The sequence below is a fragment of the Olsenella sp. KH1P3 genome, assembly GCF_900167315.1.
Classification (GTDB): Bacteria; Actinomycetota; Coriobacteriia; order Coriobacteriales; family Atopobiaceae; genus Olsenella_J; species Olsenella_J umbonata_A.
The window spans coordinates 1-55,156 of sequence record NZ_FUWQ01000009.1 but is presented as its reverse complement, the minus strand read 5'-3'; the positions used below and the strand labels follow the sequence as shown (position 1 = coordinate 55,156).

44 protein-coding genes, 3 tRNA genes, 1 other RNA gene, 2 pseudogenes and 1 riboswitch are annotated in these 55,156 nt (G+C 63.3%); of the genes and pseudogenes, 15 read left to right on the top strand and 35 right to left on the bottom strand.

Translation table 11 applies throughout. The features are described from left to right. Both B5D13_RS08560 and B5D13_RS08555 read right to left on the bottom strand, forming a co-directional pair. On the bottom strand, positions 1-402 hold a 402-nt coding region (locus B5D13_RS08560; protein WP_143327776.1), incomplete at its 3' end, for a hypothetical protein. 1,159 nt (positions 403-1,561) lie between these two features. Further along, the gene (locus tag B5D13_RS08555) at positions 1,562-2,638 is read right to left on the bottom strand and encodes a coiled-coil domain-containing protein (protein WP_078687885.1); all 1,077 of its coding nucleotides are present in this window, start codon (positions 2,636-2,638) and stop codon (positions 1,562-1,564) included. A gap of 1,123 nt (positions 2,639-3,761) precedes the next feature. Between B5D13_RS08555 and B5D13_RS08550 the strand changes: the two genes are divergently transcribed. Further along, on the top strand, positions 3,762-4,562 hold the full coding sequence (locus B5D13_RS08550) for a helix-turn-helix domain-containing protein (RefSeq protein WP_159444021.1): 801 nt from the start codon (positions 3,762-3,764) through the stop codon (positions 4,560-4,562). Positions 4,563-5,346: 784 nt separating this feature from the next. Here B5D13_RS08550 and ffh read toward each other — a convergent pair. The 14 genes from ffh to B5D13_RS08480 form a co-directional block, all read right to left on the bottom strand. Then, positions 5,347-6,765 carry a signal recognition particle protein gene (gene ffh / locus B5D13_RS08545; RefSeq protein WP_078687883.1) on the bottom strand — a complete coding sequence of 473 codons (1,419 nt, stop codon included), beginning with the start codon at positions 6,763-6,765 and terminating at the stop codon, positions 5,347-5,349. A gap of 23 nt (positions 6,766-6,788) precedes the next feature. Beyond that, positions 6,789-7,685, bottom strand: a complete 897-nt coding sequence (ftsY, locus tag B5D13_RS08540; RefSeq protein WP_078687882.1) for a signal recognition particle-docking protein FtsY — start codon at positions 7,683-7,685, stop codon at positions 6,789-6,791. Further along, positions 7,685-11,218 carry a chromosome segregation protein SMC gene (gene smc / locus B5D13_RS08535; RefSeq protein ID WP_078687881.1) on the bottom strand — a complete coding sequence of 1,178 codons (3,534 nt, stop codon included), beginning with the start codon at positions 11,216-11,218 and terminating at the stop codon, positions 7,685-7,687. The genes ftsY and smc overlap by 1 nt, the downstream gene beginning before the upstream one ends. A 16-nt stretch (positions 11,219-11,234) precedes the next feature. Further along, the gene (gene rnc / locus B5D13_RS08530; protein ID WP_078687880.1) at positions 11,235-11,999 is read right to left on the bottom strand and encodes a ribonuclease III; all 765 of its coding nucleotides are present in this window, start codon (positions 11,997-11,999) and stop codon (positions 11,235-11,237) included. Positions 12,000-12,012: 13 nt separating this feature from the next. Beyond that, a complete protein-coding gene (locus B5D13_RS08525; RefSeq protein ID WP_078687879.1) occupies positions 12,013-12,255 on the bottom strand; it encodes a phosphopantetheine-binding protein in 243 nt (80 codons plus the stop codon). A gap of 91 nt (positions 12,256-12,346) precedes the next feature. Then, positions 12,347-13,342 (bottom strand): phosphate acyltransferase PlsX, encoded by a 996-nt coding sequence (gene plsX, locus B5D13_RS08520; RefSeq protein ID WP_078687878.1) that lies wholly within the window; start codon positions 13,340-13,342, stop codon positions 12,347-12,349. A gap of 123 nt (positions 13,343-13,465) precedes the next feature. Then, positions 13,466-13,645: a 50S ribosomal protein L32 gene (gene rpmF, locus B5D13_RS08515; protein ID WP_013251914.1), complete on the bottom strand. Its 180-nt coding sequence runs from the start codon at positions 13,643-13,645 to the stop codon at positions 13,466-13,468. Between the two features lie 228 nt (positions 13,646-13,873). Continuing rightward, positions 13,874-14,440 carry a YceD family protein gene (locus tag B5D13_RS08510; RefSeq protein WP_078687877.1) on the bottom strand — a complete coding sequence of 189 codons (567 nt, stop codon included), beginning with the start codon at positions 14,438-14,440 and terminating at the stop codon, positions 13,874-13,876. Positions 14,441-14,445: 5 nt separating this feature from the next. After that, positions 14,446-14,943: an ATPase gene (locus B5D13_RS08505; protein ID WP_078687876.1), complete on the bottom strand. Its 498-nt coding sequence runs from the start codon at positions 14,941-14,943 to the stop codon at positions 14,446-14,448. A 204-nt stretch (positions 14,944-15,147) separates the two neighbouring features. Next, positions 15,148-15,660, bottom strand: coding sequence for a pantetheine-phosphate adenylyltransferase (gene coaD / locus B5D13_RS08500; RefSeq protein ID WP_078687875.1), 513 nt, complete (start codon positions 15,658-15,660; stop codon positions 15,148-15,150). Further along, entirely contained in the window at positions 15,650-16,324 is a 675-nt protein-coding gene (gene rsmD, locus B5D13_RS08495) for a 16S rRNA (guanine(966)-N(2))-methyltransferase RsmD (protein ID WP_078687874.1), read from the bottom strand. Before rsmD ends, coaD begins: the two co-directional genes overlap by 11 nt. Continuing rightward, positions 16,321-18,486: an ATP-dependent DNA helicase RecG gene (gene recG / locus B5D13_RS08490; protein WP_078687873.1), complete on the bottom strand. Its 2,166-nt coding sequence runs from the start codon at positions 18,484-18,486 to the stop codon at positions 16,321-16,323. Before recG ends, rsmD begins: the two co-directional genes overlap by 4 nt. Positions 18,487-18,501: 15 nt before the next feature. Continuing rightward, positions 18,502-20,169, bottom strand: a complete 1,668-nt coding sequence (locus tag B5D13_RS08485) for a DAK2 domain-containing protein (RefSeq protein ID WP_078687872.1) — start codon at positions 20,167-20,169, stop codon at positions 18,502-18,504. Positions 20,170-20,230: 61 nt separating this feature from the next. Next, on the bottom strand, positions 20,231-20,575 hold the full coding sequence (locus tag B5D13_RS08480; protein WP_078687871.1) for an Asp23/Gls24 family envelope stress response protein: 345 nt from the start codon (positions 20,573-20,575) through the stop codon (positions 20,231-20,233). Between the two features lie 359 nt (positions 20,576-20,934). On the opposite strand from B5D13_RS08480, the gene rpmB reads away from it, so the two are divergent. Next, positions 20,935-21,135 (top strand): 50S ribosomal protein L28, encoded by a 201-nt coding sequence (gene rpmB, locus B5D13_RS08475; RefSeq protein ID WP_078687870.1) that lies wholly within the window; start codon positions 20,935-20,937, stop codon positions 21,133-21,135. A 134-nt stretch (positions 21,136-21,269) separates the two neighbouring features. Here the strand turns inward: rpmB and B5D13_RS08470 are convergent, their stop codons facing one another. Continuing rightward, positions 21,270-22,634 (bottom strand): thiamine diphosphokinase, encoded by a 1,365-nt coding sequence (locus B5D13_RS08470; protein WP_078687869.1) that lies wholly within the window; start codon positions 22,632-22,634, stop codon positions 21,270-21,272. A gap of 182 nt (positions 22,635-22,816) precedes the next feature. On the opposite strand from B5D13_RS08470, the gene B5D13_RS08465 reads away from it, so the two are divergent. After that, entirely contained in the window at positions 22,817-23,002 is a 186-nt protein-coding gene (locus B5D13_RS08465) for an FmdB family zinc ribbon protein (RefSeq protein ID WP_078687868.1), read from the top strand. Between the two features lie 294 nt (positions 23,003-23,296). Here B5D13_RS08465 and B5D13_RS08460 read toward each other — a convergent pair whose 3' ends face one another. The 6 genes from B5D13_RS08460 to B5D13_RS08435 form a co-directional block, all read right to left on the bottom strand. Then, entirely contained in the window at positions 23,297-24,859 is a 1,563-nt protein-coding gene (locus tag B5D13_RS08460; RefSeq protein ID WP_159444020.1) for a transcription antitermination factor NusB, read from the bottom strand. Then, positions 24,859-25,773, bottom strand: a complete 915-nt coding sequence (gene fmt / locus B5D13_RS08455) for a methionyl-tRNA formyltransferase (RefSeq protein ID WP_078687866.1) — start codon at positions 25,771-25,773, stop codon at positions 24,859-24,861. The genes B5D13_RS08460 and fmt overlap by 1 nt, the downstream gene beginning before the upstream one ends. Positions 25,774-25,782: 9 nt before the next feature. After that, on the bottom strand, positions 25,783-26,328 hold the full coding sequence (gene def / locus B5D13_RS08450; protein ID WP_078687865.1) for a peptide deformylase: 546 nt from the start codon (positions 26,326-26,328) through the stop codon (positions 25,783-25,785). 144 nt (positions 26,329-26,472) lie between these two features. Next, the gene (gene priA, locus B5D13_RS08445; protein WP_078687887.1) at positions 26,473-28,806 is read right to left on the bottom strand and encodes a replication restart helicase PriA; all 2,334 of its coding nucleotides are present in this window, start codon (positions 28,804-28,806) and stop codon (positions 26,473-26,475) included. Positions 28,807-28,834: 28 nt separating this feature from the next. After that, on the bottom strand, positions 28,835-30,061 hold the full coding sequence (locus B5D13_RS08440; RefSeq protein ID WP_078687864.1) for a dipeptidase: 1,227 nt from the start codon (positions 30,059-30,061) through the stop codon (positions 28,835-28,837). 74 nt (positions 30,062-30,135) lie between these two features. After that, positions 30,136-31,206 (bottom strand): glycerol dehydrogenase, encoded by a 1,071-nt coding sequence (locus B5D13_RS08435; RefSeq protein ID WP_234970845.1) that lies wholly within the window; start codon positions 31,204-31,206, stop codon positions 30,136-30,138. Between the two features lie 329 nt (positions 31,207-31,535). Between B5D13_RS08435 and B5D13_RS08430 the strand changes: the two genes are divergently transcribed. Continuing rightward, entirely contained in the window at positions 31,536-31,916 is a 381-nt protein-coding gene (locus tag B5D13_RS08430; RefSeq protein ID WP_078687862.1) for a C-GCAxxG-C-C family protein, read from the top strand. A 117-nt stretch (positions 31,917-32,033) separates the two neighbouring features. On the opposite strand, the gene metK is transcribed toward B5D13_RS08430, so the two are convergent. Both metK and B5D13_RS08420 read right to left on the bottom strand, forming a co-directional pair. After that, entirely contained in the window at positions 32,034-33,269 is a 1,236-nt protein-coding gene (metK, locus tag B5D13_RS08425; protein WP_078687861.1) for a methionine adenosyltransferase, read from the bottom strand. Positions 33,270-33,358: 89 nt separating this feature from the next. Continuing rightward, positions 33,359-33,466, bottom strand: a riboswitch (SAM riboswitch). Positions 33,467-33,611: 145 nt separating this feature from the next. After that, positions 33,612-34,514: a TetR/AcrR family transcriptional regulator gene (locus tag B5D13_RS08420; protein WP_090991501.1), complete on the bottom strand. Its 903-nt coding sequence runs from the start codon at positions 34,512-34,514 to the stop codon at positions 33,612-33,614. 228 nt (positions 34,515-34,742) lie between these two features. Here B5D13_RS08420 and B5D13_RS08415 point away from each other — a divergent pair, with 228 nt between their 5' ends. The 4 genes from B5D13_RS08415 to sdaAA all read left to right on the top strand — a co-directional run bounded on the left by B5D13_RS08415 (position 34,743) and on the right by sdaAA (position 43,195). Beyond that, positions 34,743-37,580, top strand: a complete 2,838-nt coding sequence (locus B5D13_RS08415) for a YhgE/Pip domain-containing protein (protein WP_078687860.1) — start codon at positions 34,743-34,745, stop codon at positions 37,578-37,580. Then, entirely contained in the window at positions 37,577-39,757 is a 2,181-nt protein-coding gene (locus tag B5D13_RS08410) for a YhgE/Pip domain-containing protein (protein ID WP_091007971.1), read from the top strand. Before B5D13_RS08415 ends, B5D13_RS08410 begins: the two co-directional genes overlap by 4 nt. A gap of 142 nt (positions 39,758-39,899) precedes the next feature. Next, the gene (gene gltX / locus B5D13_RS08405; RefSeq protein ID WP_078687858.1) at positions 39,900-41,405 is read left to right on the top strand and encodes a glutamate--tRNA ligase; all 1,506 of its coding nucleotides are present in this window, start codon (positions 39,900-39,902) and stop codon (positions 41,403-41,405) included. Positions 41,406-41,614: 209 nt separating this feature from the next. Beyond that, positions 41,615-43,195 (top strand): L-serine ammonia-lyase, iron-sulfur-dependent, subunit alpha, encoded by a 1,581-nt coding sequence (gene sdaAA, locus B5D13_RS08400; protein WP_078687857.1) that lies wholly within the window; start codon positions 41,615-41,617, stop codon positions 43,193-43,195. A 156-nt stretch (positions 43,196-43,351) separates the two neighbouring features. On the opposite strand, the gene B5D13_RS08395 is transcribed toward sdaAA, so the two are convergent. Then, on the bottom strand, positions 43,352-44,704 hold the full coding sequence (locus B5D13_RS08395) for a lysylphosphatidylglycerol synthase transmembrane domain-containing protein (protein WP_078687856.1): 1,353 nt from the start codon (positions 44,702-44,704) through the stop codon (positions 43,352-43,354). Positions 44,705-45,103: 399 nt separating this feature from the next. Here B5D13_RS08395 and B5D13_RS08390 point away from each other — a divergent pair. The 3 genes from B5D13_RS08390 (at position 45,104) to B5D13_RS08380 (ending at position 45,419) form a co-directional block, all read left to right on the top strand. Next, a tRNA-Gln gene (locus B5D13_RS08390) sits at positions 45,104-45,177 on the top strand. A 20-nt stretch (positions 45,178-45,197) separates the two neighbouring features. Further along, positions 45,198-45,274 (top strand) — tRNA-Glu (locus B5D13_RS08385). A gap of 68 nt (positions 45,275-45,342) precedes the next feature. Beyond that, positions 45,343-45,419: transfer RNA gene (locus tag B5D13_RS08380), tRNA-Glu, on the top strand. Positions 45,420-45,555: 136 nt separating this feature from the next. On the opposite strand, the gene B5D13_RS08375 is transcribed toward B5D13_RS08380, so the two are convergent. Then, the gene (locus B5D13_RS08375; protein WP_078687855.1) at positions 45,556-46,947 is read right to left on the bottom strand and encodes a CCA tRNA nucleotidyltransferase; all 1,392 of its coding nucleotides are present in this window, start codon (positions 46,945-46,947) and stop codon (positions 45,556-45,558) included. Between the two features lie 272 nt (positions 46,948-47,219). Here B5D13_RS08375 and B5D13_RS08370 point away from each other — a divergent pair, with 272 nt between their 5' ends. Then, positions 47,220-48,701: a C1 family peptidase gene (locus B5D13_RS08370; protein WP_078687854.1), complete on the top strand. Its 1,482-nt coding sequence runs from the start codon at positions 47,220-47,222 to the stop codon at positions 48,699-48,701. 10 nt (positions 48,702-48,711) lie between these two features. On the opposite strand, the gene B5D13_RS08365 is transcribed toward B5D13_RS08370, so the two are convergent. From B5D13_RS08365 to B5D13_RS08915, 7 genes and pseudogenes are all read right to left on the bottom strand, one after another. Next, positions 48,712-49,350 carry an IMPACT family protein gene (locus B5D13_RS08365; RefSeq protein ID WP_078687853.1) on the bottom strand — a complete coding sequence of 213 codons (639 nt, stop codon included), beginning with the start codon at positions 49,348-49,350 and terminating at the stop codon, positions 48,712-48,714. Between the two features lie 130 nt (positions 49,351-49,480). Then, a complete protein-coding gene (locus B5D13_RS08360; RefSeq protein WP_078687852.1) occupies positions 49,481-49,759 on the bottom strand; it encodes an HPr family phosphocarrier protein in 279 nt (92 codons plus the stop codon). A gap of 11 nt (positions 49,760-49,770) precedes the next feature. After that, the gene (locus B5D13_RS08355) at positions 49,771-50,295 is read right to left on the bottom strand and encodes a PTS sugar transporter subunit IIA (protein WP_078687851.1); all 525 of its coding nucleotides are present in this window, start codon (positions 50,293-50,295) and stop codon (positions 49,771-49,773) included. Positions 50,296-50,324: 29 nt separating this feature from the next. Then, positions 50,325-50,762, bottom strand: a complete 438-nt coding sequence (locus tag B5D13_RS08930; protein WP_078687850.1) for a PTS sugar transporter subunit IIB — start codon at positions 50,760-50,762, stop codon at positions 50,325-50,327. Positions 50,763-50,833: 71 nt separating this feature from the next. Next, on the bottom strand, positions 50,834-51,040 hold the full coding sequence (locus B5D13_RS08925; RefSeq protein WP_369821288.1) for a PRD domain-containing protein: 207 nt from the start codon (positions 51,038-51,040) through the stop codon (positions 50,834-50,836). Positions 51,041-51,216: 176 nt separating this feature from the next. Continuing rightward, positions 51,217-51,450 (bottom strand): annotated as a pseudogene (locus tag B5D13_RS08920) (PRD domain-containing protein); the annotation flags it as partial. A 131-nt stretch (positions 51,451-51,581) separates the two neighbouring features. Continuing rightward, positions 51,582-51,677, bottom strand: a pseudogene (locus B5D13_RS08915) (CAT RNA binding domain-containing protein); the annotation flags it as partial. A 245-nt stretch (positions 51,678-51,922) separates the two neighbouring features. Here B5D13_RS08915 and rnpB point away from each other — a divergent pair. The 3 genes from rnpB (at position 51,923) to B5D13_RS08330 (ending at position 54,801) form a co-directional block, all read left to right on the top strand. Then, positions 51,923-52,278, top strand: an RNA gene (gene rnpB / locus B5D13_RS08340) — RNase P RNA component class A. 143 nt (positions 52,279-52,421) lie between these two features. Beyond that, complete coding sequence (locus tag B5D13_RS08335; RefSeq protein ID WP_078687848.1) at positions 52,422-53,777, top strand: putative DNA modification/repair radical SAM protein; 1,356 nt, start codon at positions 52,422-52,424, stop codon at positions 53,775-53,777. Further along, positions 53,713-54,801: a TIGR03915 family putative DNA repair protein gene (locus B5D13_RS08330; RefSeq protein WP_078687847.1), complete on the top strand. Its 1,089-nt coding sequence runs from the start codon at positions 53,713-53,715 to the stop codon at positions 54,799-54,801. The genes B5D13_RS08335 and B5D13_RS08330 overlap by 65 nt, the downstream gene beginning before the upstream one ends. 61 nt (positions 54,802-54,862) lie before the next feature. Here B5D13_RS08330 and B5D13_RS08325 read toward each other — a convergent pair whose 3' ends face one another. Further along, a complete protein-coding gene (locus B5D13_RS08325) occupies positions 54,863-55,081 on the bottom strand; it encodes an IS3 family transposase (protein ID WP_369821286.1) in 219 nt (72 codons plus the stop codon). Positions 55,082-55,156 lie beyond the last annotated feature (75 nt).

Below are 55,156 nucleotides of genomic sequence, written 5' to 3'. Positions count from 1 at the left end.
GTTGGACTGGTAGTAGACGCCGACCGGGACGGAGGTCCACTCAACGTAGAGGTCGGTCACCCCGGCGTCGATGAGGTCCTGGATGGGCATGGAGTCGTCGCCGGGCAGGATGACGACCCCCTCGTTGGTGAGGTCATCGTTCGTCCAGCCGCTGGCGGAGAACTGGTTCCTGTAGAACATGGGCAGGGCGCCGTCGGCGGCGGTGACGGTGACGGTGAAGTCGCTGACGCCGTCGCCGCCGATGTACGCCTCGGAGGAGTCGAAGACGGAGTAGCCGTTGTTGAGGAGGTGGAGGGTGATGGCACCATCCGCACGATTGAGGATAGCACCAGAAGAAGTCGCATGGGCAACAGTGCTAGCAATAGAAGCATAGTCAGTGGTAGCAGCATTGCTATCAACCACAGAATCAGTTACAGGAGACTGTGAAAGCTGGCCGCTAGCAGAGACGTTGTCGCTGGCACCAGCAGTCACATTGCCATGAGAAGAGCCGGCATTGCTATCAATGTGATTGATGGTGCTAGCATCGCTCGAGGTGCCGGGAGCAGCGACGGTCGAACCCGAAGATTCGACCGTCGTATCGTTGCTATCAGCGCTAGCATTAGCGTAAGAATTGGTAGAAGCATTAGCTATTGCTGGGTCAGAATCGTCAGAATTCTCGCCTTCTTCTCCTTCAGAAGATGAAGCGACCCCCGAATTGTCAGATTCGGGGGTCGCTGTGCTAGCAGTGTCGACTTGAGCGCTAGCTTCTGTTGGACTATTGCTAGCTGGATAGCTAGCTGAGGGCTCCGGAGCCGAATAGCTACCTTGCAGTGCTATTTGAGTAGTTGGGGGTTCAGAAGTATAACCGCTATCTGATTGCTGATAGCTAGCATCATTGCTAGCTATCACCTGCTGCTCGGTCGGAGCCACAGATCCGTCAGCGGACCCAGCCGCCTCATCAGCAAAAGCAGCAAGAGGATTAATAACAAGAAGGGTAAGAACAACAAGCGCAGCAGCGAAAATACGCATAAGGGTGGTGACACCCTGTCCCCTTAAGTCCATTGTGCATGCCTTTGCCTGGGCGTTGAAGCTGTAGCCGTTGATGGCGAGCGACCCGTTCATGGCAATCTGCTGCTTACCCATAACCGTAACTCCCTAATCGGCTCGAACATCGTCGAGCGCTTTACGAATCCGGTTCAAAGGACCAAACCGGAAGCTGCGGTCACATTGATGGAGCGAATAGGCTGCGTTTCTGTGGCTTTGCCCTCGAGGATCGAAGGCGAATGTTACACATTTACACACATATCGTAATACTAATCATAGTAATGTTATCAAACTAACAGCATTCTTACAGCTGCTTTTTAATTTGCATTCAGCTCTTTTTGAGAGAAAAGTAAGAAATGGCAGGTAGCTTGTGGTAATTGAAATAGTTGCTGCATAAAAAAATCTGCAGGTCATCCACTCACCCCAAAATAACGCCCGTCCACACCTAGCGGAGCATAAGCTACCTACATACTTCAACAACAAAAAAGATCGTCTGACCAAAAGACCAGACGACCAATTTAATGGCTGAAAAAGAATTCTAGGCGACATGAACGCGAAGATAATGAAGTCTCTGGAAGAACCTCATGTTCGCAATCTTTGCTCTCTCCTCGCGGGCACCTAAGGAATGCGCGTCGGTAACTCTTGAGTCGATATACTCGAGAGCCTCTTCATATCCCTCATTGTGGGCCTTCTTGACCATGACGTCCATCTCGTTCTTGACGGCCGCCCTACCCTCTTGTTCGCCAATCGCTCGGGCATCAGCAACCTGTTGCTGAAATGCACCCATAACCTCAGTTAGCATGTTGAGCATTGTAAGCGCACGCTGGGAATTCTCGTCAGACGGAACGTCAGGGTCAAGCGCTATAGCCTTAACGCTCTCGGCTGTAGCCTTGGCTGCCGCCGTTGTGGCATTTGCCGCAGACAGCTGATCTTTAAGAGAAGATATTCGCTCGTCTTTGGAAGAAGAATCCTCCGCGGCCAACCGAAGCTTCCTTTCAAGCTCAGCACGCGCGCTCTCGTTGTCAGCAAGAGCCCTGCGAAGATCAGCAAGCTCCTTTTGTGCTTGTTCAAGCTCGCGCTCGCAATCCCCTGCCTTTTTTGCCTCATCCAACTCACGTTCAAGTTTTGTTACCTTAGCCTCGGCTTCTTGAAGTGCCTTCTCCAGGTCATCAAGTCGACTCAAGGCATCACTCAGGTCACCCTTGGCTTTGTTGAGTTCAGCCAGGGAGGCATCCTTCTCCTCCATTGCGAAGCGTGCGCGAGACTCCGCGTCATCACGTGCGGCCTCAGCATCCTCTGCGCGCCTCAGTGCGTCACGGAGCTCGGAGTCATCAGCTGAGCCAGCCTCGTCAATCAGCTTCTGAAGGCCCCTCTTTTCCTTCTCCAGAGAGTCTTTTATCGTAAGGGCGTCACGCAGCTTCTCCTCAAGCTCTGAAATCTTCCGGGAAGTGTCTTCGACATCGGCAGAAGAGTTAAGACCTGACGAGTAGAGAGCATCCAGCGCATGCTCAATCGCCACGGCTTTGGTGACGCCATTGTCAGAAGAATACTTATCGATCATGTCGACGTATTGCAGCGGAAGACGAAAGTTCGCCTGTTTCACTTTGTCTGACATGGCAACCACCTTAATAGACACAATCATTGACCTGTAAATCAAATATATCGGCTACAGCTAGAAAATCAAGCTATATTCGGCTACTTATAGCAGGTAGCAGCTGCAGAACACCTTCACACGTCATTGGACGGATGGTATTTCAGCTGTTCGCGGACAGTAACCAATCGAAAGTAGGTGAAATTGTTAGTCTGCTAGCACGATTTATCGCATCCTTACGCTTTGCTAGCAATGTGAAATGCAAGACAAGATGACACTTCGTCCTAGAGAAGCAGAGATCGATTAGGGGGAGAGGAGGAGAAGGAAGAATAGCCAGACTAGGATAGAAGTCCTGTAGCAGGCCTTGTTGGCTCAGGCATACCATAATCAAATGCAAGCACCCCGTTAAGCTGCGCCATTAATGCGACTGAGAAAAAAGCTATGTATGCGCAAGGTGCAGAAGCCCAAAGAAGATTTTTTAATGCCAAATATCGGCTCTCAGGGACTCGCCGGAAACGATCGCAAAGCAACGATGAGAGAGCTGGCAGATCTCTAGACTCTCTCGTAGCAAATAACATCACCCAAGCAATATCAAAAAAGTACTCTCGCCACCAAGGCAAAAGGCCATGTCGAAAAGGTATATACGGAGAGGGGCATCAGACAACCGGTATGCAGAGATGATGTCATGCGATAAGCAATTGACCCCATTCGTCATCACTATTGGTCAAATGATAATAGTCGCCAGAAATATCTGGACTCATATGACCTTCCTGACCTGCGATGTTCAATTGAACTTATCATTCATCAATGCGAATAATGATATTGAACCACGGATTCGACCATCACAAATGATTCCAACAACAGAATGACCAAAGGTCAGCATAGACCAACCATTAAACCACCCCAGGAGAGGATGGGCGTTACGTTTAAACAAAAATCTGTTATAACAAAAATTGAGAAATAGCGATCTATATTTGTGAGCCAAAACCAAAACCTACAGTCGAATCGACAATCCGTCAGTCATGGAAGGTTAGGGAGTTAGTCCAGGACGATTGAATGATGAGCCATCAGTGGCTCATTTAGCTGTGAAAATACAACCAGGAGCTACGGCACCATGTCCTTCTCAGCTAGTGGATGGGAGACCCAAATGAACGAGAGAACGTCTGACGAAATGTCTGCAACACAGTCAAAGGAGACTACGCCACATTTGGGATTATCACAAGACGCGGTTTTCACCAAACAGCACACAGGTCAATCAGACAGCAGGGAGGGCGCGCCAACGCGCACCGAAGAAGCGGTTGATACTACGACAAAAGACGATAGTCGGGAGCAGGCACAGACTGACATGAGGATAGGCGATGATACGAACGCCTCCGTCGAGAAAACCAGTGAGAAGGAATGTAATTGTGATATAGCCGAAATTTCCGTTAGAGCAGAAATAGCTAATGAAACAGAAAATTCGATTGACACGACGGAAGAGAACGAGGGCAATCGTACCAGTAAGACAAAGCCCGAGAAGAATGATCTCATTAGCGCAAGCATTGAGAAGCTGAAGAGTGAAGTCGAGACCCTAGAAAGCGATAAGGCCCGACAGAACCTCGGAGACAAGGAATGGGAGAATCTCATTCGGCAAACCGAAAACGTGATAAAGACGGCCCGAATAGCGATAGAGAATGCAAAACTTTCAAAGCGGCAGAGTCATAAGGTGATTGCAAGTAGGGCACTGCTGCTGGAATGGGAGCACAAGATAGCAATATCGGACTCAATCAGGGCTCGAATGAAAGAGCTGGGCATGAATCAAAACGAGTTGTCGTTCGCTACGGGGATTGGAATCGGCCAGATATCGCTCATCATTAATGGAAAGCAGAACATGACGCTAAGGACAATGGCTAGAATCGAAGCAGCGCTCGATTTTAGGCTCGATTCGGGTTTCAAATACCACGTATAAATACCCATTTTCAAAATTCTAGGGCTAAAAACAGGCTCTCAGGGCTTCAAATACTTTACAATGGATTTCCGCAGGTAGACAGGCATAAATATTAGATCGACAAAGATAATTGCCAGCATAACGAACCGCCAAGCGCGAGGTAGAAGTATAAAACCGCAGGTAAATGACCAGTAAGCGCATTATTAGAGAATGCAATGAATTAACGCCACAATCAGTCTGCGTCTCCGGTCCCGTTCCTGGAGACGCAGACTGATTGTACTTGAGGGTTTTGTCGAAAAAGCAAGCCACAAACTAGAACATGGTGCAACAAAAGACTATGAGCTCACAGCGAGCAAGCAATACAAAGGTACCGAGAGCGAGAAAACGGAAAGAGGATGTACAGAGTGTCCCATCTCCTACCTCAGAAGTTGTGACGATAACATCTACTTTACATAATTTTGTAGATACAACTATTACTTTGTTGAACTTTACATAATATATAGTCTGGCCTACAAATCACTATCTAAACACAGTTCAATTCCCATTTTCGTTATAACGTAAAGCATGAGTCGGAGAATATAGCTGGCATAGTTACGTTATAACGAAAAGATAGAAATCGACAGGATACCCCCCCCTGCGAAGTGAACAACGACTGGTCAGTCTCCCCTATCACCGCAGGTCTTTCGCAGATGATAAGAAGGAGAAGACCATTGGGTTAAGTCGGGCCTCTCCTTCGGTTATATAAAAATGAACTTGGGTAGAAAGTTTAAAACAGCAGTTAGATGCGAGTTTTTGACGAGAAGTGCTAAAACTTCATACCCTTGCCGAAGCTGTTGGAAATCTGGTTCAAATCCAATCCGTTCGCTCCCCCGAAGCCTCGCATCATGTTCTTCATCTGGCGACGAGCCTTCTTGGAGCTTGCGCCCTCATTGGCCATCTGCCTCATCTTGCCCATCATCTTGTTCATCTCGCCCCACTGCTTGAGCAGCTGGTTAACTTCCTGGACAGAGCGACCGGAGCCCCTGGCGATGCGCTTGCGACGCTGACCATTAATCTTCTTCGGCTTGAGGCGTTCCTCCTTCGTCATCGAATAGATCATCGACTCGATACGCGTAATCTGGGAGTCATCCATGTTGCCACCGGCTTGGGCAAGCATGCGATCACCACCGGGAAGCATGCCAATCATCTTTTTGAGGCCGCCCATCTTCCTGACCTGCTGCATCTGCTCAAGCATGTCATCCATAGTGAATCCCTCGCGCAGCATACGCTCGGCACTCTCTATGTTCTGCTGGTCAGCTGCCTGCTGGGCCTGCTCGATGATACCGTACACGTCACCCATGCCAAGGATGCGCTTGGCCATGCGGTCGGGATGAAACACCTCAAGCGAATCGGGTTTCTCGCCCATGGAGACGTACTTGATGGGCTTGCCGGTGACCTCGCGAACAGAAAGCGCGCCACCGCCACGGGCGTCGCCGTCAAGCTTGGACATGATGACGCCGTCGAAGTCGACGCGGTTCGCGAACTCAGTGACGACGTTGACGATGTCCTGACCGGTCATCGCATCGACGACCATCAGAATCTGATCGGGCTTGACGACATTCTTGATGTCGACAGCCTCCTGCATCATCTCCTCGTCAACTTGGAGACGACCGGCGGTATCAACGATGACGATGTCACACAGTCGGTCGACGGCATCCTGGATGCCGCCCTTGGCCACGGCGACCGCATCCTTTCCGTCACCACGAAACACGGGCACGCCGATCTCACCACCCAGCGTCTCGAGCTGATCGGCAGCGGCGGGACGATGAACGTCACATGCGGCAAGCAGCGGACTGTGACCCTGCTTCTTCAACAGGTAAGCAAGCTTGGATGCGGCGGTTGTCTTACCGGAACCCTGCAGACCGACGAGCATGACAACGTTAGGGGTTCGGTTCTGCGCGAGCGTCAGACGTGACTCGGTGGTGCCAAGCAGCTTGGTCAGCTGATCGAGCACGATGCGCACGACGTTCTGAGCAGGAGTGAGCGAGTCCAGGACCTCGGCGGTCATGCACTTCTCCTTGCACTCCGCCACGAAGCCCTTAACCACGCGATAGTTTACGTCGGCCTCAAGCAGCGCCATGCGAATCTCGCGCATGGCCGCATTGATGTCATCCTCGGTCAAGCGACCCTTGCCGCGCAGCTTGTCAAAGGTCGAATTGAGGCGGTCGGAAAGACTGTTGAACATTGAAAACTCCTATCCCCCGTCGACTATTCCTCGCCGACGAGCGCGCGCGAGAAGGACGTGGCATCAAAGGTTTGAAGGTCGTCGAGCCCCTCGCCCACACCGATGCGATAGATGGGCAGGTTGAGGTCGTGCGAGATTGCGACGGCAATGCCGCCCTTGGCGGTGCCGTCAAGCTTGGTCACGATGATGCCGTCGAGTTCAAGGGCATCGTTGAACTCCTTGGCCTGGTTCAACCCGTTCTGTCCGGTAGTGGCGTCGATGACCAGAACAACCGAGACGGGCATGTTCGCGCGCTTTCGGGTCACCTTGACGACCTTCGCGAGCTCGCGCATGAGCTCGGGACTAGTATGAAGGCGCCCTGCGGTATCGATCAGGACAAGGTCGGCCGAGTCCTTCTCGGCCTGCTGGATAACTTCATAGCAGACGCTCGCAGGATCGACGCCGCGCTCGCGCGTGATGACCTGCGTGTCCGAGCGCTCGCCCCAGACCTCGAGCTGCTCGATGGCGGCGGCGCGGAACGTGTCTGCGGCGCCCAGGATGCACACCTTGCCCGCATCCTTTGCCTTGCCGGCAAGCTTTCCGCAGGTAGTCGTCTTGCCCGCACCATTGATACCCACAAACAGGACGCAGGAGGGCGTATCGTCGAACGGGTCGCGCTCGGCAGTTGCGAATTCTCGGGAAAGGCGCGCCACCAGGGCCTCCCGCAGCTTCGGTGCCGTAGTGAGCCCGTCGCGCGCAGCCTGCTCGCGCAGGTCGTCGGTCACCTGCATGGCAACCTCGGCACCCATGTCACCCATGACCAGACGGTCTTCGAGGTCCTCCCAGAAGTCCTCGTCGACCTCGCCGCCCATGTAGAAGACCTCGTTCAGCGCCTGTCGCGAGCGAGAGAGCCCCTCTTTGAGTCGATCGAACATACCCATTATGCTTCAACCACCTTTCCGGTAGCCTTGTCCAGGCGCTGGCTCACGACGTGGCTCACGCCGTCTGCCTGCATGGATACGCCGTACAGCACGTCGGCCTCCTCCATGGTGCGCCTCTGGTGAGAAATGACAATCAGCTGCGTGGTGTCCTTGAGAGCCTCGATGGCGTCAAGCAGCTTGGAGAGGTTCGAGTCGTCAAGCGCGGCCTCGACCTCATCGAACACGTAGAACGGAACCGTGCGCGTGCGGTAGACGGCAAACAGAAGCGCCAGTGCGGTGAGCGACTTCTCGCCACCGCTCATGAGCGTCATCTTGGTGATCTTCTTGCCGCGCGGTTGAGCGATGATCTCGACGCCGGTCTCGTCCAGGTGGTCGGGATCGGTCATCTCGAGATGTGCCTGCCCTCCGGGGAACAACAAGCCAAAGATCTGAGAGAAGTTCGCGTTCACCGCATCGAAGATGACCAGGAACTGCCTGCGCATCTTGCGCTCGATGGCTGCCGTAATCTTCCGCAGCGACTTGCGCGCGACCTCGAGATCCTCAACCTGCTCCGAAATGTAGTCGGCGCGCTGCTTGAGGGTCAGATACTCGTCCATGGCAACCTCGTTGACGGGACCGATGTTCTCAATCTCGCGCTTGAGGCGCGACACCGTGCGCTCCATGGCAACGCGGTCCTCGGGAGCCGGCAGGTTGAGGGCGTCCTCCAGGACGTAGCCGTCCTGCGTGATGGCCGCGATTGCGTTCTCGACCTGGACCTCGAGCTTTCCGACCTCGACCTTGACGTCGTTGGCGAGGGACTTTGCGCTCTCGAGCTCGGCCGAGGCCTTGTTGACCGCCCCGCGGGCGTCGCCGATGGTCTTCTTAAGCGAGTCGGAGTCCGCCTCGGCGAGCGATGCGCGGTCTCGCAGGCGAGCCGCCCAGGCAAGGGCACGCTCATGGATGGCGTCGTAGCGCTCGTGCAGCGGCTCTACCCTCAAGCGAAGAACATCGAGAGCGTGGGATGACGACTCGGTCTGGGCACGACGCCTCTCGAGGTCGGCGACCTGGCGTCTGAGCTCCTCCTCGCGCACCGCAAGGTGGTTGCGGCGCTCGGAAACGGTCGCGAGCTTGAGCTTCGCGTCGGATAGCTTCGCCTCGCAGTTGTTCTCCTCGCGCGAGGCGCTCTGGCGCTCGCCCTGGACCTCCTCGAGCTGGTGGGACAGCTCGGTTGTGCGACGCTCGGCTTCATCGGCAGCCTTCTTGTGACGCTCGACCTCCTCGCGTGCTTTGGCCGCGCGCTCCGCAGCTGCGGCGCGACTCTTGGTGACCTGAGCTTGCTCGGAACTCGCCTGCCTAAGCTGAGCCTCGAGTCGACCAATCTCGCTGGTCGTCGAGGAGAGCTCGCCGTTTAGGCGCGCAACCTCGCCCTTGGCGTGGGCGCTCTTGTCGCGCGCGGCGGCCAGCGCGCACTCGGCGGCGGCGATGGCCGAGGTCGCGGACTCGAGCGCATCCTCAAGCTCCTTCATGCCACCCTGGAGTGCACGGATGCGACGCTTACGCTCAAGGGCTCCCTGCTCGGCGGTCGACGCCATGCCCACGGTGGTGCGCCCGTCCGGCAGAACGGTCACGCCGCTGGCCGTCACATAGGTGAAGCCGGGCACCTTCTCGTGCGCGAGAATCGCCTCGCGCACGTCGTCGACGATGCGGACATCACCGAGAAGGGCCTTGACCAACGATTCGGCACCCGCCTTGACCTTAAGCTCCCCCTCAAGCGAGCGACCGGGAGCATCCCCCGCCGCAGGCACAGAGCTCGTGGAGAGCGAGACGATGGTAGCCTTGCCTTTTACGTTATAACCCAAAGCGCGTTCTGCAAGAAGAATGGCCCCGTCGACGTCCTTGGCAACGAGGGCGCTCAGGTCCTCCCCCAGCAGGGACTCGACGATGCCTTCGAGTTCGGCAGGAGCCTCGACCAGGTCAGCCACGCGGCAGCTGATACCGTCAGCGACATCGCTCGCAAGTCGCGCGACAAGCGCGGAAGCATTCTCGGTCTGGGCGTCGACGGACTCGAGGGCAGAGAGGGTTGCACGGGCACCCGAGAGCTTGCCGCGGGCGTCGCCCTCCTGGGAGCGGGCGGCGCGCACGGCGTCCTTGCACGAGCGAATCGTCTCGGCCAACTCTTCGTCGACCTTGCGCGCGGCCTCGAGCTCCTCCTCGACCTTCTGCTTCTGGGACCTGCGCTCGTCTATCGCCTCCTGGGCGGTCGCCATGGTGTCGGCGATCTGCTTCAGGCGACTCTCGAACATCTGGTCCTCGACCTCTGCGTTCGAGATCTGGTCGCGCAACTTCGCGAAGGAGAGCGTCTCGGCGTCGGCGGTGCGCTGGCTCGCGCGCATGTCAGCAGTCAACTGGGCGACCTTGGAGCCCAGCCTGCGCCGGCGCTCAGAGGCCTCCTTTGCCGCAGGACCAAGCTCGTTGACCTTCTGCTGCAGGTCGCTGGCCTCGACCTTGACCGCCTGGTACTCAGCGTCGACCTTCTCGTGCTCGGCCGCAGCCTCCTTGGCCTGGCGCTCCATGGCAGAGAGGTTCATGCGCATCTCGGAAAGGCGAGAAACCATGTTCTTGCCCTTCTCCTCCAGAAGGCGCATGTCAGAGTCCATGCGACCAAGAAGGTCCTGCATGCGACGACGTTGCTCCCCAAGGTCTCCCACGAAGATTCCCTTTTGCTCCAGAAGGGACTGGTACTTTTCGAGGTCCTTGTTCTTTTCGTCCAGACGGTACTGGGCGAGCTCGATGGCGGCATCAGCCTCGCGGCCACGCTCGCTCAGCGAGCGATAGCGCAGCTGCAACTGGCGAAGGTCGTCGACGGCCAGCGTGGTGGTGAGCTCGGAAAGCTGGTTGGTGAGCTCGCGATGCTGACGGGCCTTGTCGACCTGGCGCTCGAGCGGCTTGAGCTGGCGGTTGATCTCCTTCTGGATGTCCTTGGCGCGCGTGAGGTTGTCTTGCATCGCCTTGAGCTTGCGCTCGGAGCGCTCCTTGCGGCGACGGTGCTTCGAGATGCCAGCTGCCTCCTCGACCAGCTCGCGGCGCTCCTCGGGGCGGCTCGCCAGGATGGAGTCGAGCTTGCCCTGGCTGATGATCGAGTGCGTGTCTTTGCCCAGGCCGGAGTCGTGAAGGATGTCGGTGATGTCCCTCAGGCGCGCGGGAGAGCCGTTGATAAGGTACTCCGACTCGCCCGAGCGATACATGCGCCTGGTCACGGCGACCTCGGAGAAGTCAATGGGAATGGTCCGGTCGCTGTTGTCCAGCACTAGCGTGACCTCGGCGAGGCCCACAGCTTGACGGCCAGATGAGCCCGAGAAGATCACGTCCTCCATCGCCTGGCCGCGCAGCATCTTGGCGCTCTGTTCGCCCAGGACCCACAGGATGGAGTCGGAGATGTTGGACTTGCCGCTGCCATTGGGCCCGACCACGACCGTCAGGCCGGGGTCGAACACCATCTGGGTTTTGTCGGCGAACGACTTGAAACCCTTGAGCGTGAGCGACTTCAGATACACGTGGACCTATACCTTTCTACGACGCGTCTTCCACGTCGGCGTTCTTGAAAACGCTCTTGGCCTGCTTGGGCATGCCACCGTCAGCCTGGTCGAGGTAGCCCAGGCGCTCGAGCGCGTCGAGGGCGGCGGCAGACTCGGACTCCTTCTTGCTGGAGCCCTTGCCGCGACCGACGCGGCGTCCGTCAATGAGGACGACCGAGACGAACGTGGGCTTGTGGGCAGGACCCTCTTCGCCGACCAGCTTATAGACGGGCGCGCAGCGGAAGTCGCGCTGGGTGACCTCCTGAATGCGCGACTTGGGCGAGAGCGGACGCTCGGCCAGCTTGGGAGACATGTACGGCGTGAGCGTCTTACGCACGAACTCGTGCGTGACCTCGAAGCCGGCGTCTAGGTAGAGCGCGCCGACCACGGACTCGTAGACGTTCTCGAGTGCGGAGTGCATGCCGCGGGCACCCGTGCCCTTCTCGGACTCGCCGAACACGATCAGCTCGCCAATGCCCAGCTTGCCAGCAACCTCGGAAAGCGTCTTGCCGCTGACCAGGCTGATCTTCATGCGCGTCAGCTTGCCCTCGTCCATCGAGGGGAACTGCTCGAACAGGTCGGTCGCGACCATGGCGCCCAAGATGGAGTCGCCCAGGAACTCCAGGCGCTCGTAGGACGCGGAGACGGGCTTGCCCTCAACGGCAGAGGGGTGCGTGATGGCGCTGGTGATGAGGTCCTTGTTCTTGAACTCGTAGGAGACGATCTCCTCGATCCGCTTGATTCTTTGGAAGAGCTTCAACGAGCGTCGCCCCTTAGAGCTGGGAGGAGACGATGTCGACGGTCTGGCCGACAGTCTCGACGGAAGACATGTCCTCGGCGGCGTCCTCCAGGGTGATATCGAAGGCCTCCTCGAGGGCGACCATGATCTCGAGCTGGTCGAACGAGTCGGCGCCCAGATCCTTGAGGGTGCTCGACTCGCTGATCTCAAGGCTGTCGTCACCCATGGTCTCCTTGATGGCCTCGGCGACCTTGGCAAAAATCTCGCTACGCTCCATGCATCGTTCCTTTTCCAAACAAACGCGCGGAGGTTCGACCCTCCGCGCAAGAGTAACAGTCTCTGTAATTGTACCCTGTTGGTCGCAGCTGCTACGCGCCAGCAACGTCGAGCGCGATTTTGTTCACAAGCTCACCCCTAACGGCAGAGGCACACACCAGCGTGGCGTTCTTGACGGCCTCAGCAGAGGTGGCACCATGGCCGATAATCACCGGCGACTTGACGCCCAGAAGCATCGCGCCACCGTAGGCATCACCCGAGAGTCCCGCCGCGATCTCCTTGAGGGAGCTCTTGAGCAGCAGTGAGCCCAACGCCGCCTTAGGCGAGGCGTTAACGGCCTTCTTCAGCTCGCCCATAATGAACTTCGAGGTTCCCTCGAGGGTCTTGACGGCCACGTTGCCCGTAAACCCGTCGGTCACGATGACGTCGAAGTTGCCCGCAAGGATGTCGGTGCCCTCGGCATTGCCAACGAACCAACCCTCGGAGGCCGCAGCCTCGGCTAGGACGCCATGCAGCTCGACGACGGCCTCGGAGCCCTTGGTCTCCTCGGAGCCGTTGGAGAGAAGCGCGACCTTGGGGTCGTCGACTCCCAGCGTAACGCGCGAGTATGCGCGGCCCATACGCGCGAACTGGACGATCATCTCGGGACGGACGTCGGCATTGGCACCCATGTCACAGAAGACGGTGCGGCGGCCGCTGGTGCCGGGAACGGAGCTGGCAATGCAGGGGCGTTTGATGCCGCGGATGCGACCGATGCCCAGCGTGGCGGCAGCGAAGATAGCTCCAGTTGAGCCGGCCGAGAAGAAGCCGTCGGCCTCACCGGCGCGCACGGCGGCGCAACCCCTCACGATGGAGGAGTCCTTCTTGCTGCGTACAGCATCGGCGGGATGCTCCTCCATACCGATGACCTCGGTGGTCAACAGCGCACGCGCGCGCTCGTGCTGCGCGCAGAAAGGCTCGACCACCTCGGAGTTGCCGGCGACGAGCACCTCGAGCTCGACGTCGGCGGCCAGGGCCTGGGCGATACCCTCGAGCACGACCTCGGAGGGCCTGTCCCCTCCCATGGCGTCAACGCAAATGGTTGTCATTTCTTCTCCCCTTGCTCAGTTTCCCCGTCTGGGCTGCACGAAGGCACGCAATGCCCCAGCGCAACAAAAAAAGAGACCGACCCCCAGAGGGACCGGCCTCCTAGGCCACTTGATGCGAGATGACTACTCGGTGACAACGACCTCGCGGTCCTTGTAGTAGCCACAGTTGGGGCACACGTGATGCGGAAGCTTAGGAGCACCGCACTGGGGGCAAACGGAGCGTGCCGAAGCGGCGAGCTTGCTGTTGGCCGAGCGACGAGTGTGCGTAGCGCCGCGACCCTTTTTCTGCTTAGGAACTGCCATCTTGAACCTCTCTTAGACTCACTTATTGCCAGGCTACAGGCCTGAGCGGTCTTTCCATAAACACACAAGAAGAGACTATACCACGCAAGGGGACGCACTGGCACGAAATGGTGCCTCTTCACGCCAAGTTCTTTTTTTGAACCTCACGTAAGCTCCGAAAACGCAACTGCAGAGAAGTGCCTGCAACCTGGTCCCAAGGCACCCCGTCCGGCCAAGCACCCGATCGGGCTAGTCGCCCAGCTCGAGATTCTTAAGCACGGCAAACGGGCTCGCATCGAGCCTGTCCTGCTCGCACCTGGCCTCGATCTGCGCGGCGTGACCGCAGTCCTCCTTGTTCAGGTTGGCGCCACAGACCGGGCAGAGGCCCGCGCAGTCCTCCCGACAGAGCACCACGTAGGGCGTCTCCATCAAGAGTGCCGAAGCGAGCGCCTCGGTCAGGTCGACCGTGTGGTCGTCCCCAACCAAAGCGTAGTCGACCTCGTCCTCGTCGTCGCCAACCTCAATCGGCTGGTCAGGCTCCTTGAACAGGAAGTACTCATCCACCTCGCCACTGATGTCGAACTCAGCGGGATCGAGGCAGCGGTCGCAGGTGCCCACCACGTGGCCCGAAATCATGCCCGTAGCCAAGATGCCCTCGCCCGCATTCGTGAGGACCAGATCGTAGTCGAGCCCCTCGGGCAGGTCAAAGTGGTGACCACCGAGGTCGTAGCCTTTCTCGTCCAGATGGCCAGCTAGGGACAGCGTGTCGCCGGCGTTCGCCAGGCGCTCGTCCAGTATCGCGATTACGCTCTGCATGGCCGCTACCAGGGGACGTTGTTGGTCTGGTTGCGAGGACCGGAGTTCTCGTCCAGCGTCTGGCGCACGCGCGAGACCGAGTTGGTCAGGCTCTTGAGGTTGTCCTCGAGGTGAGCGAGCACCGTGTCAGCATACTCCTCGGCGTTGTAGCGGGTGTCGCGCTCGTACTGGGCGGCCTTGTCGCGAATGTCATCGGCCTGCTGCTGGGCAAGGCGCACGACCTCCTGGTCGCCGGCCAGGATCATGGCCTGCTGCTGGGCGTCCGCGATGATGGCGTCAGCCTGCATCTGGGCACGCTCGAGCGTCTCGTTCTCCTCCTTCACGATGCGACGGGCATCCGCGAACTCCTGCGGAAAGACGCGACGAATCTCGTCGAGAATCTCGTAGATCTCCTGTGCGTCGACGATCTTCTTCTGGGCACCACCCGTGAACGGGGTCTTGCCCTCGCTCACGATCTGCTCGAGTTCGCCGACCAGGCTCTCGATTTCCTCACCCGGCTGCATACGGGGCTCCTTTCATGTAAAGCTTGCGGGCCTTGCCGCGACTATGCTTTGTTTTCAGACCGCATTGCCAGCGTACGCACGGTATTAAGCCAGCATCTAGCTAATACTATCAGTTTATCTAGATAAAACCATACGCTGCGCACAACGCCTACGACGCATGCGCCAACGGTAACAATCCGGTGACTGGCCGCAGCCTTTTCCACGTCAAGCCGAGAAGTGCCTGGCAAGCTCGGCCGCAACGTTCTTGGGGACCAGAAAGGAGACGTCGGAGCCCAGGGATGCAAGCTCGCGTACGATCGAGGACGAGACGTAGCCGTACTTGGGGTTCGACATGACGAAGATCGACTCCATCTGCGGCGCGAGCTGGCTGTTGAGGTCGGCCTGCTGGAGCTCGTACTCGAAGTCCGTCATGGCACGCAGGCCCTTGACCACACCACCAGCCCCCACCTCTTGGCAGAAGGCTACCAGAAGGCCGCTGAACGGGCGTACGTCCACGCGCTCGGAGATGCCCTCGAGCTCGAGCGCCTCGAGCAGCATGCGCACGCGCTCGTCGAGCGAGAAGGTCGGCCCCACGCCGTTCTTTCCCACCGAGGCCGCTACGCCCACGGTCACGCGCGGGAACAGCCTGCGCGCCCTGCGAATGACATCCAGGTGTCCGAAGGTCACCGGGTCAAAGGTTCCCGGAACCACCACGTGCTCGATAACGCTATCGGCCATTCTCGGCCTCCCCTTCCACTTGGCCAGCGACAACGTCCTTGCCGTCAACGGCGGCGTCCTCGGCGGCGAACGCATCGGCCTCGGCCAAGGCGGCATTGCGCCTCAGGAGCTCGACGGTGGTGATGCCGTGGCTCTTCTCCTTGATCTGGGTGAAGTCGGCGACGTCCAGCCCCGGCGCGTGAGAGTCGTGCTCGTAGAGGACGAGCGCGCCCTCCCGGAGCATGCCGCGCTCAGCCAGGCTCGCGACGAGCGAGCTCACGCGTTCGGCATCAACGGCATAGGGCGGGTCGAGCACCACAAGCCGGAAGGGTGCGCCGGCAAGCGAGCCGCGCTCGGCCAGGCCGAACACGTCGCCGGACATGACGTGCGCCTCGGCGACGCTCGCGCCCAAAGACTTCGCGTTCCTGCGCACGCGCGCGACGGCGCCGCGGTCGCGGTCGACGAAGGTCGCCGAGGCCGCCCCGCGCGACAGGAGCTCAAGGCCGATGGCACCTGAGCCGGCGAAGGCGTCGAGGAGCGATACGTCCGAAAGGTCCAGCCCGAAGGCCGAGAGTACCATCGACGCGATGGACTCGCGCGTCCTGTCGGTCGTCGGCCGCGTCACGTCGCGGCCCTCGGGAGCCTCGAGGGGATGGCCCCTCCACTTGCCGCCTACTATCCTCACGTGCGCTCTACCTCCTCGAAATAAGCGCCAAACCTGTCTTGCACCTCGCGTGCCAGCGGACGCAGCTCTGCCGAGGCGAGCTCGGGGTCGCGTCGCGCGAGCTCGAGAGCATCCTCATGTGCGAGCTCGACCAGGTCGGCGTCGCCCACCAGGTCAGATATCTTCAGCTCAGGACCGCCGCCATGCTGCCGGTAGCCAAGCACTTCTCCCTCGTGGCGCAGCCTGAGGTCCAGCTCGGCGAGCTCGAACCCATCCGACGTGCGCTCGAGGGCCGCAAGGCGCTCACGGGCGGGCGAGCCCTTCTTGGCGGCGCAGGACAGGAACACCTGCCCCTCGCAGTCGCCACGACCGACGCGGCCGCGCAGCTGGTGAAGCGTGGCGAGGCCGAAGCGGTCGGCATCATACACTAGCATGACCGTCGCGTTGGGGACGTCGACGCCCACCTCGATCACGGTCGTGCTCACCAGGACGTCGACCTTACCGGAGCGGAACCGCTCCATCACCTCGTCCTTATGGGCAGCGGGCATGCGACCGGTGAGCAGCTCGAGGCGAAGCCCCCTGAGCGCGCCCCTCGACAGCTCGCGCAGGCTTGAGGCGGCGGAGCGCACGTTCTGGGAGCGCGATACCTCGGCCTCGGGCACGTCGTCCAGCTCTTCTCCCTCGTCGGCGTCGTCCGCCAGGGGGCAGACGACGTAGGCCTGCCGCCCGGCGTCGACCGCCTCGCGAATGGCCCCGTAGGCAAGGTCGAGCCGCTCGATCGGGAGGCAGGTGGTCCGCACACCGGCGCCGGGATGGGGACGATGGCGGATGACGGAGCGCTGGACGTCGCCGTAGAGCGAGAGCGCCAGAGTGCGCGGGATGGGCGTCGCGGTCATTGCAAGAAGGTCGGCGCCGGGCCCCTTGCGCCGCAGCGCCGCGCGCTGGTCGACGCCGAAGCGGTGCTGCTCGTCGATCACGACGACGCTCAGCCTGTCGAAGGCGACGTCGTCCGAGAGGACCGCCGTGGTGCCAAAGACGACGGTCGTCTGGCCCAAAGCCAGGGCCGTGCAGGACGCCTCGCGCTCGGCGGGTGCGGTGGCACCTGTGATGAGCGCCCAGCTGACGCCAGCCTCGTCCAGCAGCGGGCCCAGCTTCTGGGCGTACTGGCGCGCCAGGACGGAGGTCGGAGCCATCATCGCGGCCTGGCTGCCGCTGTCTGCAGCCGCGGCCAGGGCGAAGGCCGCAACGGCCGTCTTGCCCGTGCCGACGTCACCCAGCAGCAGACGGTTCATGACCTGGTCAGACGCCATGTCGCGCAAAATCTCCTCGACCGCGCGTCCCTGCTCGTCGGTGAGCGAGAAGGGCAAGGCCGCGCGAAGGGCGGCGACATGCGGGCCGTTCACAACATGGACCCGCGGCTCGACGCCAGCGAGCTGGATGTTCTGGCGGCAGCGCAGGGCAAGCTGCAGGCAGAGCAGCTCGTCGAAGGCCAAGCGGCGGCGGGCGCGCTCCTTTGCGGCAAGCGACGAGGGGAAGTGCACCTCGCGCAGGGCGCGACCGAGCGACATGAGGCCGCGCTCGCACACGAGCGAGGCAGGCAGAAAGTCGCAGACGTCGCCCGCGTCCTCGAGTGCGGACGACACGATGCGGCGCACCCATGCGACGGAGAGTCCCTCGCACACGTGATAGACGGGCAGGATGCGCGCATAATCAGTGCTCTCGCCCGCCGAGGCGAGCCTCTCGTGGAACGGCGCCTTCATGCGCTTGAAGCCATACTCGAAGGTAACCTTGCCCGAGACGGCCAGGGTGTCGCCCCGCTTGATCTGCTCGGCGAGCCAAGGCTGGCGGAAGAACGTGACCTCGATCACGCCGGTGTCATCCAGCAGGAAGATCTCGACGATGGCCATGCGCGGCCGCGGGCGCTTAAGGGTCACCTTGTCGACCGTGCCGACCACTGTGACCTCGCTGCCCACGTCGGCGTGGGCGATGTCCACGCGCGACGTATAGTCGAGGTAGCGACTGGGAACGTGGAGAAGGACATCGCGCACCCGGTCGAGGCCGAGTCTGCCCAAAGAAACGCGTCTCGCGCCCGAGGCATAGCGCAGGCGCGAGACGTCATCAGTAAGAGAAACGGTGCGCGAGAGACGCTCGCCCACCTCTGTTACGGTAGGGGTTTCGCCCACGAGCGCGAAGGCCTCCTACTCGATGGAGAAGACAACCGGGTAGAGGGGCTGCTCGCCGCGGTGGGAGTCGATCTCGAGGTCAGGCTGGGCCTCCTCGATGGCATCGACCAGTTTCTGGAAGGCATCGTCGTCCAAGTCAGAGCCGGCGAGGATGGTGAGCGTGTCGCCCTCCTCTTCCTCCTGCATGCGGTTGATCACCTCGAGGGTGACATCCTGGACGCTGGAGCCGACGACCTCGATGGAGCCGCCCATAATGCCCATGACGTCACCAGAGTGGATGGGCGTTCCGTCGGCCGCGGCGGAGTCGCGGACCGCAGAGGTGACCTCGCCGTCGCGAATCTCGCCGATGGCGTCGGTCATCTCCTCGACGTTGGCGTCGAGGTCGCCCTCGGGGTCGGCGACGAACATCGCGGCGAAGGCCTGCAGAACCGTCTTGGTGGGAACGACGGCGCAGTCGCAGCTGTCGCACGCGTTGGCAGCGGCCTCGGCGGCCATGCGGATGTTGCCGTTGTTGGGAAGGACGATAACGGACTCGGCGTTGCACTTCTCGATGGCATCGAGAATGTCGGCGGTCGAGGGGTTCATGGTCTGGCCACCAGAGACGATGACGTCGACGCCCAGAGACTTCAGGATGTCTGCCTGGCCGGAGCCGGCCGCCACGGCGACGAAGCCCAGGGGCTTCTTCTGACCCGCAACCGCCTCGGCCTTGTCCTCGCGGATGGACTCGGTGCGCTCCTCGGCCTCGAGGTCCATGTTGTGGACGTAGACCTTAAAGATCTGGCCGCGGTGCAGCATGTGGCGCAGGACGCGGTCGGGCCTGTTGGTGTGGACATGGATCTTGTAGTCGGGGTTGGAGCCGACCAGGAGCTCACAGTCTCCCATGGTGGACAGGTACTTGAGGTTGGCCTCCTCGTCGAAGTTGGGATCCTCGGCGTGGAAGAGGAACTCGGTGCAGTAGCGGAACTCGGAGCCCTCCCAGTCGTCGTTAAGCTCGATGTCGACGACGTCGGAGACGTGGGCCTTGGCACCCTCGGAGTCGACGGTCGTCTTGAACTCGGAGACCTCGCCAGCCTTGCCGTTGTAGGCGTTCACGAAGGCCTCGATGAAGGTGGCCAGACCGAAGGCTCCCGAGTCGACGACGCCGTTCTCCTTCAGAACGGGAAGGAGGTCGGGCGTGCGGGCCACGGACTCGTAGGCCTCGACGACGATGGCGTCGAGCGCCTCCTTGGCGGAGACATTGGCCTTCTCGAGCTGGTCCGCCTTGGCCGAGATGTCCTTCAGGACGGTGAGGATAGTGCCCTCGACGGGCTTGCGGACGGCCTTGAAGGCCACCTTGACGCCGTTGCGCAGCGCAAAGGCAATGTCGGCGGCGGTAGCGGAGTCGCCCTTGGCGGCGGTCAGACCCTCGGCGACGCCGCGCAGGATCTGGCTGGTTATGACGCCAGAGTTGCCGCGCGCGCCCATGAGGGAGCCGTGGGTGATGGCCTTGGCGATGTCGTCCATGGAGGCGTTGGCGGGAAGCGCCTGGACCTCCTTGACGACGGTGCCCAGGGTGAGCGACATGTTGGTGCCCGTGTCTCCGTCGGGGACGGGGAAGACGTTGAGCTTGTTGATCTCATCGGCCTTGTCAGCGACGACCTGGGCCGCAACGGGGAAACAGTTTCGAACGACGTTGGCGATCATTTCTGGAGAACCTCGGTTCCTACTCTATATATATGGAAGCGTTCAGTTGTGCCAGCAGACGCTAGCGGGTGCGGATGCCCTCGATATGGACGCGCACCTCGACGTCGTCCAACTCGGCAATCTGCTTGAGGATAAACTTGACGGAGCTGACAAGGTTATCAGAGACGGAGGACATGTTGACCCCCTGCTCGACGACGACGTGGAGGTCGACTTTGACGCCCCCATCCACGGCCGTGACGCCGATTCCCTTCCTCAGGCGACGGGCGGGAAGCAGAACAGTGACGCCATCCTGCTCGTCGGTGACGGCCATGCCCACAACGCCGTAACACTCGAGCGCGGCATAACCGGCAAGGTCCGCGATGCAGTCGTTGGATACCCGAAGTTCGCCGGGAACGACAGATGCCATATCTTCTCCTCTCGCTTGCACCCAAGGACTCGGGGACTCAGCATGAATATGCCAACTATAGCGCAGAGAAGTGCCGCAAGAGCCCGCATCGTGGCGCGCAGCCACATGACAAACGAAATTCCCCATACGTCAGGGCGCGCATGCAAGCGTGCCCAAGGCGTCCCCGCGCAGGAATAGGCAAGGGGGCGCCGCCGCGCCAAGCGGTCAAAAGCATCCAGAAAGATGCAAATCGCACGTATCTGACTACAAAACCACCACAAGAAAGCACTTCTGGGGCTTGCGCAACACATCGGCTGTGCTATATTTGGACGGCTTTGGAAATTGCGGGGCATCCGCGCCGCCCTTTGGAGGTCGTAACAATGTCGAAGGTTTGTGATATCTGCGGTAAGCACGCCGTTGCTGGTCGCTCCATCAGCCACTCCCACCGCACCGTCAACCGTACGTTTAAGCCCAACATCCAGCGCGTCACCGTCTTCGAGGACGGCAAGGCAGTCAAGAAGAACGTCTGCACGCGCTGCCTCAAGAGCGGCAAGGTTGCTCGCTCTGCTGAGCAGGCATAAGTATCAGCACGCATAGCGCTTAAGCAAGGGAGCCCCTCGGGGCTCCTTTTCTTATACTCCAGCCCCTTCCAACGCAGGCAACCGCCGGAGGCGACTGCAGAGGTGGTGGTCCACCCCGTGCGAAAAGATTTACGTTATAGCAGAAACGCCATGACGACGCCTTCGTGACAGTGGATGTGCGCTCCCCCTTCGGCAACGACGTTGGACACGCCCTCGTCAGAAAGGGCCGGAAGGGTGCGGCGATCCAGGTTCCAGCGCATGCCCGACTCCGAGACGATCGAGTCGCGCAGGGCAATGAGCGAGAAGGTCCTCCCCTTGGCGTCGCCGCCCAGACCCCACTCGTCAGCGCCCTCGGGACAGAGAATCCGGGCCTCGAAGCCGTCCTCAACCAGACGGGGCCTAGCGTCGGCGGCGCCGAGCAGCTGGCCCATCACGGCAAGCGCGTGGTCGGGACGGCCACCCGTGGCGCAGGTGACGTCGAGTGCGAGCGGACGGCCCTGGCGAGCGGCCTCGTTTCGGGCGCAGGCGATGGCGTAGGCGAGGTCGGTCGCGTACTTCTCGCGGGGAAGCTCGTAGCTAACGCGAGACACGGAGCGAGCCCAGTCGCCGGCAGTAGGCTCGACCGAGTCGCAGTCCCCGCAGAACGCGTCGGGCACGACACCGGCCTCCCTTAGGACCATGGCGCCCGCGTCGGCTGCGATCACGTAGTCGGCATCCCGTGCCAGGGAACGAACCAGCCCGGCAGAGCTCGGTTCTGGGGATCCATCGACGACGAGCGCCCGTAGGGGCGCGGCGTCGGGAGACGGATCGGAGCCGGACCCGAAGCCGGGAACCGGAAGCGCATAGTCTTCGAGCAGGGCGAACGAGAGCTCTGGGTAGCCATGGGCGAGGATGTCGCCGAGGCGGGAGCACTCGTCGATGTCGCGGTCCCCGTGGGGGCTGAACAGACAGACGGTGTGAAGGCCCGCCTGGCGGGCGCTTCTCATGCCAAAGGGCGCATCCTCGAAGACCCAGGTCTCTCCCGCCGCGGTCCCCAACGAGGCGAGGCCCTTCTCCCAGACGTCGGGATACTCCTTGCTGCGGACGGAACCACCCGTCGAGATGACGTCCCGGAAGAACCCGCGAATGCCCTGGGCCTCGAGCGCGAGCTCGACCTCGGGGACAGAAGTGGACGAGCAGACCGCCATGCGAACGCCGTGGGCGGAAAGGTCCCCCAGGAACTCCCGACAGCCCGGAAGGAGCTCGACGCGGTGCGCATAGGCGTCGCGAACGCGAACCATGAGTTCCTCGAAAAGGGCGTCCTCGGTTGAGTCGACGCCGAAGTCGTCGCAGAAACTCGCACACATCTCGTGCAGAGGGAGCGGTTCGGTCTTGGCGAAGACGTTCTCGGGGTCGTTGACGTCATGCGCGGCGAGAAGCTCGACCGTCACCCGATGCCACATGGGCATGGAGTCGATCAGGGTTCCGTCACAGTCAAAGAGCGCGCCGCGAATTGCCATGCTTCCTCCCAAGAGCCGCAGCCGTCGCCGCGGGCACAGTGCCAAAGAGCAGATTCCATGATAACAGGGGCATTCCCGAAAGCTCGTGGTAGATTCGTACGTCGAAGGGTAAGAACGAAGACGGCCAGGGGCGAGGACGCCCCGCTCAGCCGAAAGGTTAGTTTCGTCCGGAGGTTCCAACAATGGCTCGTTATGACTACAAGTGCCCCGAGTGCGACAACACGTTTGAGGTCGAGCACCCCATGAACGCGCACCCCGAGGTTGACTGCCCCAAGTGCGGTGCCCAGGCGCGCCGCGTCTTCTCCGCGTCTGGCATCGTCTTCTCGGGCTCGGGCTTCTACAACACCGACCAGAAGGGCAAGAAATAGGCTCCGGAAGAGGTGCCGTGGGGCCGAAAGGCCGCCCTCAGGAATAATTAGACAGGCAGACGGGCCCGAAAGGGCCCGTTATTTTATATCTATCTCAAGCTCCTGTAAGGCTAAACTCAAGGCTTACTATAGGGTAAGACTAGCAGCATAAAGCGTTACTTTATGGTTATGAAATACCTGCTAGATACCTATAAAATGAACAAAGGCTGAACCAGAGGCGTCAATCAAAAAAATGGTCCCCGGCAGAGCCGGGGACCGGAATCCAGGAACTCGTATAGGCGAGGACGCACATTATCAAGGTTCCGTGCCTCCGGTACGAACCAGACGGGCAAGGAAGTGTCCGTCGCAGTCGATGCCGAAGAGCGTGCCTCTCGAGGAGCGAAACATTCCGTCGGCAGAGACCATGTGCCCGAGAAGATCAGCCTCTTCTGGCCTGAGTCCAGAGGCGATGGGTGCGTCCGTAACGCTCGCAAGTCTGAAATCGGAACCCTTCTCGCTATTGAGGAATGCTTGGACGACCTCGACGTCCTCGCTGACAAGGATGGAACAGGTAGAGTAGAGCAGCTCGCCGCCCGGAGCGACGCGAGAGGCCGCCGCCGTGAGGATCTCAAGCTGCAGGGCGGGAAGGCTCCCTGCATGACGCACGGCATCCCGAGACAGTGACCAGGCGATCTCGGGGTGCCGCCTGAGCGTGCCCGAACCGGAGCACGGTGCGTCGACGAAGACGACGTCGAACGGCTCTTGCAGGGGCATGGGCATGTCGTCGTCGGAAAGGGACGTGGCGTCGAGGGCGAACGACTTGCAGCAATCGGCCACGGCCGCAGCGCGAAGGCGCTCGCAAGCAAGCCTGACCTTGGACTCCTCCAACTCGACGGAGCAGATATCTAACGTGCGCGCCCAGCTTTGCGCGGCACCGGCCATGAGAATGGTCTTGGTCGCCCTCCCCTGCCCGACCTCGAGCAGTCGGGCCGGCCGGTCGGCCGTGCCGCACGCGCAAGACGCCGCCGTCCAGGCGACCACCTGGGCGGCAAGATCACAGGGCAGCACCTTTGCCGCGCGCACGAGACCCGAGCGCGCAAGCCCGGCCTGCCGACCAAGCCGATATGCACCGGGCCACGGGAGCGGAGACTCGTCAAGAGCGGCTGCGGACAGGGCCTCGAGCGACAGCCCCTCGCCGAGCGAGGGGTTGAGGGCAACGGTCGCGGCAGGCGGCTCAAGTGCCCGCAGGGCAAGCGAGGCACCGAGTGCGGGTCCTAAGGAAGCGACAACCTCCTCCGCGAGCCACTGCGGAAGGCAGCCCGCAAGAGAGATGTCAGCCACAAGAGCAGACGAGGGCTCGGAGGCACCGGCCGACGAAAAGCGACCATCTGAGAGCCCATATTTGCCCGTAGGTTCGACGCCTTCGATACGTTGGTCATCCTCGAGCGAAACGAGTGCCTGAAGACGTTCTCGTGCCTCGCCGATCCGTGGAAGGTCCTCGGCCGCAACGCGGCGCAGGATTGCGTTCGCGAGGCCGCGGGCGCGGGGTGCGACGGATGCCGCGAGGCTTACGCCCTGGCTGACGGACACCTGTGCGGGCGTGTCGAGAAACAGGATCTCGAACGTCGAGACGCGAAGCGCGTCGGCAAGGCGCGGCTCCAGATGCCCGCGCGTCACATGGGACCGAACGATCCCGTCGAGGGTTCCGGAGGCGCGAACGGCACCGACGGCGAGGCGCGTCGTCAGGGCACGGTCACGCGGGTCGAGGGCCTCGACCTCGCCGGAGCAGCGAAGGACATCACGGACGCGCCCCCTGCGGCGGCGAACCTCGCAGACGACATCGAGAGCCGCGGCACGCGCGGAAGACAACGCTCCCACTACAGACGCCCCCATGTAAGGCCGTCCGCATGCAGGCCCTGGGCCCAAGCGGAGGCGTCCATCTCCTTCTTGCCGTCAGGCTTGACGCGCAGCAGCTCGAGCGAGCCGTCGGCGCAGCCCAGGAACACGCGGCCCTTGCGGACAAGCGCCCGGCCGGCGCCAAGCGGCTCGGAGGAGACGGTTGCGAGAAGGACGCGCACGCCCCTCTCGCCCACCTTGAGGCGGGCCGGCGCGGCGTCGGTCGAGGCCTGGATGCGACGGGCGTTCTTGGCGACGTCGTCGGCGGGATCAAGGCGCATCTCAGCCTTGCTGATCTTCTTGGCGTACGTGACCTGGGACTCGTCCTGCTCGACCCAGCGGGCCTCTCCCGCCTCCATCTGGCCAAGCGCGGCAAGTAGCTCGTCGGCACCCAGCTGTGCGACCTCGGACATCAACTGCGTGCAGGTCTTCTGCCCCACGGCGATGGTGGCCTGGCGGCAGTAGGCCCCGGCATCGAGGTCGTGGACCACGCGCATGATCGAGACGCCCACCTCGTCGTCCCCCTCGAGGACGCCACGCTGGATGGGGGCGGCGCCGCGCCAGCGCGGCAGGGGCGAGCCGTGCACGTTGACGCATCCCAGGCGCGCGACGTCGAGAACTTCGTCGGGAAGGATACAGCCATACGCGGCCACGCAGATGACGTCGGGCGTCTCGGCCCTGATGCGGTCGAGCACCTCAGGGGTTATCTTGTTGGTCTCGATGACTGGAACCCCCAGCTCGAGGGCGGCCGCCTTGACGGCGGAAGGCTCGAGGCGCTTGCCACGGCCGCGCACCGCGTCGGGGCGCGTGAGGGCGAGCGTCACGTCGTGACGCTCGACAAGCAGCCTGAGGGACGGAACGGCGAAGTCGGGCGTTCCCATGAAGACGACGCGCATGCGGCCTCCCTAGTCGACGGAAGTCTCGCCGGGCCTGGCTCCGGCGGCGACGGCCTGCTGGTAGTCGCGCATGGCGGCGACGCGCTGGCCGGGAGTCAGGTGGTCGACCATCGTGATGCCGTGCAGATGGTCGATCTCGTGCTGGAGGCAGACGGCCAGAAGATTGTCCTGGGCCTCGTACTGCATGAGGTCGCCTTCGAGGTCGAGCGCCTGGACCACGACGTGGCTGGGACGGCTGACCTCGACGCTGATGCCGGGGTACGAGAGGCAGCCCTCGTTGAAGGGGCGCTCGGGGCCGTCGGCCTTGACGATCTTCGGGTTGATGAGGACGTAGGGGTTGCGGTCGTGAGCGCCGCTGTAGTCGACGTCGATGACGACCAACTGGACGAGCTCGCCCACCTGCGGTGCGGCGAGGCCGCAGCCGTCGGACTCGTACATGTCCTCGAGCATGCGCTTCGCGAGCGCCTTCACGCCGTCGTCGATCTTCTGGATGGGCGCGCACTCGGTCTTGAGCCTGTCGTCGGGTGCGCAGACGATGTCCTTCTCTGCACTCATGTAACTCTCCTTGCAATAGATTGCCAGCACCTCAAGCTTACCCTCACGCGGCCCCCGCAGGCACGTGGGCGCGCAAACACGAGAAACCCGCATCAGCCCGAGCCGGAGGCGAGTGCCCCTCGCAAGGCGCGGCGGGCGCGCCGACTACATCATGTCGTAGGCGTCCACGTCGACGGCGACGTTCACGCCGCGCGGTTTGTCCTGCTCGCGGACGCAGGCGTCGAGAAGGGCGCCAAGCTCCTCCCCCACGGGCGCCTTCACCAGGATGTGCCTGCGGAACCGGTCCTTCACGCGCGACTTGAGGCAGTCGGCCGGGCCCAGCACCTCCCAGCCGCGTCGCCCCTCGATGCGCGCGCGCAGCGTGGAGGCGACGCCGTCCAGAACGCGGCGAACCTCGGACTCGTTGCGACCCCAGCACAGCACGTTGGCCAGACGCGAGTAAGGCGGGTAGTTGCCATCGCGGCGCTCCTCGAGCTCGGAGCTCATGAAGAGGTCACGGTCGTGGGCGGCGACGGCCTGGATGGCGGGATGGCTCGCCCAGTAGGTCTGGATGATGACCTCGCCAGGGCGCTCGCCGCGGCCCGCGCGACCGGCAACCTGCTCGAGGAGGTCGTAGGTGCGCTCGGCCGCCCTGAAGTCGGGCATCTTGAGCGTGGTGTCAGCGTTGATGACCCCGACGAGCGTGACCTGGGGAAAGTCGAGCCCCTTGGCGATCATCTGGGTGCCGACGAGCACGGCGCACTCGGCCGCGTCGAACTCCTCCAGGCGCCTCTGGTGCTCGCCCTTGCCGCGCGTCGTGTCGGCATCCATGCGGACGATGGTGACGCCCTTTCCCGCAAGCTCGTCCGCGAGCGTGGTCTCGACCTGCTGCGTCCCGATGCCGTAGGCGCCCAGGTAGGGACTGCCGCACACGGGACAGCGCATCGGCGCGCCGGGCGTGCCGATGGCCCAGGAGCGGTCGCAGCTGTGGCACACCAGCGTGTGGGTCCGCTCGTGGTAGGTGAGCGAGGTCGAGCAGTGCGGGCACTCGGGGACCGCGCCGCACTCGCGGCACATCAGGAAGTTCGCGAAGCCCCTTCGGTTAAGGAGCAGGACAGCCTTCTCGCGCCGCTCGGCAACGCCCTGCAGCGCGTCGGCGAGCGGCTTCGAGAACATGTGCTTGCGGCCGAGCGCAAACTGCTCGGTCATGTCGACCACGCGCACCTTGGGAAGCCTGGCCGAGCCCGGTCGCTCGGGCATGCACGCGCGCGTCCAGCTCACGCCGCCCCATGACTTCGCACGGCAGCGTTCGAGACTCTCGAGCGAGGGGGTGGCGGAGCCCAGAACCAGGGCGCAGCCGCGCTCGCGCGCGATTCGGGCCGCCACCTCGCGCGCATGGTAGCGCGGCGCGGAGTCCTGCTTGTAGCTGGCCTCGTGCTCCTCGTCAATGATCACGAGCCCCAAGTCGCGCAGTGGCGCGAACAGGGCCGAACGAGCGCCCACGACGACATGCGCCTCTCCCCTGCGGGCGAGGTCCCACTGGTCGAAGCGTTCGCCGGCCGAAAGGCGCGAGTGGAGGATGGCCACGTCGTCTCCGAAACGCGACCTGAAGCGACCCACGGTCTGCGCGGTGAGCGAGATTTCGGGAACCAGCACGAGAGCGCTCTTGCCAGACTTGCGGACGCGCTCGATAGCCTCGAGGTAGACCTCGGTCTTGCCCGATCCGGTGACGCCGTCGACGACCACGACGTCGCCGCGGGCCGCCGCGCAGGCGGCGGCGACGGCCTCGAGTGCGCCGACCTGCCCCTTCGTAAGGTGCTCGGGACGGCTGGCGGTCGCACTCGAAAGCGTGGTCCCCTCTCCCCCTCGCACGTGCCTGCGGCGCTCTACCGAGACGACGCCGCGCTTCTGGAGCGCCGCGACCGTTGCCGAGCAGCCCGGCAGCATAGCGGAAAGCTCGGCCATGCGCACGGTGCCTTGCGAAAGCGCCCCGAGCACCGCGCGCTGCTTGCTGGCGTTGGCGCGCGGCTCGAAGTCCGCGGCGGACTCGGTCAGAGAGACCCAGCGCTCGTCGACGGGACCGCTCTTCTCGCACACGAGCTCCCAGGGGCTCGAGTCGTCGGCGCGACGGACCTTAACGGTCTGCCCGGGCGCCAGAAAAGGCCTGATGGCCTCGCACAGGGGGCAGCTGTACTCGCGCGCGATCCAGCGAGCAACTCGCGCCGACGGCTCGTCAAAGGCGCTGGAGGCCAAGATGCGGGCGATGGGAAGGATGCGGGCGGGGTCGATTCCCGCAGGCGCCTCGTCAAAGGTGGCCACGACGTAGCCGACGACTTGCCTGTGCGAGAAAGGCACGAGCACGGTGCAGCCAATGAGCCCTCCGGAGCAGCCCACACCGTCGCCCTCGGCCTGTGCGCGAACCTCGTCGGGAACGGCGTAGTCGAAGGCGGCGTCCAGGGCTCGCGTAGGGATGTCCAAGACCACAGAGGCAAAGCGCACCAAACCAACTCGTTTCTAACCGGCAGTTCTAAACAAGCTCGTTTCTCACCATGAACGCGTAGGCATTCTGGAAGAAGATATCATCAGCGAGCTCCGCGCCGAAACGCGCGGCCACCTGATTGTAGAAGGAAGGGAGCGCGTCGACGCTCGAGAGCCACGAGGGAAGCCGCGCTCCGTCAAAGTCTCCACCAAGGCAGAGGCACTTCTCGCCGCCAAGGTCGAGGAAGCGCTCGTAGTGGGCCATAAGCTCGTCGAAGGTGACGTCGGTCCCGGTGGTGCGCTTGGTGATGAACTCGGTGCAGCAGCTGACGCCGACGATGCCACCGTCGTCGACGACGGCCCTGAACATGTCGTCGGTCATGTTGCGGGGCACGTCGCAAACGCTGCGCGAGAGCGCGTGGCTCACCATGACGGGCCTGCGGCGCAGTTTCATGAGCTCCCAGAACGAGCGGTCGCAAAGGTGGGCGCCGTCGAGCGCGACCTTGCGGTCCTCGAAGCGCTCGATCGCCCTGCGACCCAGGTCAGAGATGCCGACATCGGACTTGGCGCCGCCGGCGAGCGCGTTCTGACCGTTCCAGGTGAGACCCACGCACTTCACGCCGTCATCGGCCATCTCGTCGACCACGTTGAGGTCGTCCTTCACGGCCGCGGCGCTCTCGACGGTCAAGAAGGCGCAGCTCTTGTCCTGGGCGAGGACGTCCGGTATGTCCTGCGCATCCTTCACCTGGACAACGGAGTCGGAATAGGTCTGCATCTGCGACTTGAACCAGTCGCGCGCCTGACGGTAGAAGCCCAGCGGGTCGTCGACCGCGTCGGGCAGCCATATGGCATAGCCCTGCACGTGCGCGATCTGCCCCATGCGATCGAGGGAAACGTCGCCGTTGTTGCTCATGAGGTCACCCTGGCGCGAGAGGGCGGGCGTCGAGAGGTAGGGCTCCCAGCTTGACATCGACAGAACGTCGACCGTGTCGCAGTGCATGTCGAAGGTCTTAAGCCTGCCGACATCGCCGACCATGTCCACCTGCATGGATCGCGCAAGCTCTACAGGGTTGGCCGAGCCCTCGACCACAGTGGCGACCGGTTCGGCCTCGTCGGCGACGTGCGCGCCCGAGCACCCTGAGCTCAGGGCCGCGGCACCGAGCGCTCCCAAGCCACCGATGGCGCGCAGGAGGGCGCGGCGAGACAGAGGGAGCCCGCCCGCGCATGCGCGGGCGGGCTCCCCTGAATTGCGATCTTCACGTCCCGATGAGGTCATGGTCACTCCAGACTTGGGGCGCCGCAGGCACAAACGGTCTCGACGCGAATAATTCTAGCCAAGGACGAGACCCCCTAGGAGTTCGCCTTGCCCAGTGCATCGGCCTGAACGATGGCGGCGTAGAGCTCGTCGGGTGTGACGTCGCCGGCGAGGTTGTGAATCGTCTCGCCGGGCACGCAGGCGTTCTTCGCGATGGTGTGGATCTGCTCGTCGGTCGTGATCCCGAGCTCGGCGAGCGTCGTGGGCAGGCCGACCTCGCGGCAGAAGCCCTGAACGTCCTCGAACTCCTCCTTGGTCGCACCCTCGAGCACAAGCTGGACGAGGGTGCCGAAGGCGACGCAGCTGCCGTGGGGCGCGCTGTGTCCGCCGAGCGAGGTGAGGCCGTTGTAGAAGGAGTGGGCCGCGGCGCAGTTGACGTTGTCCGCACCGACCCCGGAAAGGTACACGTTGGCCTCGATGATGGCGTCGAGTGCCGGCGTGACCACGTTGTTCTCGCACGCGGCGATGGCCTGAGAGCCGTAGTTGCGCAGCGTCTCGTAGCAGAGCTTGGCCAGCGCCATGCCAGCGCGCGTGATGCCGGTGCCCTCGAGGCTGGGAGACTCGGTCCTGATGGAGGCGCGACCCTCGAAGTAGGTGCCCAGGGCGTCGCCCATGCCGGCGACGAGGAAGCTCACGGGGGCCTCGGCGATGACCTGGCTGTCGACCATGACGGCGTCGGGGTTGGTGGGATAGAAGAGGTACTTGTCAAAGCTGCCGTCGTCGTTGTAGATGACGGAGAGGCCCGTGCACGGCGCGTCGGTCGCGGCGACGGTCGGGATTACCACGACGTGCTTGCCGGCGTAGAACGCGGTGGCCTTCGCGGTGTCGACGGCAGAGCCGCCACCCACGGCCACGACCGCGTCGATTGCGTCCTTCTCCACGATCTCCTGCATCTTGGCGATCTCGCCCTTGCTCGAGATTCCGCCGAAGATCTCGTAGCGGCGGTAGCTGTCCGAGTCGCCGAAGCTCTGCTCGATCTTGTCGTGGCAGGCCTTGTAGCCGCTGTTGGAGCAGACGAAGAGCCAGCGCTTGCCCATGTAGCCCATTTCCTCCTCGAACTTGAGGAGGGCGCCCTTGCCCTGGACGTACTTCAGTGGCTCTCTCATTGCGCGCAGAAGTTTCATGACAGACCTCTCTCTTTGGACAAGCTCGCGGGAATCTACACCTGCTGAGCAGCATTTATTGTGCGAAAGACCGATTTGCCGACGCACCGTGAAACGTTATATCCGCAACTGCGGCCAACGGTCGCGAGGCGCCGCGTGGCGGCAGCAGATGCGTCCGTGAACGGTAGGTCGACTGACGCAAACGGACAGGCGTCACAGGAGCCGAATAGTCCCGGCAGCCCGGCCATGGGATACCATGTCAACAAAGCAGGCGAGAAGCGCCCGCGCCACCGCCAGAGGGCGGCGGCGCGACGCGGGGAAACGGAGAGCTGATGGAGAGAACCGAGCGGGCGGTAGGACTCAAGCACGACAGGAACAACTGCTGTCAGGCGGTGGTTCGCGCGTTTGTCGACGTATGCGACCTGCCGGAAGAGACCCTGAGCGCGATGGGCGCGCCGTTCGGGTCGGGCATGGGCAACATGGAGGGAACCTGCGGCGCGCTCGTCGGCGCCGAGATGGCGCTTGGCCTGGCGCGCGCCGACGGCCGCGCGTGCCACCGCGATGCGGCGGAGCTCCTCGAGGGCTTCCGAAGGCGCTGCGGATCGACCATATGCTCCGAGCTCAAGGGACGCGACACGGGCGTCATCCTCTGCCCGTGCGACGACTGTGTGCGCAACGCGGTGCTCGAGCTCGAGCGCATGCTCGGCGAGTAGCCGCCAAGACAGCGTGAACGAGGATGGAGCCGCCGGTGCGCTTGCCCCGGCGGCTCCATCCAAGAGGAGTGATGCTTGCGGTCCAAGCCGGTCGGGCCTGATCCGCCTCGGCGGCCCCTACCTCAGGGAGTCGACGGCGGCCTTGAGCTCGTCGACGCGGTCGGTGCTCTCCCAGGTGAAGTCGGGGTCCTTGCGGCCAAAGTGGCCGTAGGCGGCCGTCTTCCTGAAGATGGGGCGACGGAGCCTCAGGTCCCGGATGATGGCGCCGGGACGGAGGTCAAAGACCTTCTCGACGGCCCTCTCGATGACGTCGTCGGATACCGCGCCCGTGCCAAAGGTGTCGACCATGATGGAGAGCGGGTGGCTCACGCCGATGGCATAGGCCAGCTGGACCTCGCACTTGTGGGCCAGTCCGGCCGCGACGACGTTCTTGGCGACCCAACGTGCCGCATAGGCGCCGGAGCGGTCGACCTTGGTGCAGTCCTTGCCGCTGAAGGCGCCGCCGCCGTGGCGGCCCATCCCACCGTAGGTGTCGACGATGATCTTACGACCGGTCAGGCCCGTGTCGCCCATGGGGCCGCCCACGACGAATCGGCCGGTGGGGTTGACGTAGATGTCGGCGTGCTTCCAGCTGATGCCCTGCTCCTCCATGACCGGCTTGATGACGTGATCGATCATGTCCTCGCGGATCTGGGAGCCCTCGACGGAGGCCGCGTGCTGGGTGCTGACGACGATGGCCGTCACCTCGACGGGCCTATCGCCCTCGTAGCGGACGGTGACCTGCGTCTTGCCATCCGGTCGCAAGTAGGCAAGCGATCCGTTCTTACGCACGTCGGCCAGGCGCCTGGACAGGCGCTGCGCGAGGTAGATGGGCATGGGCATGAGCACGTCGGTCTCGTCGGAGGCGTAGCCGAACATCATGCCCTGGTCGCCGGCGCCGATCTTGTCCAGCGGGTCCTCGTCGGTAGCGCGGGCGAAGGTGCCGTCGACGCCCTGGGCGATGTCGGGCGACTGCTCGTGGATGAGGTTCATGACGCCGCAGGTGCTCGCGTCGAACCCGTACTTGGCGCGGGTGTAGCCGATTTCGCGGACGGTGTCGCGGACGATCTGCTGTACGTCGACGTAGGCCTCGGTGCGGACCTCGCCCATGACGACGATGGTGCCCGTGGTGGTGAAGGTTTCGATGGCACAGCGGACGTTATCGACGTCTGCGCCCTCAACGCCCGCGGCCTGGAGCCGCGCCTCCTTCTCGAGGATGGCGTCCAGGATGGCGTCCGAGATCTGGTCGCAGATCTTATCGGGGTGGCCCTCGGTAACAGACTCAGAGGTGAACAGGTAGCTCTTGCGTGCCATCACACGCTCCTTTCCGGCGATAACGCGCCAACAAGGAACCAAAAAGGTCCCCACCAACAAAGGGGACCCGTGTCTGGCAACACCATGTTCCCCCGTCTTCCAGGCATTGAGGCCTGCCGAGAATTGGCACCATACCAACTGGCTGGTTGCCGGAGCTTCAAAGGGCTCGGTCCCTCAGCTCTATGCACCCACGCGGGTGCCTCTTGACGAGCAAGCTATAGCCTATGACTTGACTTGAGGATTGTAAACAGGTTCATCACTTGAGCGCATCGACGGCCAGTCGACGCACACTGGGGCAAGCCATCGCGCCTCAGAGCGGGCGCGGGACGCGCCCCTCGCCCCTTACGCACCCTCTCGGGCACCTATGCCGTTCATAACGACGTCAAGCAGATCACGCGTCATGACGGCGGCGATGGCATCAGTGGAGCGCCCCAATGATTCGCCGGCGGAGACGAGCGAGGAAACCAGGTAGCCGCCCAAAACGCCCACCGAGACCTGGTCCGAGTTCACGCTCTTTCTGATGATGCCCTCGGCCTTGCCCCTCTCGAGCTGCGCCGAGACGATGCGGGCGATCCTCATGAAGTGGGTGGTCATGCCACCCGAGACATCTCCGTTCGACGACGCCAGCTCGCGCGTGAGGGCCAGGGCGAGCGGACTCCCCGCGCTGACGCGCCGGCTGACCTCGGCGCACAGGCTCACGAGCGACTCGCTGGCCGTCGAGGCCCGGGCCACGACGCCCTCGACGGCGACGACGAGGTCGTCGCAGGCCGACTCGTAGATGGCGTCGACCAGCTCGTCCTTGTCGGCAAAGTAGTAGTAGAGGGAACCCTTAGACATGCGGCAGCGCGCGGAGACCTCGCTCATCTGAAAGTCCCCGTTGCCGCGTTCGACCATGATCTCGCTCGCGGCGGTCATGATGCGCTCGCGGGTCCTCGCGCTCTTGCGCGTCTTGCTCGAAGAGCGGGCGCGGGCCCTGCCCTTGGCGGCGGCGCCCTCGACGACCCCCTGGGCCGCTCGCAGCGCGGCATCGTGCGCGGCGTGGCGGACGGCCGCCATGCCCCCGGCAATCTCGGAGGCAACCTCGAGGTTCGCCTTTGCAAGTCCAACGCGAACCGACGACCGTCTGTCCTCGACCGGCGCCGTGGCCTCACTTGGCAACGCGTCGACGGCCGACGGCGCGCCTCGCTTCGCTCCCGTCGTCAGCGTCTCCGTCCCTGTAATGTCCCCGTCGCCCGACTGCACCATGACCGCCTCTTCCCTCTTGTCTCGAGACCATCATAGCGCTCGACACAGATTTTTGAACCAAGCTCAAAACGCCTGCGTCGACACATCATGGAGCGCCCATATCTTTGGCAAGGAAGCACGTGAAACGATTTTTGAATCAGATTCGAATTTTTAGAGTTCACTCGGCGAGACATCTGCCGGAGGGATATCATTTTGAATGCTGAAACCGCACGATTCACGGAGCGTTACATGCACAACGTACTCACCATCTTCCGCCGAGACCTCAGGCGAATCTTCAGGAACCCCGTAGCCGCCATCGTCACCGTGGGCGTCTGCATCCTCCCCTCCCTCTACGCCTGGATCAACATCGCGGCAAACTGGGACCCGTACAAGAACACCAGCACCGTCGCCGTCGCCATCGTGAACGAGGACGAGGGCACCTACAACGAGAAGCTCGGCCAGATCAACGTGGGCGACATGGTGGTCGAGAAGCTCGAGCAGAACGATCAGCTCGGCTGGCAGTTTGTGGGCGAGCAGGAAGGACTCGAGGGCGTCGCCTCGGGAAGGTACTACGCTACCATCGAGATACCAAAGGACTTCTCGTCGGACCTCGTGAGCGTGCTATCTGGGGACCTCAAGACGCCCAAGCTCAAGTACTACGTGAACGAGAAGGTCAACGCCGTCGCCCCGAAGGTCACCGACACGGGGGCCTCGACGGTCGAGCAGCAGATCAACGACAACTTCGTCTCGACGGTCGCAGGCGTGCTCACGACCAAGGCGCAGGACACGGGCGCGAAGCTCGGGAGTCAGACCGACAAGCTGGGCGACACCGTCCTCGCGGACATCCGCGACGCCCAGTCGACCCTCGACGACGTGAGCACTCAGCTCGAGGGTGCAAAGGGCACCGTGGGCAAGACCCGCGATGCCATCCGGCAGGCGCGAGACGTCCTCGCATCGCTCTCGTCGATAACCGGCAGCTCGCAGAGGACGCTTAGGGACGCGTTAGGCGAGCTGGGAGGTGCCCGCAGCGACGCGCAGTCTCTCGCCTCGCGCCTGGACAGCGCCGTCAGCGTCGGCACCGCGCGCCTTGACGAGGCGGCCACGCGCGCCTCGACAGCGCTCGGCGGCTTCGCGGGCATGGCCGAGCACGCAAGCGCCACGGCGCAGTCCGGGGCGAAGGCCGCGCACAAGCTCAGCGAGGTCAACCGCAAGGCAATAACGTCGCTCAACGATGCGAAGGCCCAGATTCAGGCCTCCTCGATGCTGAGCGACCAGCAGAAGCAGGAGCTCTGCAGCAAGATCGACGCGCTCGTCTCGCAGCTCCAGAAGAAGGCCGACACGGCCGACTCCATCGCCTCCCAGCTTGACGGCCTCAAGTTCGACGCGCAGGACATCAGCGACGGCGCCCAGCAGCTCGAGGGCTCCATAAAGGACGCGACGTCCGGCATCTCGGATGCCAAGAACGACGTCTCGCAGAACGTGCTGCCAGCCCTTTCAAGCTCGCTCGACTCCTTCGCGCTCGCCGGCGGCGACCTGCAGGGAATCCTCGACGGCGTTTCCCCCGCCGTCCAGCAGGCCTCGGGCACGCTGGATCAGCTTGACAGCACGCTGCGCGAGGCTCAGGACGTGATCGACCAGACGCAGGACGCGCTGGGCGGCCTGAGGGGGTCGCTCGGCTCGCTTGCGACCGACATCGAGGCAATCCGCGCATCGCAGAACTTCCAGCTGCTCCAGAACGTCATGGACATGAACTCCGACCAGGTGAAGGAATTCATGACCTCGCCGGTCGAGCTCAGCGAGCAGGACGTCTTCCCCGTCGCAAACTACGGCTCGGGCGTCGCGCCCTTCTACACCAATCTGGCCATCTGGGTCGGCGGCTTCGTACTGATCGCCATCTACAAGCTCGAGGTCGACGAAGAGGAGGTCGGCCCCTACCGAGCCTGGCAGGGCTACCTGGGCAGATATCTGTTGCTTCTGGTCCTCGGACTCGCGCAGGCACTCATCTGCTGCGTAGGCGACCTCGTCATGGGCGTCCAGTGCCTGCACCCCGTCGCGTTCATCTGCGCCGGCCTGGTGCAGTCATTCGCCTACGTCAACATCATCTACGCGCTCTCGGTGGCGTTCAAGCACATCGGCAAGGCGCTCTGCGTCGTCCTCGTCATCCTGCAGATCCCCGGCTCCTCGGGCGTCTATCCCATCGAGATGATGCCGGGCTTCTTCCGCGCCATCAACCCATGGCTGCCCTTCACCTACGGGATCAACGCCATGCGCGAAACCATCGCGGGCTACTGGGGCTCCTGCTACGTGCAGAACCTCCTGACGCTGCTAGCGTTCGTGGTTCCCGCGCTGGCCATCGGCATGGGAGCCCGCAGGCACCTCATCAACATCAACACGCTCTTCGACAAGAAGCTCGCCGAGACCGACCTCATGATCTGCGAGCACGACGGCATGACGCGCGAGAACTTCAAGCTGTCGACCATAATCAAGGCGCTCCTCTCCTCCGAGGACTACAAGCACGTCCTGCTCGAAGAGGCGGCGAACTTCGAGGCAAAATACCCCGGCATGGTCAAGCGTGGCTTCGCTCTGGTGCTTGTGGTACCGCTGGTGCTGCTGGCGCTCGTCTTCGCAACGCCGGCGAAGCTGCCGATCCTCATCGTGTGGATCGTCTCGCTCGTCGCCATCTGCGCGGGTCTCATCGTGATCGAGTACCTGCACGAGCGCGTCTGGCAGAAGACGACCCTCGCGGAGCACAGCCGCGACGAGATCTACGAACTGCTTGACCGCGAGCTCGACGAGCAATGGGAGTACAAGCTGCCGTTCCGCAAGATAGCAGGCAGCCTGCGCAGCCGCATCAGGGGCACGAGGGACGCCGCCGGCGCAGGGCCGCGCGACGCGGGCGAGAAGGACGCGACAGGCGCGACTCGGCCCCCCTACCCCCAGCACTCCATACCCGACCCGCGGCCCGACGCCCAGGACGGCGCCATGTTGGACTACCGCGCCGAAGACTATCGCAAGCACGTTGGCGAAGGGGAGCCTGGCCACCACAAGACGGACGGAAGCGATGCGAAGGGAGGCGAGCGCCGATGAGCACCATCATCAAGATCTTCAGGCGTGACTGCAAAAACGCCACGCGCAACGTCATCGCACTGGTCGTGTGCATCGGGCTGGTCGTCATCCCCTCGCTGTACGCATGGTTCAACATCGCAGGCGGCTGGGACCCCTACGGCGCGACCGGCCAGCTCAAGATCGCCGTGGCGAACTCCGACAGGGGGTACACCTCGCAGACCATGCCGATGGAGATCAACATCGGCCAGCGCGTGGAGGCGACGCTGAGGGAGAACCAGAAGTTCGATTGGGTGTTCACCACCGAGCAGGACGCAATCGACGGCGTGAGCTCAGGCGAGTACTACGCCGCCATCGTGGTCCCGGAGGACTTCACGAGCGACATCATGTCGGTCTTCTCGACCAGCACGCGCCACGCCGAGCTGCGCTACTACGTCAACCAGAAGGAGAACGCAATCGCGCCGATCGTCACCCAAAAGGGCGCCTCGTGGCTCAAGAACGAAATCGACCGCCAGTTTGCCCAGACCGTAACCGGCGTGGGCGCGGCTGTCATGACCGACCTCGGAAACTACCTGGACGACGACCAGATCCTCTCAGTCGCCTCGGCGCTCGACCGCGCGCTCACGAGCGGCTCGAAGGACATCAGGCGGGTCTCCACCCACGTGGGCTCCTACGCGTCGCTCTTGAGCTCGGCCTCGTCGCTCGTGAGCTCGTCCAACGACCTGCTTAAGACCACCGGCTCGTCGGCCAGCTCCCTCAAGTCGCTGCTGAACGACACGGGCAACAGCGTCGCTTCGGTCAGGCAGGGCCTCGACTCGAGCAGGGACGCCATCTCGGGTGCCGTCGACAAGAGCTCGCAGAGCATCGACTCGCTGGGGTCGGCCGTGGACGACGCCTTCGATGTCGCGGCAAACCACACCGGCGAGGCCCGCAAGAAGCTCAGCAACGCGGCCAGTCTCACCTCGCACGTCGCAGGTGACTACGGCAGCCTCGCCGAACAGCTCGACAGCCTGGCGGGGACCATCAGCGACGCATCCGCACAGGCGCACGTCAAGGCAGCCGCGACCCACGCCCGAACGACGCAGGCGACGCTCTTCGGCATTTCCAACGCCCTCTCCACGGCCGCCGACGAACTCACCACGGACAACGTCGAGGCGAAGCGCCGCGAGGTAAAGGAGAAAATCGACGCTGGCAAGACCGAGATCGAGGCCCTCAAGAGCAACTACTCCGGCAAGCTCGACCAGAAGCTCACCAGCCTCTCCGACGCCATCTCCAGCACGTCCTCCGCGACCTCGGACGTCGCGAACAAGCTCGACGACGCGATCGGGTCCCTCCAGAGCGCGACGGGTTCCGCCAAGGCCGACCTCGAGGCCATGCAGGACTCCCTCTCGGACGCGCAGGGAAAGCTCGGCGGCATGGCCGACAAGATCGACGACACGCACGCGAGGCTCAAGGCGGCGCTCAGCTCCGGAGATGCGAAGACGATTCGCACCATACTCTCGTCGGACCCCGACGCACTCGCGTCGTGGATCGCGTCGCCCGTGCAGCTCGACCGCGAGGCCATCTACCCCGTCGAGAACAACGGCTCCGCCATGGCGCCGTACTACACGACGCTCGCTCTCTGGGTCGGAGCAACCGTACTCGCGGCGATGCTCAAGACACCGCTCTCGGAAGAGGCCCTGCGCGAGGCGGGAGGCGCCCGCCCGTACCAGCGCTACTTCGGACGCCTGGGCATCTACCTGGTGCTCTCGTTCCTCCAGGCGACCCTCGCCATGCTCGGTGACCTCTTCTTCCTTGGCGTTCAGGCGAGTGACCCGATTCAGATGATGGTCTGCGCGTGGGTGGCCTCGTTCGTCTTCATGAACGTCATCTACGCGCTGGTGGCCTCCTTCGGCGACGTCGGCAAGGCCGTGGCGGTCTTCCTGCTGGTCATCCAGGTGGCCGGCTCGGGCGGCAGCTTCCCCAAGGAGATGCTCCCTCCCCTGTTCCAGGCATTCAACCCGTTCCTGCCCTTCGTCCCCATCATGAACGGCATGCGAGCCGCCATCGCCGGCTCGTACGGGGCCGAATTCTGGGTCTGCATGGGTCACGCGCTTCTCTTCCTCGCACCCGCCCTCGCGCTCGGGCTGGTGCTGCGCGTGCCCGTCATCCGCGTGAACGACTGGTTCGCCGAGAAGCTCGAGGACACCAAGATCATGTAGCCCACGGGAACGCAAGCCCATCCAGGGTTCAAGAGCCGCAGATTCTGCAGTATCGCGGGCGCGCCGAGGCGCGTCCGCTAGCGTACGGTCTATACTGACCAAGTTTTAATGAAGGCATCGACTAGCTAGAAGAGGTTCGACAGTGAGCTCTACTGACAACAGGCCGGTCCGCGTCCGCTTCGCCCCGTCTCCCACGGGCAAGCTGCACGTAGGCGGCGCGCGCACCGCAATCTACAACTGGGCGTTCGCCCGTGCGAACGGCGGTACGTTCATCCTGAGAATCGACGACACCGACCCCACCCGCTCCACCGAGGAGAACACCCAGATCATTCTGCGTGCCATGCGCTGGCTGGGACTCGACTGGGACGAGGGCCCCGAGGTCGGCGGCGACTTTGGCCCCTACTGGCAAACCGAGCGCCTGGACATCTACCGCAAGGAGGCCATGAGGCTCGTGGCCGAGGGCAAGGCGTACTACTGCTTCTGCACGCCCGAGAAACTCGAGGCCGACCGCAAGGCTGCCCAGGAGCGCAAGGACGCGTTCCAGGGCTACCAGCGCACCTGCCGCGACATCGACCCTGCCGTGGCCCAGCGCCGCGTTGACGCCGGCGAGCCCTACACCATCCGCATCAAGGTCCCCCTGGACCGCGGCGACGTCGTCGTCCACGACGCCGTCCACGGCGACGTGACCTTCAACGCGAAGGAGCTCGACGACTTCATCATCTTCCGCTCCGATGGCACCCCCACCTACAACTTCGCGACCGTCGTCGACGATGCGCAGATGGGCATCACGCACATCATCCGTGGCGACGACCATCTGTCCAATACCCCGCGCCAGATCATGGTCTACGAGGCCATGGGCGCGCCGACGCCGACCTTTGCCCACATCAGCATGATCCTGGGTCCCGACGGCAAGAAGCTTTCCAAGCGCCACGGCGCGACCTCTGTCGAGGAGTACAAGGCCGCCGGCTACGACTCCGACGCCTTCGTCAACTACCTGGCGCTTCTGGGCTGGGCGCTCGACGGTGACACGACCATCGTCCCGCGCGACGTCCTGGCCAGCAAGTTCTCGCTCGACCACGTCTCCAAGAACCCTGCAACCTTCGACTTCAAGAAGCTCGACTGGATCAACGGCCAGTACCTCCAGGCGATGGGCGACGAGGAGTTCTCCAAGACCCAGCTCGTCCCACAGCTCATGGCCGCCGGCCTCGAGCAGGACGACGACGTCGACGCGGCCTACGCCGCCAAGCCGGAGTGGTTCGACCTTCTTTCCAGCATCCTGAAGCCGCGCACCACGCTTGCCCCCGAGGTCGTCGAGAAGAGCCGCTTCCTCTATATGGGCGAGGACGTCGAGTTCGACGAGAAGAGCGTCAAGAAGAACCTCGCCAAGGAGGGCGCGCGCTCCTACCTCGAGGCGGCGAGGGCCGCACTCGAGGCCATTGATGCGGACCAGTGGAAGGCGGCCTCGATCGATGCGGCGCTCGAACCCCTGCCCGAGCAGCTCGAGACCAACAAGCGCAAGTTCTACGGCGCCGTTCGCGTAGCAGAGTGCGGAAATCAGGTCTCTCCCCCGCTCGGCGAGTCCCTCGAGCTCCTAGGGCGTAACGTCACCCTGGCGCGTCTCGAGAAGGCCCTGCCGCTCGCGGAGTAGTCGGCGCAGCCGAACGCAAGCGGCGCGATACTAGCTCCTGCCCATGTTTGGGGGCCGTTGTAGCCATTAGGATACGACGGCCCTTTTTCTGTGCACGAAGGTGGCGAGAGTGCCACAATGGCGAAAACGCGTGACATCCCCGGAGCCGAAGCGGCAATCCGCCCGAGGCCCCGCCGCGCCGGACGCCCAAACGAAAGGGAAGATCGCACATGATGAACACCTCAGCGTTCGAGATTCTGGGCCCCGTCATGGTCGGCCCGTCCTCGTCGCACACCGCGGGCGCGCTGCGCATCGCACTGGTCGCGCGCTCCCTGGGCCCGAAGCCCCTCAAGAGCGTTGACTTTAAGCTCTACAACTCCTTCGCCCACACCTACCACGGGCACGGCAGCGACCGTGCGCTCGTCGCGGGCATCCTGGGCATGGCGCCCGACGACATCCGCGTGCGCAACTCGTTCGAGCTCGCGAAGGAGGAGGGGCTGGAGTTCTCGTTCACCGAGGCCTCCGACAAGGAGGGCACCGCCCTTCATCCCAACACCGTCGCGGTCAACATGGTTGGCCAGGACGGCATGCAGATGTCGGTCACCGGCGAGTCCCTGGGCGGCGGCAAGGTCCGCATCAGCTCTATCGACGGCATCGCGGTCGAGATGACCGGCGACTATCCCACCCTCTTCGTGGCACACCAGGACCGCCCCGGCGTCCTGGCGGCCCTCACCAGCGGACTTTCGGCCTCCTCCGTCAACATCGCAACGATGCGCACCTTCCGCGAGAGCCGCGGCGGCCGCGCCTACACGGTCTTCGAGGTCGACGACGGCCTAGACCAGAGCGTGCTCGAGTACCTCTCGCGCGGGCCGAGCATCTCGTTCGCGAGCCTCGTGAACATCCCCGGCGCCTCGCAGGCGGCGCCCGACGCGGTGCTGCCGCACGGCTTCGAGACGGGCGCCCAGCTGCTGCGCGCCTGTGCCACCGAGAACCTCTCCATCGGCCAGATCATGCGCGAGCGCGAGCTGGAGCTCGAGCCCTCGGCGGACGTCGACGCTCGCATGGCCAAGATCATCGAGGTCATGCGGGAGGAGACCGTGCGTCCCATCGAGAAGCCCGAGCCCTCCCTGGGAGGCCTCCTGGGCGGGCAGGCAAAGGCCGTGGCCGACGGCGCCGAGCGTATCTCGAACGTCCTCCTGGGCTCGACGCTCAGCAAGGCGACCGCCTACGCCATGGCGGTCCTCGAGCGCTCTGCGACCATGGGCGTCATCGTCGCCGCACCGACCGCAGGCTCCGCCGGCGTCATCCCCGGCTCGGTGCTCGCCACGGCCGAGGCCGCGGGCGCGGCGGACGACCAGATTGCCGCAGCGCTCTGGAATGCCTGCGCCGTGGGTGCCATAGTGGCCCGCAACGCCTCCGTCGCGGGCGCGGAGGGTGGATGCCAGGCCGAGGTCGGCACGGCGGCCGCAATGGCGGCAAGCGCCCTCACGGAGCTTCTGGGCGGAAGCCCCGAGGCCTGCCTCTCCGCGGCCTCAACGGCGATCGCCAACCTCCTGGGACTCGTATGCGACCCCGTGCGAGGCCTCGTCGAGTACCCCTGCCAGAACCGAAACGCCATCGGCGTGGCAAACGCCATCAGCGCGGCTCAGCTCGCGCTATCCGGCGTGCTCGACCCCATCCCCTTCGACGAGGTCGTGGCCGCCATGAAGGCAGTCGGCGACTCGCTGCCGGCAGCGCTGAGGGAGACGGCCCTGGGCGGCCTCGCCGCAGCGCCATCCGCATGCGGCGCCTGCCGACGCTGCGCCCTGTAGAGCCCGGTCCGGAACACCGCGAAGGCCAGGGGCAACCGCCGGTCGCCCTTCCGGCCCGAAGCGGAGCCAGGCGGAGCAAGAGAGAGGGCGAGAAGTGCGCACGCATGCGCTTCTCGCCCTCTTCGCATGCCTGGGAAACGGCGTCCGACGCCCCCCCTACTCCTTCTTGTCGTGCGCGTGGGCGGCAGTCCTCTTGGCCTGCTTCGATCCCATGGGAACGCGAATGCCGCCGTTGGTGGCCACGGGACCGCCCTTCCGCGCGCCGGAGGTGCGGGCGGTCTTGCCCTTGGCCTTCGCGGCAATCTGGCTGCCCTTGAGGGTCGCGACCTTGGGCGCCGCCGAGGCCGCAGAGCCCCTGCCGAGGCGTGCCATAATGCGCTGCACGCGGTTGTAGATGCTCATGCCGCCGTTCGACCTCAGTCCAAGGAGGGGCGCGGCAAGAATCGTGGGCGCGAAGAAGGTGACGATGCGCCAGATCAGGAAGCCGGCGCTCGTGGCAGCGCCGAACATGTGCTGGTAGAACATGTAGAAGCCACCCTCGGCGCCGCCGGTTCCGCCGGGAAGGGGCACGGCAGAGGCGACCATCTGGACCATGGACCCGGCCGCGAGGCACTCGATGAAGTCGCCCTCGACGCCGAATGCACGCAGCACGAACCAGGGAATCATGTACAGGCACGCCAGCTGCGCCATCGTGACCAGAAGCGTGAGCCCCATGGAGGGAAGGTCCTGAGAGGCACGCTTGAACGCGTTTGAAAACTCCATCACCTGAACGTTGACCATCTCGTCCCAGTACTCGCGGTTCTTGAGCCAGCCGCGCTTCGACGCGAGGTTGATCGCCCAGTTGCCCAGGCGCATGACCAGACGCGGGCACAGGCAGACCACGAAGAGGCCCGCGAGCTCCAGGAAGTGCACGCCGAACACGACGAGGTTCAGGATGATGATGTCGCCGTAGGTCTCGAAAAAGTACTCGAGCTTGGCGAAGAGCATGATGGCCGCGAACAGGACCACGCCGAACTGGAACATGATGAAGCGCGTGAACTGCGTGGCACTCGCCTCGCCCACGTCAAGCCCCGTGCGCGTCAGGCGATAGATCTGCGAGGGAACGGCGCCCGCCATCATGGGGGTAAGGTTGCCGAAGAAGACGCCGGAGGCCTCGACGCTCATGAGGTCGCGCACGCCAACGGGAGATTCGTGGTCGAGGTACACGGCGATGACGTAGGCGATCACGCCGAAGACGAAGTAGAAGGCGTAGGCGACGCAGGCCCACAGGACCCACCCGGTGTCGACGGACGAGAGGGCGTCCAGGAACTCCCCCATCTGCCCCGACACGATCAGGTAGACGATATATATGCCGACGACCGCAGCAAGGAAGAGCGCGCCCTTGCGGGCCTTGGCGTTGTTCTCCTCGAGCTCCTCGGTCTCCACGCCGCCACCAACGGAGACGTGGGGCGCCGAAACCTTGAGCGAGACCTTGCCTTTGGTGCGCTTTGTGTCCTTAGGCTCTGCCATCAGGCTCCCATGGTCGCCACGCCGAGAACTGCTCGACGCATCTTGGTGTCTACAACACTCTTATGATAGCGCAGATGGCATGGCTCCCGCGAAGGCCTGTGCGCAGCCAACACCAAGAATGGGCAAGTCGCCCGGCGCACGGCGGGAGAGCAGGGGATCTCTGCGCCTGCGGGAGGGCAGCCCCTTCTTAGGATGCGGACTAATCCAGAAATTGTGAAGACGCAGATGGCATCAGCACGTCAGCTAGAAGAAAGAGAAGTGCCAGCTCAGACGCTTGAAGTACCACATTTTGCCCCAGCGGCAGCGAATGCGGGAACAATTTTTGAGATTTCCCCTTGCATGGCCCCCGCCTATCGCGTATATTCTTTTCTCGCGCCGAGGCGCACAGAGGACACCGATTGGGACGTCGTCTAACGGTAGGACAACGGATTCTGGTTCCGTCAGTGGGAGTTCGATTCTCTCCGTCCCAGCCAAGTGTGCCTGACAATTGCATGGCCCGTTCGTCTAGCGGTTTAGGACGCCGCCCTCTCAAGGCGGAGATCACCAGTTCGAATCTGGTACGGGCTACCAACTGTTATCGGGCGCAGGAGTTGCAAGATAGTTCCTGCGCCCGTATTTACAGCCTCGCGCCTTCATATGGCCCGTTCGTCTAGCGGTTTAGGACGCCGCCCTCTCAAGGCGGAGATCACCAGTTCGAATCTGGTACGGGCTACCAAGAATGAGCAGACCGTCGGGCAATCTCGGCGGTCTGATTTGTTATGGCCTTATTGCCCCTCGCGTACCCGACTTCGCGCGGGGCGAGGACCTGCCGAGAAGCACGTAGCATGCCCAGCGAAAGGCACCCGGCACATCTAAATCTGCAGGCTGCGGAGAAGCTCTTCTCGCTCGTTGGGAAGATCACCGTTCACGACGGCACTCAGGAGCCCCTGGAGTATGAGACCGACGCCCGGCCCGGGCTTGATGCCCGTGACAGAAATCACGTCCGACCCGTTCACGGCAAGGTCACCCATACGATACGTTGCGCCACGCTCGAGCTCGCGCCGCAAGGCCAGCTCAATGCCATCAAGCTCGATGGCGTAACCCGCGACCCAGTCGACCTTCGAGACGGCGTCGGCCCGCTTGAGATCAAGCAGGTCGAAGGCCAGGCGTGGCGCGCGACCGGGACAGGCCTTGTCGAACTTCATGAGGGTGCGGCGCATGGAGCGCGACGTGGGTGACACGACATGGTCATGCAGCCTCACCAGCGAGCGAACGGGGATGATGAGGTCGTGCGGAAGCGCAAGCCGACGCATCAGGAGCTCGCACACGCGCGCGCCGACCTTGGGGTGGTCGAAGAAGTGGCCGCGACCCGTCTCGTCCTGGGTGAAGGTTATGGGCTTCGCGACGTCGTGCATGAGGGCGGCCCAACGCAGCTCGCGCGAGGCATTGCCGCCCGTGAACTCCTCGACGGCACGGCAGACGCGCATGGTGTGCTCGAGCACGTCATAGGCGTGATAGGGACTTCGCTGGTCGAAGGCCACCAGAGGCTTGAGCTCGGGAACCGCGACGCCGAGGACGGGCATCTCGTGAGCGAGGGCCCAGGCAACGGCGCCGGTGCAGACGATGCCGTCGAGCTCCTGCCCGATGCGCTCGTTGGCGATGTCCTCGAGACCGTCGGCACAGCGCGCCAGGGCCTCCTGCGTCCGCGGCTCGACGTCAAAGCCGAGGCGGCAGGCAAAGCGCACCGCGCGCAGGACTCGCAGCGCATCCTCAGAGAAGCGAAGGCGCGGGTCGCCGACTGCCCTGATCAGCCCCAGGTCAAGGTCATCTCGGCCGCCATGCGGGTCAAGCAGGCCACGCTCGGGATGGTAGGCCATCGCGTTGATCGTGAAGTCCCTGCGCTTTAGGTCCTCGCGCACGTCGTCCACGAAGACGACGTCATCGGGGTGGCGGTGGTCGGTGTAGGAGCTCTCAACGCGGTAGGTGGTCACCTCGACCGGCTTGCCCCCCACGATTGCCGTAACGGTGCCATGGGCGGTGCCCGTCTCGCGAACGGCGATGCCGCAGGAGTCGAGCACGCGCTCGGCGTCACGCCAGTGGGCCGAGGTTGTGATGTCGACGTCGTGGCAGGGTGCGCCCAGAAGCGCATCGCGAACCCAGCCTCCCACGACCCAGGCCTCGAAGCCAGCCGCCTCCAAGGCGCGCAGGACGCTCAGGGCATAGTCGGGCACCCCATATGCAACGTCCCTCAAGGCTCGGGCCATGTCTCCCCCATCACATGTTTTCGCTTTTTAAGATAGTAGCATTCGCGCGTCAGGCTGCGGTGAGTCAATCGCGAGAGGACCGAAGGCCAAGACGCATCCCAAACTTCCGAGCAGACGCTCGTGCCCACGTGGCGGCACCCGCCTCACGAGGTGACGACGTGACAGGGCGATGCGCCGCGGTGGTGCTAGACTGAAAAAGTTTGCCAACACTAAAACATGTCCCGCCTCCCGGCACAGGCCGGGAGGCGGGACACAGGAACGAGGGAGTGAGCATGAAGCAGGCGACAGCCATCGACCCGAGCTGGGCCACGAGCAAGAACAAGTCCTTCTCGGCAGATAGGGCCAACCGCGTGGCCAGAAACGCAGTGACCTCCGCGGGCGTCATGGCCGCGGCGCGCGACATCAGCGTCATGCGCGGCTACAGCGACACCTATGGGGTGATGGTCCCCAAGACTGCCAAGGTCTGCAACCAGAGGCAGAGCGGCCGCTGCTGGATGTTCAGCGCGTTTAACGTGGCGCGCCATGCCACGATGGAGCTCCTGGACGTCGACAGCTTCGAGTTCAGCCAGAGCTTCGGGATGTTCTACGACAAGCTCGAGAAGGCCAACGCCATGTTCGAGCGAATCATCCGGACCGCGCACCTGCCCTTCGACTCCCGTGAGGTGTGCGAGCTGCTGGACGAGGGCGTGGGCGACGGCGGCTACTACCCCTTCGCCATGAACCTGATCGCCAAGTGGGGCCTCGTCCCCAAGGCCGCCATGCCCGAGACCGCGTGCTCCCGCAACTCCTCCGAGATGGATGCCCAGCTGGAGCGGCTCTGCCGCAAGGGAGCCTGCGAGCTGCGCTCGATGGCGGCGGACGGCGCAAGCGCGTCGGAGCTCCGCGCGCACAAGGAGGAGCTGCTGGCGAACGTCCACGGCATGCTCGCAGTCTGCCTGGGAGAGCCGCCCGTGACCTTCGACCTCGAAATCCAGGTCGGAAAGAAGTGCAAGGCCGACCCTGCCAAGGTCTTCGCGGTGGAGGGCAAGGCAAAGGGCGCCGCCAAGAAGGACTCAGGCGACGAGGACGGAAAGGGCGACGAAAGCGAGCGCTTCGTGCTGCGTGACGCGGGAATCACCCCGCGCGAGTTCGCCGAGCGCTACGTGCCATTCGACCCCAACGACTACGTCACGCTCGTCTCGATGCCCGGGAAGACCCGCCCCTTCGGCCACGCCTACCACCTCACGCTGACCGACTCGGTCGTGGGCGGCACGCCGAACCGCATGCTCAACGTCGAGCCCGAGGTTCTGGACGCGGCTGCGGTCGCCAGCCTCAAGGCCGGCGTGCCCGTGGGAATGGCCTGCGACGTCATGCAGCAGTTCCCTCGCTACATCGACGACTACAAGTACGTGCTCTCGACCAACGGCGAGGACGTCGAGGCGCTCTTTGGCTGCGACCTAGCGATGGAGCGCGCCGACATGATCGACATGCGAGAGACCTGCCTGACCCACGCGATGACCTTCCAGGGCGTCCAGCTCGACGGGGACGGAAGACCCCGGGCCTGGCGTGTCGAGAACAGCTGGGGCGAGAAGCAGGGCAAGGACGGCTACCTGGTCATGAGCGCCGACTGGTTCCACCTCTACGGCGGAGAGGTGGATGTCAGGCGCGAGTTCGTGCCCACAGAGACCCTCAGGCAGTGGGACGAGGCTCCCGTCGAGGACGTCACGCCTTGGAGCGGCCTCGCGACAGCCCTGGGACGCGGACGACAGAGGTAGCGAGAAGTACCTAGAACTCCTGGAAGGTGGGCTCGCCCACCACGCAGAGGTCCTCTCCGGAAGCCAGCTCGCGAAGGGCGGCGACGAAGGGGGCCTCTTTTCCCGTCAGAAAGGCGCAGTTCATCTGGACGTCCTCGGAGAAGATAGTGTCGCGGACCTTTCCGCCATAGTCGCTCACCATGCGTTCAACCCTGCCGTAGGCGGAGTACGGGATCGTGGCCGTGACGCGCGTGACCATGGTCATCTGAACGACGTTGCCGGCCGCCTCGGCGGCGGCGAGGGCCTCCTGTGCCGCGGCCGTGTAGGCACGCACGAGCCCGCCGGGGCCCAGCAGCGTGCCGCCGAAGTAGCGCGTCACCACGCAGCAGACGTCCGCCAGGCCGGCCCCGCGCAGGACCTCGAGGGTGGGCATGCCGGAGGTGCGCTGGGGCTCTCCGTCGTCGGAGCAGCGTTCGCGACCGTCCGCCAGAATCCATGCGGGGACGTTGTGGCGGGCGTCATGGTGGCGGCTGCGCACGGTGGCGATGAACTCCTCGGCCTCGGCCTCGGAGCTCACATGGCAAAGCTGCGCGATGAAGCGGCTCTTGCGGTCCACGAACTCCCCCGTGGCCTCGGTGCCGCCCGCGATGGTCCTGTAGCTATCGAGCAAGGCCGCCCGCTCCTCTCCCCCCGCGCTCGCGCACCGGAATACGAATGGTTGCCGGGAGTCTCCCGGACACAAGAAATGGTAGCGCAAACAAACGCGGGGCCCGGACGAACCGAGCCCCGCAACAAATACGCTAGAGAGTGGGTCGACCACCCGTCATACCGCTCGCAAGCACATGTCGAATGGCGCGGGCCGCCTCGGCCTCGTCACGGCCGGCGCAGCGAACGATTACCTCGTCCCCCGAGCCCGCCTCGAGCGCCATGAGCCCCATGAGGTCGGATGCGGAGACCGTGGCGTCAGCAAAGGAAATCGTGGCCTTGCACGAGAAGTCGGCCGCCACGCTCGCCAGCGCGACGCAGGTGCGCGCATGCAGTCCCCTGGGATCCGCGACCCTGCAAGAGAGTTCCAACATGGCAGGCGTGACTACTGGGTGACGACGACCGCAACCTCGCCGGCGTTGAGGTGCTGCGGCGAGACGGGCGAGACGTTGGGAAGGTCGTCCGTGTTGGTGACGACCATGATCACGTGGTCCTCCTTGCCCGCCTTGGCGATCTTGTCCATGTCGAAGGTCATGAGGGCCTGGCCGGCCTTGACCGTGTCGCCCCTGCCGACGAAGCCGGTGAAGCCGTCGCCCTTCATCTCGACCGTGTCGATGCCGACGTGGATGAGGATCTCGACGCCGTTGTCGCCCATGATGCCGAGGGCGTGGAGGGTACCGGTGGTGACGGTGACCTCACCGTCGACAGGCGAGTAGATGATGCCCTGCTCGGGCTTGATGACGATGCCCTTGCCCATGGCGCCGGAGGCGAAGACGGGATCGGGCACGTCCTCCATGTTCATGGCCTCACCCGAGACAGGGGCGTAGATGTTGGCGGGAACGGACTCGACCTTGATGTCCTCGGGCTTCGCGGGCGCGGCCGGCTTCTTGAACATATCGAACAGACCCATGCTTGCTTCTCCTTCATGGTGGTGCGGACCTATGGTACAGATTGTACCAACAAGCGGGCAAAATGCATGCGATTATGCAGATTGAGTCGCATTAAGGGCATGATTGGAGCGCCTCTTCGCCAGAGTGCCCCTCGCACATGCGCGACCGGATCCCACAAGAGCGTCCGAGGGGACGGTCGGGGACGAGAGCGGGGTCGGGCTATCGTTGGGGGGTTGTCGACGGCCTGACCGACGACGACCTGGTACTGGCCTTGGGCATGCATGACCTTGATGACGCCCCTGGTGGCCTGGAGCTTCTCGTCGTCGACCTTCGACTCGTCCTTCGGCCTGACGCGAAGCCGTGTGATGCAGTGTGCGACGGAGTTGATGATCCACCTACCGCCAACGAGCCCGATGATCGTCTTCGCGAGCTCGGTGTAGTCCTTGACCACGGCAAGCCCCTTTCCCCTATCGCAACCAGACCCCATGTCTAGTGCATTTCAACAAATATGAAACTATCTATCTGCATTGCCCTTGCGGGACGCAAGCATTCCGCCAATCAGTTCGTGCTGGATATCAACCCGTTGACGTGCATCAAGAGATACAGGAGCTCCTCCTCATTGCAGCGCCAGCCCATCTCGTCACGCAGCCAGGCGTCAACCTTCGAGACACAGGCGTACGCATCGGGAAAGTCATCGACCGCCTGTCTGAACAGCGAACGATTGGTGGTCTCGCTAACGACTCCGCGGGAGAAGCGCCCGACCAGAAAGCGAACGTGGGCGGCGAAGCGGGCGAACTCGTAGGAGTGTCCGCAGCAATGGAGAAGGACTCTTCGATCAGCTCGACGATCTTCTCGATGACGCGCGTCGATTCCATGACGTAGTGCATGTTGGTGGGCACGGCGGAGTCCATGCCGGGCGCGCCCTCGGAGTTCACGATGTGAAGCGCATTGTTGACGGCCTCGGCCTCGGGAAGCTCGAACCCCGTACGGCTCTTGATCATGCCCACGCCCGTGCGGGCGATCTCGAGCTGCACGGGATAGACTCGACGGACCTCGGCCTCGAGGGAGCTGTGGATGTCGCCCCCCTCCTGCAGACGCTTCTGGGCGTACTGGATGTGATCGGCAAGAGTGAACGGAAGGTTGGGGTTGAGCTTGCGGTTGAGCTCGAACGCCACAAGGTCGTTGATGTCGGCCGCGACAATAATGTTCTCGAACGAAAGCGACTTGACCGCAGCGGCGACAGACTTAGAGACCCCACAGAAGGAGCGCTCGACCAGGGAGTCGTCAACCAGCGTGTAGGGCGCCTTGGGAAAGCCGATCCCTTGCCGAAGACAACGACCTCGCTGTCGGAGTCATCCAGCACGAGGGCCACGTTGTTGTTTATCTTCTGGGAGATGAGCATAAAAAATCCTCCCAAGACACCAGGCATGGCAAGGACAGAGAGCGATGGCTCAGCTGACGCTCTTGCGCAAGTGATGCCTCCCGAGGAGTAACAATCTCGCTGGAAAAGACGATGGAAATGCACGCGCGCGATGGCAACAACAAATTCTACATTTCTTGGCGGCGGTCGCCTAGCGGCATGATGAGTTGGTAAGCATCGCCAACAACCAGCGCCAGCACTCCCCCGTCTGCTACAATCACTCACGCGAAGTGGGCCAGACGATCGCGGGACGCGCTTGCGCGTCATGAGGAAAGTCCGGGCTCCACAGGGCAGGAAGCAGGCTAACGGCCTGGCGGGGTGACCCGACGGAAAGCGCCGCAGAAAAGAAGACTCCCGCTGCTCGCGCAAGCGAGTGAGAGAAAAGCTGAAACGGTGGTGCAAGAGACCACCAGCGTCGTGGCAACACGGCGGCTTGGCAAGCCCCTTCCGGAGCAATCGCAAATAGGAGCGTCATGGTGCGGCCCGCACCGCGCTCGGGTTGCGAGCTAGAGGGCGTCGGTAACGGCGTCAGTAGATAAATGATCGTCCACGACAGAACCCGGCTCATCGGCCCACTTCGCACTATCTTCCCCCGGAAAACCCACTGCACGAGCTCCCGCGCACCGCATCGGACGAGGCTCTTCTCCCCAAAAAACAGAACACTTGTACTACGTGGCTCCTCGCACTAGACTGTATAGAACAGTCGTTCTATTTTTGGAGGCCCTCGTGGACACGCTCGAAAAGCTCGAAATACTTGCCGAGGCGGCAAAGTACGACGTCGCATGTACCTCTTCGGGTGTCCGAAGGGGACCAAAGGCGGGAGCGCTGGGACAGGCAAGCCCGGCAGGATGCTGCCACAGCTTCACCGCGGACGGCCGTTGTGTCACCCTTCTCAAGGTGCTCATGAGCAACGCCTGCAGCTACGACTGCGCCTACTGCGTGAACAGAAGGGGTGCCTCGTGTAAGCGGGCCACCTTCTCGCCGCGTGAGCTCGCCGAGCTCACGGTCGACTTCTACAAGCGCAACTACATCGAGGGGCTGTTTCTGTCGTCCGGCGTGCTGGGCACACCGGACGAGACCACCGAGCGCATGATCTTGTGCCTCGAGATCCTTCGCGGCGAGCTGTGCTTCAACGGCTACGTGCACGCCAAGGTCATCCCGGGAACGTCGGCTGACCTCGTCGACAGGCTGGGAAGGCTTGCGGACAGGCTGAGCGTCAACCTCGAGCTGCCCAGCGCCAAGTCCCTCTCGCTCCTCTGCCCGGACAAGGGAGTCAACAACGTGAAGGCCCCGATGTCGCAGATCTGCTCCAAGAGAAAGCAGGAGGAAGGGGCCCTCACGGGCGGGCACCCGAGCCTCCCCTCCCGCCGGAGCGCGTCCGGCGTGGGGCTCGCCACGAACGGTGCAAGGCTCACGCTCAGGAAGACCTCCTCGGTATCAAGCTCAAAGAGGACCTTCGCGCCGGCAGGGCAGTCGACGCAGATCATCATCGGCGCCACGCCAGAGGACGACAACCACATCCTGCAGCTCTCCAGCGCACTCTACCGGCGCTACGACCTCAAGCGCGTGTTCTTCTCGGCCTACATGCCCGTGATGGAGGACGACCGGCTACCCGGACGTGAGACACCCGTGCCGCTTCGTCGCGAGCATCGCCTGTACCAGGCAGACTGGCTCATGCGCTACTACGACTTCTCGGCAGACGAGCTTGCCTCGCCAGATGCCCCGTGGCTCGACCTCGAGGTGGACCCAAAGCTTGCCTGGGCGCTCGCGCACATCGACCGCTTCCCCGTCGAGGCGAACGACGCCCCGCTCGAGGCTCTCCTGCGTGTGCCGGGAATCGGTCCCATCGGGGCAAGGCGCATCATACAGGCAAGGAGGCGCCACCCGCTGGGATTCGACGACCTCAAGCGTCTCAACGTCACGCTCAAGCGGGCAAGGCACTTCCTCACCTGTCACGGCAAGCGCGACGAGAGCTGCCCACTGGACGAGGAGCTCATTCGCAAGAGGGTGGTGAGCGATGCGAGTGCGACAAGCTACAACAGGCGTCGGAGGCAGGCCGAGGGGCAACTCGCGCTCTTCTAGCACGTTGTCCCAGCGCGAGGCTCTCGCCCACAGGAGCGAACACGCAGACGGGGTAGCACCCGAAGTCCAGGAGATCGTCGAGCGCGTCAGGAACGCGATATCATGCTGCGACGGCCTGCTCGTGTCCACCCCGGCGACGCTCGAGGGGGTCCTTGCGGCCGTGGGCGTGGGCTACCTGGCGCACGTCCCCCACGAGCGGATGCGCCTGTGCGTCACGAGCTCGGCGCAGCCGATGCTCGGCGAGGCGTTCGAGACGATCCCAGAAGTCCTTCCCGAGGGCCTAGCGGCCCTCGCTCGGCGCGTGTACGCCGGCCTGCAGACAAGGCTCGCCGCCACCTGCCCGCGCGCCCAGGAAGGCAGATGTCCCGCACGCTGCTCTGGCGAGTGCGCGCTCAAGCTCGCTTGGGCATGCGCCTCAGACAGCAAGGGGATGCCCGAAAGCGTCCACCGCTATGTCGTGAGGTGCTTCGCGGAGGGCGCGGGCGCGGCGCAGGATGCCACGGACCCCGTCACCGCAGAGGTTGACGCCCTCGCAAGGCAGGTCATGGGCGAGTGCGAGCACGCACGGCAGTTCGTCCGGTTCTCGCACATGGCCGACGACACGCTAGGCGCGTCCTTCTCGCCCAACGCCGACGTGCTGCCCTTCGTCTCGCGCCACTTCGCGAGGCGCATGCGAGAAGAGCGCTTCTACGTCGTCGATCCCGTCCATGCCACCGCGATATTCCACGACCGCGGGTGGAAAGCCTGCGAGGTCGCGCGTCTCGACGCACAGACGGTCTCGGGACTCGCAGGTCGAGGGGACCTCGCCCCGGACGAGCGCTACGTGCGAGCCCTCTGGAAGAGGTTCTACGACGGACTGGAACTCAAGGGCAGAGACGCTTCCCAGCGCGGCTATGACCTGCGCAAGGGCTGGATGCCCGTACGATTCTGGAGAGGGCTCTTCGAGCTTGACCCCCGCTCCGACGACCCGGGTCCCCACGTGCCCGAGCGCTACCGGGGAGGACACCGCAACAGGCCCGCCTAAGACGAAAAGGCCCCTCCCATGTGAACTGCGCCCCAGTTCTTGGACGGGCAAATAAAGCGGCCTAGGCCGCATGCAGGGACTGATTCCGGAACTCCTCCGGGGTCAGTCCCTTCAGCTTAACCTGACGCCTCCTCGTGTTCCAGTGGACGACGTAGGCGTCGAGGTCCCTCTTGAACGCGTCGAAGCTCGGCCATGTCTGGTCACGGAAGAACTCGTCCTTCAGGTGGCCGAACACCTGCTCGGTCGCCCCGTTGTCGATGCAGTTGCCCTTCCGGGACATGCTCTGCACGACGCCCGCCTCCTTCAGCCTGTTGCACCACCCGGCCTGCTGGTACTGCCAGCCCATGTCCGAGTG

Bases quoted from the DNA above. Each gene is read 5' to 3' on its own strand.
- B5D13_RS08555 (WP_078687885.1), bottom strand. From the start codon at position 2,638: ATGTCAGACAAAGTGAAACAGGCGAACTTTCGTCTTCCGCTGCAATAC.
- B5D13_RS08550 (WP_159444021.1), top strand. From the start codon at position 3,762: ATGAACGAGAGAACGTCTGACGAAATGTCTGCAACACAGTCAAAGGAG.
- ffh (WP_078687883.1), bottom strand. From the start codon at position 6,765: ATGTTCAACAGTCTTTCCGACCGCCTCAATTCGACCTTTGACAAGCTG.
- ftsY (WP_078687882.1), bottom strand. From the start codon at position 7,685: ATGGGTATGTTCGATCGACTCAAAGAGGGGCTCTCTCGCTCGCGACAG.
- B5D13_RS08525 (WP_078687879.1), bottom strand. From the start codon at position 12,255: ATGGAGCGTAGCGAGATTTTTGCCAAGGTCGCCGAGGCCATCAAGGAG.
- plsX (WP_078687878.1), bottom strand. From the start codon at position 13,342: ATGACAACCATTTGCGTTGACGCCATGGGAGGGGACAGGCCCTCCGAG.
- rpmF (WP_013251914.1), bottom strand. From the start codon at position 13,645: ATGGCAGTTCCTAAGCAGAAAAAGGGTCGCGGCGCTACGCACACTCGT.
- B5D13_RS08510 (WP_078687877.1), bottom strand. From the start codon at position 14,440: ATGCAGAGCGTAATCGCGATACTGGACGAGCGCCTGGCGAACGCCGGC.
- B5D13_RS08505 (WP_078687876.1), bottom strand. From the start codon at position 14,943: ATGCAGCCGGGTGAGGAAATCGAGAGCCTGGTCGGCGAACTCGAGCAG.
- coaD (WP_078687875.1), bottom strand. From the start codon at position 15,660: ATGGCCGATAGCGTTATCGAGCACGTGGTGGTTCCGGGAACCTTTGAC.
- B5D13_RS08485 (WP_078687872.1), bottom strand. From the start codon at position 20,169: ATGATCGCCAACGTCGTTCGAAACTGTTTCCCCGTTGCGGCCCAGGTC.
- B5D13_RS08480 (WP_078687871.1), bottom strand. From the start codon at position 20,575: ATGGCATCTGTCGTTCCCGGCGAACTTCGGGTATCCAACGACTGCATC.
- rpmB (WP_078687870.1), top strand. From the start codon at position 20,935: ATGTCGAAGGTTTGTGATATCTGCGGTAAGCACGCCGTTGCTGGTCGC.
- B5D13_RS08470 (WP_078687869.1), bottom strand. From the start codon at position 22,634: ATGGCAATTCGCGGCGCGCTCTTTGACTGTGACGGAACCCTGATCGAC.
- B5D13_RS08465 (WP_078687868.1), top strand. From the start codon at position 22,817: ATGGCTCGTTATGACTACAAGTGCCCCGAGTGCGACAACACGTTTGAG.
- fmt (WP_078687866.1), bottom strand. From the start codon at position 25,773: ATGCGCGTCGTCTTCATGGGAACGCCCGACTTCGCCGTTCCGTCCCTC.
- def (WP_078687865.1), bottom strand. From the start codon at position 26,328: ATGAGTGCAGAGAAGGACATCGTCTGCGCACCCGACGACAGGCTCAAG.
- B5D13_RS08440 (WP_078687864.1), bottom strand. From the start codon at position 30,061: ATGACCTCATCGGGACGTGAAGATCGCAATTCAGGGGAGCCCGCCCGC.
- B5D13_RS08435 (WP_234970845.1), bottom strand. From the start codon at position 31,206: ATGAGAGAGCCACTGAAGTACGTCCAGGGCAAGGGCGCCCTCCTCAAG.
- B5D13_RS08430 (WP_078687862.1), top strand. From the start codon at position 31,536: ATGGAGAGAACCGAGCGGGCGGTAGGACTCAAGCACGACAGGAACAAC.
- metK (WP_078687861.1), bottom strand. From the start codon at position 33,269: ATGGCACGCAAGAGCTACCTGTTCACCTCTGAGTCTGTTACCGAGGGC.
- B5D13_RS08420 (WP_090991501.1), bottom strand. From the start codon at position 34,514: ATGGTGCAGTCGGGCGACGGGGACATTACAGGGACGGAGACGCTGACG.
- B5D13_RS08415 (WP_078687860.1), top strand. From the start codon at position 34,743: ATGCACAACGTACTCACCATCTTCCGCCGAGACCTCAGGCGAATCTTC.
- B5D13_RS08410 (WP_091007971.1), top strand. From the start codon at position 37,577: ATGAGCACCATCATCAAGATCTTCAGGCGTGACTGCAAAAACGCCACG.
- sdaAA (WP_078687857.1), top strand. From the start codon at position 41,615: ATGATGAACACCTCAGCGTTCGAGATTCTGGGCCCCGTCATGGTCGGC.
- B5D13_RS08395 (WP_078687856.1), bottom strand. From the start codon at position 44,704: ATGGCAGAGCCTAAGGACACAAAGCGCACCAAAGGCAAGGTCTCGCTC.
- B5D13_RS08375 (WP_078687855.1), bottom strand. From the start codon at position 46,947: ATGGCCCGAGCCTTGAGGGACGTTGCATATGGGGTGCCCGACTATGCC.
- B5D13_RS08370 (WP_078687854.1), top strand. From the start codon at position 47,220: ATGAAGCAGGCGACAGCCATCGACCCGAGCTGGGCCACGAGCAAGAAC.
- B5D13_RS08360 (WP_078687852.1), bottom strand. From the start codon at position 49,759: ATGTTGGAACTCTCTTGCAGGGTCGCGGATCCCAGGGGACTGCATGCG.
- B5D13_RS08355 (WP_078687851.1), bottom strand. From the start codon at position 50,295: ATGGGTCTGTTCGATATGTTCAAGAAGCCGGCCGCGCCCGCGAAGCCC.
- B5D13_RS08930 (WP_078687850.1), bottom strand. From the start codon at position 50,762: ATGGGGTCTGGTTGCGATAGGGGAAAGGGGCTTGCCGTGGTCAAGGAC.
- B5D13_RS08330 (WP_078687847.1), top strand. From the start codon at position 53,713: ATGCGAGTGCGACAAGCTACAACAGGCGTCGGAGGCAGGCCGAGGGGC.
- B5D13_RS08325 (WP_369821286.1), bottom strand. From the start codon at position 55,081: ATGTCCCGGAAGGGCAACTGCATCGACAACGGGGCGACCGAGCAGGTG.